Origin of the sequence: Alloalcanivorax balearicus MACL04, from assembly GCF_025532145.1 — a bacterium.
Lineage (GTDB): Bacteria > Pseudomonadota > Gammaproteobacteria > Pseudomonadales > Alcanivoracaceae > Alloalcanivorax > Alloalcanivorax balearicus.
In genome coordinates this window covers 56047-109917 of sequence record NZ_ARXS01000013.1, presented here as the reverse complement: position 1 = coordinate 109917, position 53871 = coordinate 56047, and the positions used below count along the sequence as shown (strand labels likewise).

Annotated in this window: 69 protein-coding genes (2 of these 69 cut by a window edge); 54 read left to right on the top strand and 15 right to left on the bottom strand. The window is 57.0% G+C overall.

What is annotated here, in order from left to right:
• The 29 genes from MA04_RS12650 to MA04_RS12510 form a co-directional block, all read left to right on the top strand.
• Window positions 1-710, top strand: the 3' portion of a protein-coding gene (locus MA04_RS12650) for a DUF4868 domain-containing protein (RefSeq protein WP_262460791.1). The gene continues 187 nt to the left of window position 1, outside the view; only the last 710 of its 897 coding nucleotides appear in the window; the start codon falls outside the window, past its left edge; it ends in the stop codon at window positions 708-710.
• Window positions 711-821: 111 nt separating this feature from the next.
• A complete protein-coding gene (locus MA04_RS12645) occupies window positions 822-1211 on the top strand; it encodes a hypothetical protein (RefSeq protein WP_262460789.1) in 390 nt (129 codons plus the stop codon).
• A 75-nt stretch (window positions 1212-1286) separates the two neighbouring features.
• Window positions 1287-1703 (top strand): hypothetical protein, encoded by a 417-nt coding sequence (locus MA04_RS12640; protein WP_262460788.1) that lies wholly within the window; start codon window positions 1287-1289, stop codon window positions 1701-1703.
• Window positions 1704-1816: 113 nt separating this feature from the next.
• Entirely contained in the window at window positions 1817-2563 is a 747-nt protein-coding gene (locus tag MA04_RS12635; RefSeq protein ID WP_262460786.1) for a DUF2971 domain-containing protein, read from the top strand.
• A gap of 432 nt (window positions 2564-2995) precedes the next feature.
• Window positions 2996-3493, top strand: a complete 498-nt coding sequence (locus tag MA04_RS12630; protein WP_262460785.1) for a fatty acid desaturase — start codon at window positions 2996-2998, stop codon at window positions 3491-3493.
• Window positions 3494-3864: 371 nt separating this feature from the next.
• Window positions 3865-4689 carry a hypothetical protein gene (locus MA04_RS12625; protein WP_262460783.1) on the top strand — a complete coding sequence of 275 codons (825 nt, stop codon included), beginning with the start codon at window positions 3865-3867 and terminating at the stop codon, window positions 4687-4689.
• Between the two features lie 238 nt (window positions 4690-4927).
• Complete coding sequence (locus MA04_RS12620; RefSeq protein ID WP_262460782.1) at window positions 4928-5287, top strand: hypothetical protein; 360 nt, start codon at window positions 4928-4930, stop codon at window positions 5285-5287.
• 195 nt (window positions 5288-5482) lie between these two features.
• Window positions 5483-5959, top strand: coding sequence for a hypothetical protein (locus tag MA04_RS12615; protein ID WP_262460781.1), 477 nt, complete (start codon window positions 5483-5485; stop codon window positions 5957-5959).
• Window positions 5960-6291: 332 nt separating this feature from the next.
• Window positions 6292-6738, top strand: a complete 447-nt coding sequence (locus MA04_RS12610; protein ID WP_262460780.1) for a DUF1294 domain-containing protein — start codon at window positions 6292-6294, stop codon at window positions 6736-6738.
• A 105-nt stretch (window positions 6739-6843) separates the two neighbouring features.
• The gene (locus tag MA04_RS12605) at window positions 6844-7281 is read left to right on the top strand and encodes a membrane protein (RefSeq protein ID WP_022997020.1); all 438 of its coding nucleotides are present in this window, start codon (window positions 6844-6846) and stop codon (window positions 7279-7281) included.
• 39 nt (window positions 7282-7320) lie between these two features.
• Window positions 7321-7806, top strand: a complete 486-nt coding sequence (locus MA04_RS12600; protein ID WP_262460779.1) for a hypothetical protein — start codon at window positions 7321-7323, stop codon at window positions 7804-7806.
• Window positions 7807-8026: 220 nt separating this feature from the next.
• On the top strand, window positions 8027-9094 hold the full coding sequence (locus tag MA04_RS12595; RefSeq protein WP_262460778.1) for a 2,3-butanediol dehydrogenase: 1068 nt from the start codon (window positions 8027-8029) through the stop codon (window positions 9092-9094).
• A gap of 272 nt (window positions 9095-9366) precedes the next feature.
• Window positions 9367-9624 (top strand): hypothetical protein, encoded by a 258-nt coding sequence (locus MA04_RS12590; protein WP_262460777.1) that lies wholly within the window; start codon window positions 9367-9369, stop codon window positions 9622-9624.
• A 73-nt stretch (window positions 9625-9697) separates the two neighbouring features.
• A complete protein-coding gene (locus MA04_RS12585; RefSeq protein ID WP_163127006.1) occupies window positions 9698-10084 on the top strand; it encodes a tautomerase family protein in 387 nt (128 codons plus the stop codon).
• A gap of 70 nt (window positions 10085-10154) precedes the next feature.
• Window positions 10155-10691: a DUF4303 domain-containing protein gene (locus MA04_RS12580; protein WP_262460776.1), complete on the top strand. Its 537-nt coding sequence runs from the start codon at window positions 10155-10157 to the stop codon at window positions 10689-10691.
• Between the two features lie 96 nt (window positions 10692-10787).
• Window positions 10788-11465 (top strand): penicillin-insensitive murein endopeptidase, encoded by a 678-nt coding sequence (locus MA04_RS12575; RefSeq protein WP_316252603.1) that lies wholly within the window; start codon window positions 10788-10790, stop codon window positions 11463-11465.
• Window positions 11466-11474: 9 nt separating this feature from the next.
• Window positions 11475-11933 (top strand): hypothetical protein, encoded by a 459-nt coding sequence (locus MA04_RS12570; RefSeq protein WP_262460775.1) that lies wholly within the window; start codon window positions 11475-11477, stop codon window positions 11931-11933.
• 89 nt (window positions 11934-12022) lie between these two features.
• The gene (locus tag MA04_RS12565) at window positions 12023-12424 is read left to right on the top strand and encodes a hypothetical protein (protein WP_262460774.1); all 402 of its coding nucleotides are present in this window, start codon (window positions 12023-12025) and stop codon (window positions 12422-12424) included.
• A gap of 85 nt (window positions 12425-12509) precedes the next feature.
• Window positions 12510-12926 (top strand): acyl-CoA thioesterase, encoded by a 417-nt coding sequence (locus MA04_RS12560; RefSeq protein WP_262460772.1) that lies wholly within the window; start codon window positions 12510-12512, stop codon window positions 12924-12926.
• 36 nt (window positions 12927-12962) lie between these two features.
• Complete coding sequence (locus MA04_RS12555) at window positions 12963-13454, top strand: helix-turn-helix domain-containing protein (RefSeq protein ID WP_262460770.1); 492 nt, start codon at window positions 12963-12965, stop codon at window positions 13452-13454.
• Window positions 13451-13858, top strand: a complete 408-nt coding sequence (locus MA04_RS12550; RefSeq protein WP_262460769.1) for a VOC family protein — start codon at window positions 13451-13453, stop codon at window positions 13856-13858. The genes MA04_RS12555 and MA04_RS12550 overlap by 4 nt, the downstream gene beginning before the upstream one ends.
• 12 nt (window positions 13859-13870) lie before the next feature.
• The gene (locus tag MA04_RS12545; RefSeq protein WP_262460768.1) at window positions 13871-14119 is read left to right on the top strand and encodes a hypothetical protein; all 249 of its coding nucleotides are present in this window, start codon (window positions 13871-13873) and stop codon (window positions 14117-14119) included.
• A 76-nt stretch (window positions 14120-14195) separates the two neighbouring features.
• Complete coding sequence (locus tag MA04_RS12540) at window positions 14196-14690, top strand: metal-dependent hydrolase (protein ID WP_262460767.1); 495 nt, start codon at window positions 14196-14198, stop codon at window positions 14688-14690.
• Window positions 14691-14723: 33 nt separating this feature from the next.
• A complete protein-coding gene (locus tag MA04_RS12535) occupies window positions 14724-15368 on the top strand; it encodes an Imm26 family immunity protein (protein WP_022997011.1) in 645 nt (214 codons plus the stop codon).
• A 17-nt stretch (window positions 15369-15385) separates the two neighbouring features.
• A complete protein-coding gene (locus MA04_RS12530) occupies window positions 15386-15616 on the top strand; it encodes a hypothetical protein (protein WP_022997010.1) in 231 nt (76 codons plus the stop codon).
• Window positions 15617-15686: 70 nt separating this feature from the next.
• A complete protein-coding gene (locus MA04_RS12525; RefSeq protein ID WP_081586811.1) occupies window positions 15687-16100 on the top strand; it encodes a GFA family protein in 414 nt (137 codons plus the stop codon).
• A gap of 78 nt (window positions 16101-16178) precedes the next feature.
• The gene (locus tag MA04_RS12520) at window positions 16179-16685 is read left to right on the top strand and encodes a GNAT family N-acetyltransferase (RefSeq protein WP_262460764.1); all 507 of its coding nucleotides are present in this window, start codon (window positions 16179-16181) and stop codon (window positions 16683-16685) included.
• Window positions 16686-16925: 240 nt separating this feature from the next.
• A complete protein-coding gene (locus MA04_RS12515) occupies window positions 16926-19253 on the top strand; it encodes an FdhF/YdeP family oxidoreductase (RefSeq protein ID WP_262460763.1) in 2328 nt (775 codons plus the stop codon).
• Between the two features lie 48 nt (window positions 19254-19301).
• Window positions 19302-19754 (top strand): GFA family protein, encoded by a 453-nt coding sequence (locus MA04_RS12510; RefSeq protein ID WP_262460762.1) that lies wholly within the window; start codon window positions 19302-19304, stop codon window positions 19752-19754.
• Window positions 19755-19776: 22 nt separating this feature from the next.
• Here the strand turns inward: MA04_RS12510 and MA04_RS12505 are convergent, their stop codons facing one another.
• The 4 genes from MA04_RS12505 to MA04_RS12490 all read right to left on the bottom strand — a co-directional run bounded on the left by MA04_RS12505 (window position 19777) and on the right by MA04_RS12490 (window position 24917).
• Window positions 19777-20979 (bottom strand): PepSY-associated TM helix domain-containing protein, encoded by a 1203-nt coding sequence (locus MA04_RS12505; RefSeq protein WP_262460760.1) that lies wholly within the window; start codon window positions 20977-20979, stop codon window positions 19777-19779.
• A 13-nt stretch (window positions 20980-20992) separates the two neighbouring features.
• A complete protein-coding gene (locus MA04_RS12500; RefSeq protein WP_262460759.1) occupies window positions 20993-23290 on the bottom strand; it encodes a TonB-dependent siderophore receptor in 2298 nt (765 codons plus the stop codon).
• 161 nt (window positions 23291-23451) lie between these two features.
• Window positions 23452-24366, bottom strand: coding sequence for a FecR family protein (locus MA04_RS12495; RefSeq protein WP_262460757.1), 915 nt, complete (start codon window positions 24364-24366; stop codon window positions 23452-23454).
• Window positions 24354-24917, bottom strand: coding sequence for a sigma-70 family RNA polymerase sigma factor (locus MA04_RS12490; protein WP_262460755.1), 564 nt, complete (start codon window positions 24915-24917; stop codon window positions 24354-24356). The genes MA04_RS12495 and MA04_RS12490 overlap by 13 nt, the downstream gene beginning before the upstream one ends.
• Before the next feature lie 174 nt (window positions 24918-25091).
• Here MA04_RS12490 and MA04_RS12485 point away from each other — a divergent pair, with 174 nt between their 5' ends.
• The 9 genes from MA04_RS12485 (at window position 25092) to MA04_RS12445 (ending at window position 32308) form a co-directional block, all read left to right on the top strand.
• On the top strand, window positions 25092-27311 hold the full coding sequence (locus MA04_RS12485; RefSeq protein ID WP_262460753.1) for an OsmC domain/YcaO domain-containing protein: 2220 nt from the start codon (window positions 25092-25094) through the stop codon (window positions 27309-27311).
• Window positions 27312-27324: 13 nt separating this feature from the next.
• Window positions 27325-28041: a L,D-transpeptidase family protein gene (locus MA04_RS12480; protein WP_262460752.1), complete on the top strand. Its 717-nt coding sequence runs from the start codon at window positions 27325-27327 to the stop codon at window positions 28039-28041.
• 88 nt (window positions 28042-28129) lie between these two features.
• Window positions 28130-28756, top strand: coding sequence for a glutathione S-transferase family protein (locus tag MA04_RS12475; RefSeq protein WP_262460750.1), 627 nt, complete (start codon window positions 28130-28132; stop codon window positions 28754-28756).
• A gap of 45 nt (window positions 28757-28801) precedes the next feature.
• Complete coding sequence (locus MA04_RS12470; RefSeq protein WP_262460748.1) at window positions 28802-29044, top strand: hypothetical protein; 243 nt, start codon at window positions 28802-28804, stop codon at window positions 29042-29044.
• 137 nt (window positions 29045-29181) lie between these two features.
• A complete protein-coding gene (locus tag MA04_RS12465; RefSeq protein WP_262460747.1) occupies window positions 29182-30168 on the top strand; it encodes an NAD(P)-dependent alcohol dehydrogenase in 987 nt (328 codons plus the stop codon).
• A gap of 47 nt (window positions 30169-30215) precedes the next feature.
• Window positions 30216-30521: a hypothetical protein gene (locus MA04_RS12460; RefSeq protein ID WP_262460745.1), complete on the top strand. Its 306-nt coding sequence runs from the start codon at window positions 30216-30218 to the stop codon at window positions 30519-30521.
• Window positions 30518-31303, top strand: a complete 786-nt coding sequence (locus MA04_RS12455) for a YbfB/YjiJ family MFS transporter (protein ID WP_316252605.1) — start codon at window positions 30518-30520, stop codon at window positions 31301-31303. The genes MA04_RS12460 and MA04_RS12455 overlap by 4 nt, the downstream gene beginning before the upstream one ends.
• A 22-nt stretch (window positions 31304-31325) precedes the next feature.
• Window positions 31326-31949: a class I SAM-dependent methyltransferase gene (locus MA04_RS12450; protein ID WP_262460744.1), complete on the top strand. Its 624-nt coding sequence runs from the start codon at window positions 31326-31328 to the stop codon at window positions 31947-31949.
• Window positions 31946-32308: an MmcQ/YjbR family DNA-binding protein gene (locus tag MA04_RS12445; RefSeq protein ID WP_262460743.1), complete on the top strand. Its 363-nt coding sequence runs from the start codon at window positions 31946-31948 to the stop codon at window positions 32306-32308. The genes MA04_RS12450 and MA04_RS12445 overlap by 4 nt, the downstream gene beginning before the upstream one ends.
• Window positions 32309-32323: 15 nt before the next feature.
• Here the strand turns inward: MA04_RS12445 and MA04_RS12440 are convergent, their stop codons facing one another.
• Window positions 32324-33163, bottom strand: a complete 840-nt coding sequence (locus tag MA04_RS12440) for an ion transporter (RefSeq protein WP_262460741.1) — start codon at window positions 33161-33163, stop codon at window positions 32324-32326.
• 307 nt (window positions 33164-33470) lie between these two features.
• Between MA04_RS12440 and MA04_RS12435 the strand changes: the two genes are divergently transcribed.
• The 11 genes from MA04_RS12435 to MA04_RS12385 all read left to right on the top strand — a co-directional run bounded on the left by MA04_RS12435 (window position 33471) and on the right by MA04_RS12385 (window position 40126).
• Window positions 33471-34298, top strand: coding sequence for a hypothetical protein (locus MA04_RS12435; RefSeq protein WP_262460740.1), 828 nt, complete (start codon window positions 33471-33473; stop codon window positions 34296-34298).
• Between the two features lie 17 nt (window positions 34299-34315).
• Complete coding sequence (locus tag MA04_RS12430) at window positions 34316-34873, top strand: demethoxyubiquinone hydroxylase family protein (RefSeq protein ID WP_163127035.1); 558 nt, start codon at window positions 34316-34318, stop codon at window positions 34871-34873.
• Between the two features lie 85 nt (window positions 34874-34958).
• Complete coding sequence (locus MA04_RS12425; RefSeq protein ID WP_262460738.1) at window positions 34959-35744, top strand: suppressor of fused domain protein; 786 nt, start codon at window positions 34959-34961, stop codon at window positions 35742-35744.
• Between the two features lie 7 nt (window positions 35745-35751).
• Entirely contained in the window at window positions 35752-36384 is a 633-nt protein-coding gene (locus tag MA04_RS12420) for an HD domain-containing protein (protein WP_163127037.1), read from the top strand.
• A gap of 44 nt (window positions 36385-36428) precedes the next feature.
• On the top strand, window positions 36429-36707 hold the full coding sequence (locus MA04_RS12415; RefSeq protein WP_316252602.1) for a putative quinol monooxygenase: 279 nt from the start codon (window positions 36429-36431) through the stop codon (window positions 36705-36707).
• A 57-nt stretch (window positions 36708-36764) separates the two neighbouring features.
• Complete coding sequence (locus MA04_RS12410; RefSeq protein ID WP_262460736.1) at window positions 36765-37100, top strand: hypothetical protein; 336 nt, start codon at window positions 36765-36767, stop codon at window positions 37098-37100.
• Between the two features lie 3 nt (window positions 37101-37103).
• Complete coding sequence (locus tag MA04_RS12405; RefSeq protein WP_262460735.1) at window positions 37104-37538, top strand: acetyltransferase; 435 nt, start codon at window positions 37104-37106, stop codon at window positions 37536-37538.
• Between the two features lie 292 nt (window positions 37539-37830).
• Window positions 37831-38700, top strand: coding sequence for a glutathione-dependent disulfide-bond oxidoreductase (yghU, locus tag MA04_RS12400; RefSeq protein ID WP_262460733.1), 870 nt, complete (start codon window positions 37831-37833; stop codon window positions 38698-38700).
• An 81-nt stretch (window positions 38701-38781) separates the two neighbouring features.
• A complete protein-coding gene (locus MA04_RS12395) occupies window positions 38782-39039 on the top strand; it encodes a hypothetical protein (RefSeq protein WP_262460731.1) in 258 nt (85 codons plus the stop codon).
• Between the two features lie 26 nt (window positions 39040-39065).
• On the top strand, window positions 39066-39476 hold the full coding sequence (locus MA04_RS12390; RefSeq protein WP_163127042.1) for a nucleoside/nucleotide kinase family protein: 411 nt from the start codon (window positions 39066-39068) through the stop codon (window positions 39474-39476).
• Window positions 39477-39562: 86 nt separating this feature from the next.
• Window positions 39563-40126 carry a DUF6891 domain-containing protein gene (locus tag MA04_RS12385; protein ID WP_014992733.1) on the top strand — a complete coding sequence of 188 codons (564 nt, stop codon included), beginning with the start codon at window positions 39563-39565 and terminating at the stop codon, window positions 40124-40126.
• Window positions 40127-40137: 11 nt separating this feature from the next.
• Here MA04_RS12385 and MA04_RS12380 read toward each other — a convergent pair whose 3' ends face one another.
• The 7 genes from MA04_RS12380 to MA04_RS12350 form a co-directional block, all read right to left on the bottom strand.
• Window positions 40138-40524 (bottom strand): OsmC family protein, encoded by a 387-nt coding sequence (locus tag MA04_RS12380; RefSeq protein WP_163127043.1) that lies wholly within the window; start codon window positions 40522-40524, stop codon window positions 40138-40140.
• Between the two features lie 125 nt (window positions 40525-40649).
• Window positions 40650-41282, bottom strand: a complete 633-nt coding sequence (locus tag MA04_RS12375; protein WP_163127044.1) for a glutathione S-transferase family protein — start codon at window positions 41280-41282, stop codon at window positions 40650-40652.
• A gap of 88 nt (window positions 41283-41370) precedes the next feature.
• Window positions 41371-42114, bottom strand: coding sequence for a DUF2894 domain-containing protein (locus MA04_RS12370; RefSeq protein WP_163127045.1), 744 nt, complete (start codon window positions 42112-42114; stop codon window positions 41371-41373).
• Window positions 42107-42748 (bottom strand): OmpA family protein, encoded by a 642-nt coding sequence (locus tag MA04_RS12365; RefSeq protein WP_163127046.1) that lies wholly within the window; start codon window positions 42746-42748, stop codon window positions 42107-42109. The genes MA04_RS12370 and MA04_RS12365 overlap by 8 nt, the downstream gene beginning before the upstream one ends.
• Window positions 42748-45267 (bottom strand): DUF802 domain-containing protein, encoded by a 2520-nt coding sequence (locus tag MA04_RS12360; RefSeq protein WP_262460728.1) that lies wholly within the window; start codon window positions 45265-45267, stop codon window positions 42748-42750. The genes MA04_RS12365 and MA04_RS12360 overlap by 1 nt, the downstream gene beginning before the upstream one ends.
• A complete protein-coding gene (locus MA04_RS12355) occupies window positions 45264-46025 on the bottom strand; it encodes a DUF3348 domain-containing protein (protein WP_262460726.1) in 762 nt (253 codons plus the stop codon). The genes MA04_RS12360 and MA04_RS12355 overlap by 4 nt, the downstream gene beginning before the upstream one ends.
• A gap of 121 nt (window positions 46026-46146) precedes the next feature.
• A complete protein-coding gene (locus MA04_RS12350; RefSeq protein ID WP_262460724.1) occupies window positions 46147-47358 on the bottom strand; it encodes a CaiB/BaiF CoA transferase family protein in 1212 nt (403 codons plus the stop codon).
• A gap of 137 nt (window positions 47359-47495) precedes the next feature.
• On the opposite strand from MA04_RS12350, the gene MA04_RS12345 reads away from it, so the two are divergent.
• Together MA04_RS12345 and MA04_RS12340 are read left to right on the top strand one after the other, a co-directional pair.
• A complete protein-coding gene (locus tag MA04_RS12345) occupies window positions 47496-48254 on the top strand; it encodes an IclR family transcriptional regulator domain-containing protein (protein WP_063142110.1) in 759 nt (252 codons plus the stop codon).
• A gap of 53 nt (window positions 48255-48307) precedes the next feature.
• Complete coding sequence (locus tag MA04_RS12340; RefSeq protein WP_262460722.1) at window positions 48308-49510, top strand: acyl-CoA dehydrogenase family protein; 1203 nt, start codon at window positions 48308-48310, stop codon at window positions 49508-49510.
• Between the two features lie 128 nt (window positions 49511-49638).
• On the opposite strand, the gene MA04_RS12335 is transcribed toward MA04_RS12340, so the two are convergent.
• On the bottom strand, window positions 49639-50025 hold the full coding sequence (locus tag MA04_RS12335) for a DUF2780 domain-containing protein (protein ID WP_063142114.1): 387 nt from the start codon (window positions 50023-50025) through the stop codon (window positions 49639-49641).
• A gap of 22 nt (window positions 50026-50047) precedes the next feature.
• Window positions 50048-50485: a peptidoglycan-binding protein LysM gene (lysM, locus tag MA04_RS12330; RefSeq protein WP_063142116.1), complete on the bottom strand. Its 438-nt coding sequence runs from the start codon at window positions 50483-50485 to the stop codon at window positions 50048-50050.
• A gap of 305 nt (window positions 50486-50790) precedes the next feature.
• Here lysM and MA04_RS12325 point away from each other — a divergent pair, with 305 nt between their 5' ends.
• Both MA04_RS12325 and MA04_RS12320 read left to right on the top strand, forming a co-directional pair.
• On the top strand, window positions 50791-51240 hold the full coding sequence (locus MA04_RS12325; RefSeq protein WP_097058273.1) for a UPF0158 family protein: 450 nt from the start codon (window positions 50791-50793) through the stop codon (window positions 51238-51240).
• A gap of 123 nt (window positions 51241-51363) precedes the next feature.
• Window positions 51364-52311 (top strand): DUF481 domain-containing protein, encoded by a 948-nt coding sequence (locus MA04_RS12320; RefSeq protein ID WP_163127051.1) that lies wholly within the window; start codon window positions 51364-51366, stop codon window positions 52309-52311.
• An 18-nt stretch (window positions 52312-52329) separates the two neighbouring features.
• Here MA04_RS12320 and MA04_RS12315 read toward each other — a convergent pair whose 3' ends face one another.
• Complete coding sequence (locus MA04_RS12315) at window positions 52330-53490, bottom strand: AAA family ATPase (RefSeq protein ID WP_163127052.1); 1161 nt, start codon at window positions 53488-53490, stop codon at window positions 52330-52332.
• Window positions 53491-53602: 112 nt separating this feature from the next.
• Between MA04_RS12315 and MA04_RS12310 the strand changes: the two genes are divergently transcribed.
• Window positions 53603-53871 carry the 5' end (the start) of a DUF1287 domain-containing protein gene (locus MA04_RS12310; RefSeq protein WP_262460720.1) on the top strand. Its footprint extends 367 nt past the window's final position, so only the first 269 of its 636 coding nucleotides appear in the window; it begins with the start codon at window positions 53603-53605; its stop codon lies beyond the right edge, outside the window.

The following is a 53871-nucleotide window of genomic DNA, read 5'->3' as shown; positions in this document are numbered from 1 at the left end:
GCGAAATATTCACCATTGACGACTACCCACTACCGTCCACCATCGGACAGGCCATCGGTAATCCATTGACTTGCCAGGTATTGGATCTCAACACTGAAACACACCGCATCAAGGCGCTATTCGGTGGTACCTGGGCAGCCGCAAAAAAAAACGTGAACTTTCAGGTGTTCGATGCCGGTAAGTTGCTCAAGCAAGGCTTTACCTTGATCGGCAGTGGTGACACCTACAAAAAATTGGAAGAGCCGGGTCTGATGCTACAAGACAAACTCACTGCCCACTTCCATAACGGCACCCTGTATTTTGGCTCTTACCACAACACCAAGCGCTTTTTGGATTTGGCCGACTACTATCGAGAGGCCACCGACACCGACCTCGACGACTTTGTCGCTACTGATCTCTTTGCATTTGAAGATGAAGCTGGATTTAAGGAGCAGGCTGACTCCATCATCCGAAAGAAAATTGCACTTTTGCAGAAAAACAAAGTTCTGGAAGATATCACTGTCATCGATATTGAAACGGTAGCCAAAAACTTTAACGCGGAACTGCCAGAGGAGCATCATATCAGCATTACCGTCAACGATGATGGCAAAATGGTCATTCCGGAGGATAAGAAACAATTGAAAGAACTCATCCGCTTTCTGGATGAAGACTACGTTACTGCACCATTGACCAAACGCAAATGCCTGACCAACTCCAAGAAGTATCTGTAGCAAGGGGGCATGGGGTCAGGTCTTGCGTTTTGCCTTCTCGGCAAACCAGGTCTGGATAAGCAAACCGCAAGACCTGACCCCAAGGCCTCACGTAAATCCTGAGGAAGGGATATGAACAAAATTGGTCTTTTCGTGGTGTTGAGTTTTTGGGCGTCGATGGTAGTGGCAAACTCAACTGAGAATCACGCTACACAAAGTCTTGAAATGTGGGAGCCGAAAGAGGTTCGAGTAGATGGCGAGTCTCTCATCATAATCTCCAAGGAGCGACGAATTACGGATCAGATTTATCGAGCAATGATCGTCAGCGGTCTATGCATGGGAACCATTCCCCGTCCAAGCAGCCTCGATGGAATTTCTGAAGTTAGAGTTCTAAACCAGTTTGGCCGCCAGGGATATGTATTTAAAGGTGGTAAGGGAGAATGTGACGAGATCAATAATATGCCTGCTAACAAAACAGAGATGTATGTTCTTGGTCGAACGCACATGCATACGAATCAGTAATATTGCCTAACAAGGCGCATCAATCCGCGACGGCTACAAATAAAGAATATAATAACTAGGAAGATTGAAACCCATATGAAAGATCAAGATGATGCAACTTTTTTATCTCTATCTTCAGAGTACTTGGAGGCTGCAATTGCTCTGCACGAAACGCCACCAATGCGAGTCAATTATTCAGCTATTACATTCTTTTTGTTAGGGCACGCAGCGGAATTAATTTTGAAGGGGTTTCTGTATATGTCGGGTTCTGGCATGGCTGATTTAAAGAAATGCGGTCATGATCTAGCTGCCTTGGTAGATAAAGCAAGGCTGGCTGGATTGCCGACAGATGTAGAGCTGAGCAATGTTAAGGCGCTTTCTTTAACCTATGCCTCTAAAGGTCTTGAGTACAGAAAGAATCTGGCGGCTGAGTACCCGTGCAGGGACGTACTTTTGCATGAAGTTAAGGCTCTTTCGAATTACGTTCTTTCAAGAGTATGGCCTGTTACATAACAATGCGCTGCAGGGGGCGGCCAACACTATGCACCTTTGTGCTGGTCGCTGCTCTCCCATTTTCGCACAAAGTGCATAGCATTGTCCGCCCTTGAGCGCGGCGTTAGATTTTTATGGATCATCCAGAAATTACAAAGCTATACAAATATCGTGCTTTCAACGAATTCTCGTTGCGAATGCTTGCAGATAAAGAAATGTGGCTGTCCAAACCAGAACATTTCAATGATCCGTTTGATTGCTCACTCATGCCTGGAAGTAGTAAAACCACTGATGATCAGACTCATCAGCTGTGCGAAATAATTAGGGAGCTATACGAGTCAGAGGAAGCTGAAAAGCAAATCAGTGAAATAATACAGAGAAGTACCTCGAAACCTGTGCAGGAAGTTGAAGATGTTTCTATTACAAAGCATATGGATGATGCTCGAAATTCTGGAGTCTTCTCTTTAAGCGAGAAAAACGACAGCATATTTATGTGGGCTCATTATGCAGACAATCATACGGGGTTCTGCATTGAATTTGAGAGAAGAAAGGCAAAGAATAATTTTCTAAGTCACTTCATGTGCAGAAAGGTTGAGTACACTAGAGAATATCCAAATCTACATCGGATCATCGATCTGATGGATGTTAATCTTTTTACTAAAGCCAAAGGGTGGGAGTATGAAGCCGAATGGAGATTGGTAACAAAAATAGGAAACATCGCTCTCCCTTTGCCAGCACCAATCACTGCCATATATTTTGGGCTAAGGGCTGATGACGAAAGCATCAAAACTGTTAAAGGTCTACTTAAAGATGAGAGTATCCAACTCTATCTTGCGAAACGTAAGCAAGGCGAGTTCGCAATTGAATTTGAAGAAATCTAACAATCGCAGGCATCGGGACAAAATTTCCGCTGCGGTCCCATTTTCCCCGTGCTACGGGCATTATGCAATAAATTAATGAGTGACAATGCTAAATTCTTTTCATCTATCATTTGTGGTTGAGGAACTGTGGGGTCAGGTCTTGCCTTTTGCCATTTCTGAAAATCAGATCTAGATGAACAAAACGCAAGACCTGACCCCGTTGTCGTTAACGTAATGCACCTGAAAGCTGTCATTCCCGGATATCGTTAGCAGTCTTTCAAGCATACATAGGGGATCCTTTTAATTACCCAATCTCACTCATTCCTGACACCTAATCATGGCAAGGAGTAGGATGAGATTATGCCTTTTCCCCCTTTTGGGCTAAAGTCGGTTGAATCTCGGAACTTGATGCTACTCAGCCAGCGCAGGAGTTAGGAAATAAAAGGACAGGGAATGCACAAGGACGAAATAGACCGCCTACGCGCAATTGAGTGGAAGGATCTACTGTCCCTCAATCGTCTGGAAATCTTGAACGAGCTGAGCATTTCCCTTCCGTGGCTGGTCGGTTCCTGGGTGGCTGCCTGGTATGAGCAGTATCTGATTGCGCTCATCTGTTCGTTCATGTTTTTTCTCACCGGCCTGCGGCAGGTCCACAATGCCTACCACTATGCCCTTGGCATTTCGCGCCGCTTGACGGAATGGGTCATGTTTGCTCTGAGCATCCTTATGCTTGGTTCCATGCACGCGATTCAGATTAATCATCTTCGCCACCATCGCTATTGCATGGAGGAGGAAGATATTGAGGCGATGAGTGCGCGGTTGCCCGGGTGGAAAGCGGTCCTTATAGGTCCGCTTTTTCCGTTGCGTCTGCATCTGAAGGCCATCGAAGTAGGCAGTCGGCGCCAGCGAGGCTGGATACTCGCGGAGCTGGTGGTAAATGTGGTCTGCTGATTGGGGTCAGGTCTTGCCATTTGCCTTTGTGAGCCGGCCCCTCCTAAGGGGCAAAAGGCAAGACTTGACCCTCTGGCTTGAATGACGTTTGTCCCCGGCAGCATTTCAGGCCAAGGTAGCCAACACCATAAAAAATATGACATATTCCGATGAATCGAATTCCGGTGTTGGGAGATATACGACAGGCGGATAACCGTCACTTGTCGTAAAAATCGCGAGCGAAAAACCGAACAGCAAGGTGAAAGGTCTTGCGAATCAGGCTCTTTGCCGTAAACCCTGGCAAGAGTGGTGCGGGGATATACGTCATCGGGATACACGACAAATGTCGGTGAATACGCTGTTAGCTTTCTGTTTACGGAGTACCAATACCTATGAAGAAATTCCTCCTCTTAGCATCGATGCTTTCAATTTGCCTGAGTATTGCCGCTTGCTCGGACGGGGGCGGCAAGTCCGACCAGCCCTCTACACAAGCACCAGTCAGTCCAACCGCCATCATGTCGGAAGATGTTCGTCTAAATGCCGAGGTTACAAGGACTGATAATGGTCGGCTTCTGGTTTCTGGGAAAACGAATCTTCCTGACAAAACAAGTCTACTTGTCACCTTGTCCAATGAGGCTGTTGGATACACCGCGCAAGACAAAGCGACCGTAATAGACGGTCGCTTTTCAGCCGGTCCATTTAGCCAACAGTCCAGAGGACTCGAGGCTGGCCAATACACGGCCGAGATTGTCATGCCTATACCGCGAGTCCAGCCTACCGAGGTTCAGTCCGTGATCGGCGATGTAGGGCAACACTTGACTGGGGAGCTCGTCCAAGATTCGTCAGTGGGTGAGAAGGTAGTCAAGCATTCGGTTTCTTACACGCTGGGTTCTGAGGGATCTATTCAGCAGGCTCAATCCGACCATGCGAGTCTGGTGTCTGAGGTCAGAGAAGAGATTGAGCATCTTCTTATGGCTGGCCTTGGGATGGAGCAGTATCGAAACACAGATGATCTTTCGGCTCTGAAGGTATGTGGTGAGAAAATGAGGGTCAACCAAGAACGGGCAAAAAAAGTTCGGGAAAGGGCGGATACACTGCCCATAAGCCAAATTTCTTTGAAAGTAGCATCAGTTGATGTTCATCCCTGTGTGTCTTGTTCAGGAACGGCCCTTGAGGCTTGTGAGCGAGTTAAAGAAGCCCTCGATGGGGAGCTATAAAGCTAACACTTTGGGGTCAGGTCTTGCGTTTTGCCTTCTCGGCAAACCAGGTCTGGATAAGCAAAACGCAAGACCTGACCCCAAAGCCTGGAAAAAAGATTTCTCAGGAATGTGGCATCGCTTAAAGCCGCAAAAGCACAAGAAGGGCGATTAACAAGGATGTGATTGCTCAGAAGATAAGTCATAGGGTTAAAAAGCTCTTTACCCTCGCACTTTTTGGGATCCTTTTGGGGATGTTATGGGCAAGCATGGTGAAATTATTAAAAGTATGTTGGAGATGATGTGTTTTAGTATGCTTTTAGGTATTAGTTCCGTATATGGATTTATGGGGATGACGGCAGAAATGGGATTGGCGATACTCGCTGGCTCTATTGGCTTGGCCTTTTCAAATATTGATAAGATTGCGAGGTTTAAGGGGGCAGGGTTTGAGGCGGAAATGTGCAAAAAAATTATGCACATACCTACTGGAGTGGTGCATAAAGTAACCAAAGGCGGCGTAACAGCCTGCGGGGTCGACACAAAAAATAATCCCGAGTGTTGGATTCCCTCATCAGAAGAGATTACGTGCAGTAGCGACGGCTGTAAAAACAATGAATAACTGTTTCTTTCCAGTCTACGAAGTAGCGGGGTCAGGTCTTGTGTTTTGCCTTCTCGGCAAACCAGGTCTGGATAAGCAAAACGCAAGACCTGACCCCGTTGCTCGTTGCCAAAAAGTCGTTTCAGCCGACCGCCAAACCGCTACACGGTCTGGCGGCGGCTGAACTCAATCGTTAGGCACCCTAATGGAGAAACCGTGAACTACAAAATAATTGTAATCTTAATTATAGGTTTTCTTTCTGGATGTGACCAGATTGCTTCACCGAAAGATTATGACGACTGCATTCTGAAAAATATGAAGGGTGTCGATAGTGACTTAGGTGCGTCAGAAATTCGAGGGTCATGTCGTAAAAAATTTCCTAAGGGGTCTGAGTATAGATTCAAAGAAAGGGATCTTGAACCAATCGAAATAATATCGCTAGACGGTAGGGCTGGCTTGAGATTTGGGAATAGGTACAGTGGGAATATTTATAATGGTAATAAAAATACCACGATAACTTCAGTAACGGTGAAGATAACCGCCAAAGTAGGCGAAAAAGAGTCATCGCGTGAATACAAAACAGATGTGAAAATACTCCCACTTACTACATCTGATTTTGGCTTTGATATTGTGGCCAGTGAAAAGGGCTCCGAATACTCTTGGAGCATCGTTGGTGGAAAGGGGTTTAAGTAAAATAATGCCTAACAAAGACAAGCGCTATCGCGCACTACGGGCGCTGGGCCTCGCTACGCTCGGCCGGTGTTGGCGGCGTTAGCCGTATGAACAGCGTGAGTAGCGGGGTCAGGTCTTGCGTTTTGCCTTTTCGGAAAATCAGGTCCAGATAAACAAAGCGCAAGATCCGGCCCTAAAGCCCACGGCGTGATAACCTTGGCGGGTTTCCTTCCCGCCGGATGGCAACGCTCCGGGAATCCAGTCGGTTACGGCCTTGGAGCGGAAGCTTCCTGTTAGCGCTCCTGGGGCGGGAATCCTACTTACCGTAACGTGAAAGGTTGGGGCCATGGACAATGAAATCTAAAGCATCTTCGGGGAAGCGATCATCCCTTGTCCGTGTGAACCGGCTCCTTCCTACCTTGCTGGTCGTGGTGGTGCTTTTCGTCGGGTTAGCCATTCTCGCTCCCGAGTCTGAACGACGATGGTTCGTCGGTTTCTACGCGCTGATGAGCGTGCTGAGCTTTTCACTTTATGGCTTGGATAAGCGGGCTTCGGTGCGTGGTGGTTGGCGCACGCCCGAGGCGCGGCTGCATCTGGTCGAGCTGCTGGGGGGCTGGCCCGGTGCTTTGTTGGCGCAGCGGGTGTTCCGCCACAAGACCCGCAAGACGTCGTTCCAGGTGGTGTTCTACCTGGCAGTGGCGGCCAATCTGGTGGCGCTGGGGTGGTTGCTCTTTGCGGACGTCGGGCCGGGCTGGCCGCTGCTTTCCGGGCTGGGGGAAGGCCTCCGGGACGGCCTTTAGCAAGGGGCGTGTTGAGTTGTCAGGTCCGGCCCCGGGCCGCGCGGCCAAGGCGTGCCGGTGGGGTTGGTGACATAGTCCGGGCTTGGTTGATGAACTGAGGGCGCTATGACGGCGAGCACATTGGCATTGTGGAGTTGCGGGCTGTTCTTTCTGGTCGGCCTGCTGACCGGGGTGTGGAAGTACGTTCAGATCAGGGGCAGTGACAAGGCCCGGGCGCATTACTATGTGGACATCGCCCACCGGGCAAGCCTGATGTACGCCTTCGCTTGTCTGGTGCTGGAGCGCTTCGCGGTGCTCAGTGTCTGGCCGGAGTGGGTTAACGTGCTGGCGGTGTTGGCGTCGGTGCTGTTTTTCGCGTTGGCGGTGGGCAGCTATATTCTGCACGGCGCGCTCAAGGACACGCGTAACCAGCTGCAGAAGCCGCACGCCTTCGGCGCCGGGTCTTTGCCGGCGTGGTTGATAAGCGGTTTCATGTGGGTGTTGGTGATCGCCGAGATCGGTGGTTTCCTGGTGCTGTTCGCGGGCTTCGCCGCCGCCCCCTGAGCCCGCTGGTTCGCTGCGGTCTCGGTGCGCCCTTCATCTATGTTCGCATTGGAAAAAAGGGGAAGGGGAATGCGCCCGAACTCAAAGGAAAAACTAGAAATCCTGAAGGTCGAAATGGGGCTGATACAGGGTACATTCGATAAGTATGATGATTTGATCTTCAGAAACAGGAACTGGTTCATAACCCTATGGGCGGGTGCAATTGGTCTGGCGTTTACTATTAAAGACCCGGGAATCATCTTTCTCTCGATACTTGCGGCGGTCCTGTACTGGGCCCTTGAGGGATTTATGAGGCATCAGTACTGGTATAAGTATGTTGTACGTTACCGTGCAATTCGGGAATGGCTCAATAGCTCCAAATCGGAAACCATATCCATCTATGATTTGACCAATCACTATGGCCAGAGGCCCGGAAGGCGAGAAAGAGTCAAGAATTCGTTCCTGAAACTGGAACCCTCGCTGTTAAGTGTAGTGATGATAGTGAGCGCGATTATTGCGTACACATTGGTGCCGATAAATGCCTGAAGGATTGTCAAAGGGTATGCTTTGGTCTTGGCACTTGGGTGACACACGTAATACTTATTACAGTTGGAACGTTACACCTGTAAAAGCGGCAATGTCTGATACGGCATGTCCCTTCCCTTACTCCATGGATGATCCCGCGACTTCATGCTCCTGACGGCCGACGTCGATGTTGGTGCGTATTTTGCTGGATATCGCAAACAAAAACGTAAGGAGCACAATAATGAAGGCAGCACGTTTTTATGACCGTGGCGATATCCGTATCGAGGACATACCGGAGCCCGTGGTGGAGCCCGGAACGGTCGGTATCGAGGTGGCATGGTGCGGTATTTGCGGTACGGATTTACATGAGTTCATGGAAGGGCCGATCTTTATTCCTCCGTGTGGGCATCCGCATCCGATCTCCAAGGAGTCGGCTCCCGTTACCATGGGGCATGAGTTTTCTGGTGTGGTGTATGCCGTGGGGGAGGGGGTGAGCGACATCGAAGTCGGTCAGCATGTGGTGGTGGAACCTTACATCGTGGCGGATGACGTGCCCACTGGGCCCGGCGATAAATATCATTTGTCCAAGAACATGAACTTCATCGGCCTGGGTGGTCGGGGTGGCGGCCTGTCCGAGAAAATCGCGGTTAAACGTCGTTGGGTGCACCCGATTTCAAACGACATTCCGCTGGACCAGGCTGCCTTGATCGAGCCCTTGTCTGTGGGTCATCACGCTTTCACCCGCAGTGGCGGCAAAGCTGGCGATGTGGCGCTGGTCGGTGGGGCGGGGCCTATCGGTTTACTGCTGTCAGCGATTTTGAAAGCCAAGGGGCTGAGCGTTATCGTCACGGAGCTCAGCGGCGCACGTAAGCAAAAAGCCGCCGAGTCCGGTGTCGCCGACCACATTCTGGATCCCTCCGAAGTGGATGTGGTCGAGGAAGTGATGAAGATCACCGATGGCAGGGGCGTGGATGTGGCGTTTGAATGCTCCAGCGTGAACAAAGTCCTGGATACCCTGGTGGCTGCGACTGCTTCCGCCGGCGTAGTGGTGATTGTGTCCATTTGGAGTCATCCGGCCACAGTCAATGTTCATAGTGTGGTGATGAAGGAGCTCGACGTGCGTGGGACCATTGCGTACTGCAATGACCACCAGGAAACGATCAGGCTGGTGGAGGAGGGCAAGATCAACCTGGAGCCGTTCATTACCCAGCGTATTCAATTGGATGATTTGGTTTCAAAGGGATTCGATACCCTGATTCATAACAATGAATCGGCGGTGAAAATCATTGTTCAGCCTCGAATCAGCTGAGAATGCGTGGCGATCTGGAAAGATCTCGCCTTTCCCTATCAATGCTGGACGTGCCCTGGCGAAAGGCCAGGGCTTCAAGCCTTGCTGACTACCGGCCCGCACAATAGATAGCCTTCCTTTCCTTCCCTCTTTTACTACTTCGCCGGACCCAGATGCACTTGGATACTCTGGCTGTTTCTGCTTGCAGGAACGCGGTAGGCTATCGGATTCGGAAAAAGAGATCCCTTGAGTCTCTTTCATTGTTTCGGATTATGTCTAAAAGGAAGGGGAAGATGAAAACAATGACTCTTGTAATCTCTCTGCAAGGTATGGGGCTGAATGAAATACAGGCCTTGAAAGTAAGAAATGCTATTGAGGCCCTAATAGAGTCGAATGATTCCGTGGAGGTTGTTGGCGCCGGCGTTAACCTGGACGGGGCTGAAATTGACCTGGAAATTGAAACGTCTGACGTGGAAGGTGCATCGTCGTTCATTGAAGAGCTGATGGCGAACGCTGATCTAGAAGGGCGTTATAAACTGGAAACCAAATAAAGACAGTCATGAGTTGTGAGAAGGAACTGATGGCTCGTTTCTTTTCTTGTTTATATGGTTTTAAGGAATAATTGTGATTGTGGTTTATGGAATAAAGGAAAGGCTTAATCCGATAAAGAGCCAGCTGTCGGATGTCATTCACGGTTGTATGCAATCTGTCCTGGGCATGCCGGAGGATAAGCGTGCGCATCGGTTTGTGCCCTTGGAGCGGGACGACTTCTATTATCCCGGAGGCCGAAGTGATGCCTACACCGTCATTGAGATCAATATGATGGCGGGCCGCAAGCCGGAGACCCAGAAGGCACTGATCAAGGCCATCTTTCGGGAACTGGAAAGCCAACTGGGGCTTCCTCCCGTGGATGTCGAGATCACTCTCAAGGAACAACAACCCTATCAGTGGGGCTTTCGAGGTATGACGGGCGACGAGGCAAAGGATCTTAAGTATAAAGTGAATGTGTAATGCCAAATTGTATTGCCTGGCCGAGCGTGCTGCCGGTGTTGGGAGAGTAAGTTCTGAGTAGGCAAAATCGATGATGGCGGATATTGCAGAGTTGCAGCGCGAAATTTATGAAGCGGTCCGTGCAGCAAAGATGCAGCTGGACGCGTCGCTGGGCGATGATCCGTTATTCGGGTTTGCTCTGGGCACTGACGATGACGTGCGTGGGGTCTATCACATTGCTGCCAGCGAGTCCTGGGTTGAATCAAATAAGGCGGACTATCCCGAAATTGGCTTCGTCTTCACTGACTGGGAGCAAGCGGGGGACGATGAGGCATTCAGTCCAATAAGCAATAGATTCCGCGAGTTGGCGGAGATGGAGTGCGCCAACTCACAGGGTTGGGGCGCGGCTCGGGACCAGAGGTTCGAGTTGCTTGTGCGGACACTGATTGACTGTCGAAAGGATGGCGTCTTTGCGGCGACCACACTGCTTGATGTGGGTAGTACCGATCCCTCCGAGCACATGGAGAGGCTTGAGATGCAGGCCATCGAGCGTCTTAATGCCCCAGCCGTGGCGGATCGGCTTGCGGAGGCGCTATGCCTGGAGGCCTACCGAACAGGCTCCTCCTGACTATTGCATGAACGGGGATAGAACTGCGCGTCGGGTTGTGCCTTTTCCCTGTTTACACGATGGTGAGAGTTATTGGCGTTAGTTCAGAGGCGGCTTATGCGAGGACTTACAGCTGTTTTTCTACTTCTTCCTGTATTGGCGATGGCAAAGGAAAGCACCTGCTATGGAACGACGTCAAAGGGGAGTCTCGCTGATGGCGTCCAGCTGCCATTGAAGGGTGGCAATTTTGAAAGCTACAGCGCCATGGCTCATTCCGCGGGACGAACCTATGTCCATTCTGGAGTAAGTGACATTGTGGTGTCCGCTTACAAGGACCTGGAGAAAGAGCAACCGGAGAAGGTCTACAAGTACGCGGAGACCGGATTCAAGGAGGGTGGCCGGTTTGAGCCTCATAAGACTCACATGAACGGACTTTCCGTTGATTTCATGGTTCCGGTGGTGGATTCCGAGGGGCAATCCGTTCATCTACCGACCAATCCGCTTAACCGGTTTGGTTATGACATCGAGTTTGATAGCAATAGCACCTACGACGGCTTGCGAATTGACTATGAGGCCATGGCCGCTCATATCGTGGCATTGCATCGGCAAGCGACGTCGCGGGGCTATGGGGTGTGGCGGGTTATCTTCGACCCGGAGCTGCAGCCCAACCTATATGAGACTCAGTACGCGGAGTACTTGCGTGGCAACATACAGTTTTCCACCAGGCGGTCCTGGGTGCGCCACGATGAGCATTACCATGTCGACTTTGATCTGCCCTGCGAACAGATGCGTTAAGACAGCCTTATGCCAGAGTATTCGGATATATACGTCATCTCCGATAAAAGAGATGAAAAGACAGTGGAAAGCTTTCTGAATGGCTTCCTCCCAGAAAGAGAAGAAAGCGCTGACGAATATGAAGTCCCACAGTTCTCAGCCTCCCCTGATATCGTATATTCGAAGGCAGAGGAGCTGGTGAGGTATTGCAGCTCAAACCGGAGTGCAGAACATGCCCTGTATTGGAGGGCTGTAAATCAGAGAAAGCCTGAGCATGGAATGGTGTTCTATCTCAAGGATGGCCACGTAATCTATGGCCTGTCTACTGATGCCAGTGATGATGCCTTTGCTCAAAAGCTGTTGATAAAGCTGAAAGAACACCTTGGTTCCGAGCTGGGTTACATCGGTCATGAAGCATCACCGGATGCTGGAGATTTGAAAGAGTTCATGCGGGTGATGGAGAGTCATCAGTCTTGGCAAGGCTCTTAACTCCCACAGTCCTGGTTCCACGGAAAAAAGTAAGACTTGATTTGAAGGGTACTTTGTACAGCTGCGTCAGGGTCTAATTGGGGGGCTTCGTGATTGTAGATATCACCTGTAAAACAGACCGCTTCAATCTGTCTGTTGTCGGATCAGATTTCATTAACGACTGCTGTTTTGGTGAGGACTTCTCAAGATGGCTCGTAGTGGCGCTATCTGAGGCTGGCGTTGATGCGGAGGTTATCTGTATGGAAGACTTTGGCTGGGCCAACCGGGCCGAGTACCAGGGTATTTCCTACCTCATGTGTGTGGCGGGTAACTCGGAGGAGGACTCAGGTCGTCTTAACTACGGCGAGTGGCATGTGATGCTTGAGCGGGACCGCACGTTGATGCAGAAGATCCTCGGCAAAAACAAGACTACTCCCCAGGATCCTATTGTTGGCAAAGTCATGGATGTCCTTCAGGCCGCCGGGTTCGTGGATGTCGAGGTTGAGCTCTAGCCAATCATTTACGAGTATGTGCGGGGCAGGCCTTGGTTTTGCCTTGCCAGATACCATTACCCAATACTCCATCGCAGGACCAGTCATGCCGTTAACAGTCAGCCGCACAATCCTTTTTGGAGACTGCGATCCCGGCGGGGTCGTCTACACACCCAGGGTCAGCCATTTCGTGGTTGAAGCCGGGCTGGAGTTCTTGTCGCACCTGCTTGAAGGTCCCGCGGCGCGGCGCATCTTCTCAATGGGTGTTCTTCCTCCCGCCCGGGCGCTGTCCATCGAGTTCTTGCATCCGATGACCTGGGATCAGAAGATCGACATAGAGGTGTCGATCAAGGAGATCGGCGCCCATTCTTTCTCGTTGCTGTTCGTCGCGCATAACGCCGAGAAGACCGAGACCTTCCGCGCCTCCCTGACGCAGGTCTGTGTATCGCCTGACACCATGCGCCCGGTTCTGCTGCCTGACGAGTTGCGAATGGCCTTGGAGCGGGACTTGATTGATAGGTAGGGAACCCAAGCGCTTTGCTTCGTGGATGGAGCGAATATGAATAAAAGCACCACCAGCCAGAATCCAGAACTGCTACGCCGCCTGCTGCGTGCCAAGGACCGGATGGATGCGGCCTCGAACGAGGATTGGCCTGTTTCCCGTCTGGCGAGTGTGAGTTGTGTCTCCGAGGCCCATTTTGCCAGATCCTTCAAGGAGGCCTTCGGCGTTCCGCCGCACCGTTACCTGCTGACCCGGCGTATTGAGCGTGCGACGGCGCTGTTGCGGGACACCGACCTGCCTATCACCGATATCGCCTTCCGCACTGGCTGGAGGAGTCTGGGGACGTTCGGGCGTACCTTTCGCGATATCACGGGTAAGAGCCCTGGGGAGGTTCGGGTTCAGGAGAGGGCTGCTCGGCGCGGGCTCGAGAGTGTGCCCGCCTGCGTCCTGGGAGCCGCCCACCGGCCCGATCTCAGAACCGCAGTTTTGGAGAAGCGGCGCCGTCTGGCTGACGGTACAAAAGGGGCCCAACCAAAGGAGGTCCTATGACTCAAGGCGTTCAGGTCGCCGGCATATACGTGCGAGACCAGGATGAGGCGCTCGCTTTCTATGTCGATAAGCTCGGATTTCAGGTCCACACGGATGTGCGCAATGGTGATTATCGCTGGCTCACCGTGCAGCACCCGGATCAGCTGTCGTTCCAGCTTGGGCTGCTCTTGCCGGGGCCGCCGGTACACGATGAGGCAACGGCGCAGGCGCTGCACGCCATGGTGGCCAAAGGCGCGATGCCGGCCCTGGTACTGGAGGTGGACGATTGCCGCGCCGCCTATGAGCGGATGCGTGCCCTGGGCGTGGAGTTCACGCAGGAGCCCGTGGACCGCTACGGCACCGTGGACGCCGGTTTTCGCGATCCGTCGGGCAATGGCTGGAAGATGATACAGACGCGGGGTTGAGGAGGGGCAAGCATGAGCATTTTACCAAATACTCCGCGAAGCTCTTCATTCAGTAGAAGGATCCGGCAATGCCATCGCTTGCTTTCCATCCTCTTCACGCTGACCGTCGTTGCCAACTTTGTCGCCATGGCGCGGGGTGAGCCGCCGGCCTGGATTACCTACTCCCCGTTACTCCCACTTGCCTTGATGTTGCTCACCGGGCTGTACCTGTTCGCGCTTCCTTATATTCATAAATGGCGCGAGCGCGGCAGTGAGGCGTGAATTTGTCCGGGTGCGACGTTGCACGGCTGTCCGTTGCCGGTAAGATCGTTCGGGACTACGTAATGTTGAGGTCCAGATGTTCATCGGTCATTTGCCGGCGGGTTATGTGTCAGCGAAGTTACTCTTCAGACGATTCGCGGATACGGGGGTGGCCACCACCGCTTTTGTTCTGGCGGGTATTCTGGGCGCCATCGCTCCGGACCTGGACATGTTTTACTTCTATCTGGTGGATAACCGGCAAAGCCATCATCACACCTATTGGCCGCACTATCCTATTCTGTGGATCTCGTTGCTTTTATTGGCTGGCCTGTGGTTCAAGCTGGCCCGCCAGAAAGCCGGAGCGGCCCTGGCGCTTATCTTTTTCATCAGCGGCTTTATCCATATGTTGCTGGACACTATAGTGGGCGATATCTGGTGGTTGGCGCCGTTTATCGACAAGCCCTATGCGCTTTTCACGGTCCCGGCTGTTTATCAGCCCTGGTGGCTGAACTTCGTTTTGCATTGGTCGTTCGCACTGGAAATCGCTATTGCTGTCTGGGCATTGCTTGTATGGCGCTCTGATTGGAAATAAAAAGGAAGGGTATGACCGGGATGTTGTGGAGCCATGAGTAAAAAGCTGCGTGTAGGTGATTATTTTGGTCTGGAACTCGCCGGAGGCAAGTTCATTGTCGGGCGGATAACGTTTGATCCGGAGCAGAGAAAGGCCAAGGAAGGAAATTACGGCAATTTCAACTTCGTTCAGGACTGCTACGTCATACAGGTCTACGAGGGGATATACAGCCGTATCGACTCGAGGGACCTGGCGCATCTGAAGGTGCTGATCCCAGGGCTCTACATTTTCAAGAGCTCGTTTTATAAGAAACTCTACAAGCCCGCTTGGCGGTACTTGGATCATCGGGAAGTCAATCCCAAGACGGTGGAATTTCCCATGGTTATCACCAATGCCGAGAGATTTTACTTCGAATACGGAGAAATCAGCATTCCCATAGAAAAAGGTATCGACATAAGGAAGACCGTCCATGCCACTAACTCTCAGGCAGTCGTCAACGCTCTGCACTACATGGGTCGGGATGACCTTGTCCGTAAGGACTACTTCATGCCAGCGAGCTTCTTGGAACGTTCGGATTTGAGGTTCTCCGAAGGTTCGGTTTTACATGATGTCGCCGCCATGGTCGGAGTGGACCTGGGGAAGGGCTATTATCAGCTGGCGCTGGAGCATGGCGCTGATCTTTCCAGGCTTTATGAATAGATCGCGAGTGGTGTCTTATGGATAAAGGCTATCTTTTCAAGTCGATTTGGCGAGGCTGGTTTGTCGGCATGACGGTCACCTTTGTGCCGTTTATTCTTCTGTGGACGTTTGTGAGGCTTGAAGCGTCCTTGCATACCGTGCTTATGGTTTTTATGGTTCCTGTGGTCGCGGCGTTACAAGGTGTTTTTGTGGGAGGGTTGGTCCTCTTGGGGCTGACTATCTGGCCGATGGAGCGTCCCGGTAAATAAGAGGGACAGGCCCGCCTTTTGCCGGCTGGCTATTTGATTGCTGTCTAAAGTGGGGTGTAAGGATTGAGCTATGATGGATAACCTCCATGAAGTGGATGGTGTGCCGATTCGGCCAAAACACAAGGCGACATGTCATTGTGGAGCGGTGGAGATTGAATTTGATCTCCCCGACGGGCTGGTTGAGGTGCGTAGGTGTGATTGCTCTCTATGTCGACGAAGGGGAGCGATAGTGGCCTCGGTGCCCCTGTCTGGTATCCGGATATTGAAAGGCGACGATGTTCTCAGGCTGTATCAGTTCAACACGATGACGGCGAAGCATTTCTTTTGCGGTCGTTGCGGGATTTATACTCACCATCAAAGACGCTCCAATCCTTCACAGTATGGTTTCAATGTCGCCTGTCTGGAAGGCATTAACCCGTTGAAGATAGAGGGCGTGCCAACCAATGACGGTGTCAATCACCCCGCGGACAGGAAAAAAATCTAGCTGTGCCGGTGTGTTCAGGCGCTATTACTGTAGGTCGTATCAAGGGTTGTATTGGCAAAGGTGAACCTGGATCTCTGAATGAACTTCGAAATCCGAGCGGAAGCCGCGTCCGACATTGCGGCCATCCATGATGTAACGGCGGCTGCGTTTCTGAATGCACCGCACACGGATCATACCGAGCAGTTCATCGTTGACGCCTTGCGAGAGGCGGGAGCTCTCACCGTATCGTTGGTGGCGGTGGAGATGGGCAGGGTGATCGGCCAGGTGTCGCTATCACCGGTTTCAATTTCGGATGGCGCTTCGGGGTGGTATGGGCTGGGGCCCATCTCGGTCAGCCCGGAGCGCCAGGGACGCGGTATTGGCAGTGCGCTTATGAAGGCGGCGTTGAATGCGCTGAAGGAGATTGATGCGGCGGGCTGTGTGCTCCTCGGGGATCCGGCTTACTACTCCCGTTTTGGCTTCAAGCCGGAGGCGGGCCTGATTCTGCCCGACGTTCCCGCTGAGTACTTTCAGGTGCTGCCATTGGGGCCATCGTTGCCGCGTGGGGTGGTTGACTATCATGCGGCTTTCAATGCCCAGGGCTAACCACTCAATAAAGGGGATTGATTCTCTGGTTCATGGTGTCTCCCGGGAATTGACAGAATGCCTGGGGGAGAGGGCTGCCGGGCCCTTCCTTTCTCCACTTTGCCCCACTCTCCAAATCGTCTTATCCTGAACCTCGCCTTGCCGCCGCTTCTTCCCTGAGGTGACGCTACAGCGGCTTCAACCTGATCCATCAGCTCCGTCACGGAGCCCCTGGGCCCGTCCGGACATCGGAGACGCACCATGAGCGACACTCTTCCCCCCGCCGACCGTCTGCGCTTCAAGCCGTACAAGGGCCCGGCCGCGGGTTGGGGCGCCCTGCGTGCCGTCACCGACCATTGGTTCGAGAGCAAGCAGCCGTTCAAGAACCTCTATGCCATGGTCAAGACCAACCAAAGCAACGGTTTCGATTGTCCGGGCTGCGCCTGGGGCGAATCCCCCGAAAGCGGCATGATCAAGTTCTGTGAGAACGGCGCCAAGGCGGTTAACTGGGAAGCCACCAGCCGTCGCGTGGATGCCGCCTTTTTCGAGAAATACAGCGTTACCGAATTGTTGCAACAGGATGACTACTGGCTGGAGTTCCAGGGCCGGATCACCGAGCCGATGGTGTATGACCGGCGGACCGACCACTACAAACCGATGGGTTGGGAGGACGCCTTCGCGTTGATCGCGCGCCATCTCAACGGTCTGGAAAGCCCCAACCAGGCCAGCTTCTATACCTCCGGGCGTGCCAGTAACGAGGCGGCCTATTTGTATCAGTTGTTCGTGCGTGCGTTTGGTACCAATAACTTCCCGGATTGCTCGAATATGTGCCACGAGGCCAGCGGCGTGGCCTTGATCGAAAGTATTGGTACCGGCAAGGGCACCGTCACCTTCGCTGATTTCGATAAAGCCGACGCGTTGTTCCTGTTTGGCCAGAACCCGGGCACCAATCATCCGCGTATGCTCGAGCCGATCCGCGATGCGGTGAAACGTGGTGCCCAGGTGGCGGTGTTCAACCCGCTGAAAGAGCGGGGGCTGGAGCGGTTCCAGGCGCCCCAGGATCCGCTGGAAATGCTGACTCAGACCTCTTCACCACTGAACACCGCGTACTTCCGCCCGGCTCTGGGCGGTGACATGGCGGCGGTGCGAGGCATGGTGAAGTGGTTGCTGCAGTGGGACCGGGAAGCCCTGGCCAGCGGCGGCGAAGCAGTGTTTGATCATGACTTCATTGCCCAACACACCGACGGCATGGAGCAATACCTGGCGATGGTGGACGCCACCAGCTGGGAGCAGATCGAGGCTCAATCGGGGATCAGCCGTGACATTCTGGAACAGGCCGCGCGCATTCATCGCGACAGTAAAAGGGTGATTATCTGCTGGGCCATGGGCATTACCCAGCACAAGCATTCAGTGGCCACCGTCCAGGAGATCGCCAATCTGCAATTGCTGCGTGGCCAGTTCGGCGAGGGCGCCGGACTGTGTCCGGTGCGCGGCCATTCCAATGTGCAAGGGGATCGTACCGTGGGCATTGCCGACGAGCCGCCAGCGGCCTTGCTCGACGCCCTGGAAAAACGGTTCGGTTTTACACCGCCGCGTGAGCCCGGATACAACGTGATCACCACGCTGCAGGCGATGGTGGCGGGCAAGATCAAGGTGTTTCTGGCGCTGGGTGGCAATTTCGCCCAGGCCACGCCGGACACGGCGCGCACGCATGAGGCGCTGGGGAGCTGCGAACTGACTGTTCAGATCAGTACCAAGCTGAACCGCAGCCATCTGATATGCGGCAACGAGGCGTTGATCCTGCCATGTCTTGGGCGCACCGACATTGATGAGCAAGCGGACGGCCCGCAGGGCGTCACCGTGGAGGACTCGTTCAGCATGGTGCACCTGTCCCATGGGCAGCTGCGGCCTTTGTCGAAGCAGATGCGGTCCGAGCCGGCGATCATAGCCGGGATCGCCGAAGCCACGCTGGGCAAAACACCGGTGGATTGGCGTGCCCTGGTGGAGAATTACGACCGTATTCGTGATCTGATCCAGGACACCATTCCCGGTTTTGACGACTTCAACGCGCGGCTCAAGACGCCGGGCGGCTTCTATCTGGGCAACCCCGTCCGCGACCGCCAATGGCACACGGAATCCGGCCGTGCCCAATTGGTCAGCCATGCATTACCGGCCACTCTGGTGGATGCGGAGACGCTGGCTTCTGGCGCCAAACCGGATCTGGTGCTGCAAACGCTACGCTCCCATGACCAGTACAACACCACCATTTACGGCCTGCATGACCGTTACCGGGGCGTGCACGGCGGCCGCAAGGTGGTGTTCGTCAATCGTGCCGATCTCGAACGTCTGGGATTCCAGCATGGCGACAAGGTCGATGTTGTTTCTCTATGGCGTGACGGCGAGGAACGGCGGGTCAGCGATTTCACGCTGCTGGAGTACGATGTCCCCGCCGGCCAGGCCGCCGCTTATTACCCGGAAACCAATCCGCTGGTGCCCATGGACAGCTATGGCGACGGCAGCTTTACACCCACCTCCAAGCTGATCGCCATCCGCTTGGAGAAAAGCAGCGCCCCGGCGCGGATCGCCTAGAAGGCGACTCGAGGGGCAGGTATCACAGGAAATTAGCAGGAGAGGAGTATGACGGGAAAGGTGTTGCCAATTGAGGGTAGTTGTCGATGTGGCCAGGTCAGGGTGCGCATCGAAGCTCAGCCATTGCTTACCATGGCCTGCCACTGTACCGGGTGTCAGAAGATGAGTGCCGGTGCCTACTCGTTAAGTGCCGCCATCCCCAGCCCGGGTTTCTCGGTGATAAAAGGCGAGCCGGTGATTGGGGGGTTGCACGGCGCATCCCGTCATTATTTTTGTCCGCATTGCATGAGCTGGATGTTTACCCGGCCCGAGGGGATCGAAGAGTTTGTGAATATCCGCCCGGGGATACTTGATCAACCTGTTTGGAGTCAGCCTTTCATTGAGACTTTTACCAGCGAAAAGCTGCCTTGGGTGTCGACACCAGCCAAACACAGCTATGAGCAGTTTCCGCCTTTTGAAGCTTATGAAAAGCTGATCAGGGAATATGCTGAACAAAGCTGAGTAAGAAAGGGGGCTTTTCCGTCTACCGCCGCGCCTTCCGTTTTCTCCACCAGATCATCACTCCGGTGACGCTGAGCACCACAACCACCAGACCGAGTAACGTAACCACTATCCGATAGGGCAGCCCGCCCAGAGCGGCGATGTGCAGTGTCGTCAGCCAGGTGGTGAGGGTGTCGCCCGAGGCTTCACCGGTTGGCAGGTAGTAGCCGATGAGCGCGCCGGTGGTGGCGTCCACGTAGACCCAGGTTTCGCCAAAGCGCTGATTGACGTCGCTGCCGGTGCGGGCCATGAGTTTGAGTGCGTTTTTGTGTGGGTAATAGGCGAAGCGTTCCACCGCCTTGACGGAAAAGCCCTGGTTTGACGCCAACGTTTCTAACCTTTGCTTCGCGATTTGGAAACCCTGCTCCCAGCCGATGTGTGGATGGCGGGATGGGGATTCCTGTGCGGGTACATCCGCCAGCGGGTCTTCCTGGAAAGCCAGGAACATCTCGGTGGTGGGGCGATAGACCTCCGCATAGAGGTTCATGGCCACGCTGCTCCAGGCGAACACCAGCAGCAGAGCCCAGGGCCACAGGCCGCCGGCACGATGGAGATCGAAGTGGCGTTTGTGGCCGCCGGCGCGCCAGCGAATTTTCCAGGCCCGGGCCCAGCGCTTCCAGAAACGGCGAGGGCGCGGTGGGCCGTTACGGCTTTGCCGGGGCGGGAAGGTGAGCCAGGCACCGATGAAGCAGTCCAGGATCCACAACAGACTGACAATGCCGAAAGCCCAGGTGCCGAGGGTGCCCAGCGCCAGTGAGTGATGCAGGCGATGGACGAACGGCATCAGGTTGGTGGTGCCCTCGGTGATGTCACCCCACAGGCGGCCTCCCAGTATGTCGCCGCTGTATGGGTCGACGAACACTTCGTCCATGGGGAGAGCGGCCGCACCGGGCTCCGGGGCGATGAAGAAGCGTACCGGGCTGTGGGCATCCGGTGGCGCCAGCATCATCCAGTTTACCGTTGCGCTGGGAAAGGCGGCATCGACCTTCTCCCGTAGGACGAAAGGCGAGAGCGGTTCGCTATGCGCGTGCGGCGGTTCGACACGGAGCAGGTCCGGGTTGATCAGGGCGTCGAGTTCGTAATACCACACCAATAGCGCGCCGGTCAGGCCGGCGATGATCAGGAAGCCCGCCATCACCAGCCCGACGTAGCGGTGCAGGACAACGAACCGCTGCCGCATTTTCATTGAATAAGGCCCATTAGAACAGGTACTTCACGCGCGCCAGGTAAGTACGGCCCTCTTCGCGGATCACGCCGTCGAACGAGCCGGGGGAGAAGATCTCCTCGTCGGTGACGTTGTTGAATAGTAGGTCCAGTTGCAGGGCGTCGGTGACGGCGTAGTAGGCGCCCAGGTCCACGCGGGTGTAGGCGGGCAGTGTGACGCTGTTGTCCGCGTTGGCGGGGCGTTCGTCCACGTAGGCGACAGTGCCGCCCAGGCTCAGGCCGGTGACGGCGTTGAGGTAGTAGCGGCTTTGCAGGGCGGCGGTGTGCAGGGGCACGTTGACGAAGCGGTTGCCTTCCAGGGTGGCGTCGTCGGTGCGCAGCACTTCGGTGTCGGTGTAGCCGTAGCCGGCGCTCAGGTAGAGGTTGCTGGTGGCGTAGCCGTCCACGGTGAGCTCGGCGCCCTGGGAGCGGGCGTGGCCCTGGGCCACCAGGAAGCCGGCGTTGAGCGGGTCGCTGATGGGCATGTTGTCTTTTTCGATGATGAAGCCGGCTGCGTTGATGTTGAGGCGGCCGGCGTTGACGCGCACGCCCACTTCGTATTGCACGCTTTCTTCCGCGTCCAGGGGTTGGCGGCCAGAGGTGGTGCCTTGCTGTGGCACGAAGGCTTCGTTGCGGCTGGTGTAGAGCGAGGTGCTGTCAGTGAGGTCGTAGACCAGGCCGAGCTGGGTGGTCCAGGCGGTTTCACCGAGCTCGGCGCGGGTGACGGCGTTGCTGTTCATGAAGTCGGTGGTTTTCTGGGATTGCTCCGCGTCGGTGTAGCGCAGACCGGTGAGCAGGTGCCATTTCTCGGCGAAGGAAATGCGGTCCTGGACGAAGCCGGCGAGGATGCGGTCGGTCTGGGTGAAGCCGCGGTCGCGGGCTTTGGTGCTCAGGTCCATGGGGCCATGGACCGGTTCGTACAGGTCGATGGGGTCGATCAGGAACACCTGGGTGGGGCGGGTGCTGTCGGATTCCCGGTAGTTCACGCCAGCGATAAAGCGGTGGGTCATGCCGGCCAGGGTGGCTTCGCCGCTCAGGTCGAGGATCACCTCGTGGTCGGTTTGCTTGGCGTCGTCGCTGGCGAAGATGATGCGGTCGAGGGTGCGGAAGTCCGCGCCCAGGCCGAACGGGGAGTATTCCTTCCAGTTGGCGCTGTTGCGAGTGTAGGCGTAGCTCAGGCGGGCGTCGATGGTGTCGGTGATGGCCTGAACGAGCCGGGTGTTCAGATAAATGGAATCCCGCTCGGTGGTGGCGTCTTTCCAGGCGATGTTGAAGTCGTCGCTGTAGTCGCCGTTGGGGTTGGGCTCGATGGCGCCTTCCGCCGGGGCGCCGCCGGGCAGGGCGGTCCATTCGTTGGCGGAGTAGCTGCCTTCCACGGTCAGGTTGGTGGTGTCGGTGAGGTCCACGGTGACGTTGGGCGCCACGAACAGGCGCTCGTAGCCCCAGTAGTCCATGGAGGCGTGGCTGTCCTGGTGGGCCAGGTTGAGACGGGCCCGCACCCGGTCGTTGAGCGGGCCGGTCACGTCCAGGGTAGTGCGGTGGTAGTCGTAGCTGCCGTATTCCGCTGTGGCTTCCGCCTGGTAGTAAGACAGCGGTTGTTTGGTCACCACGTTGATGGTGCCGCCCGGCTCCATTTGGCCGTAGAGGACCGAGGCCGGCCCCTTCAGTACTTCCAGGCGCTCCACGTTGGCGAGGTCGGTGGGGTGGTCGGTCTGCCGGAAGCCCAGGCCGTTGACGGATTGCTCGGCGTTGAAGCCGCGGATCAGGAAGTCATCGGCGAACATATCCCGGCCTGATCCCGAGCGGTTGGCGCTGGGGGTAAGGCGGATGACTTCGCCCACGGTCTGGGCCCCCGCCAGCTCGAAGTTTTCCCGGTTGTAAACGTTCACGCTCTGCGGGATGGCCGCCACGGTGTCGTTTCTCTGGCGGCCGTAGACGGACACCGCTTCCAGCGTATTTTCTTGCTGGGGGATTCTTTCCAGTTTGTAGCCGCTGGCACCGCGAGTCACGGTGACGCCGCTGCCGGCCAGCAGCGCATGCAACGCCTCTTCCGGAGTGTACTCACCACTGAGCGCGGGAGCCTGTTTGCCCTGAAGCAGGGAGGCGTCGCCGCCGATGGACAGGCCGGTCTGGCGCGCCAGCTCGATGATCGCCTGATCCATTGGCTGGGCGGGCAAATGGATGGAGAGCGACGGTTGGGCCCGCGCGGTGCCTGGATGAGTGAGCAGCAAGGGGGCCAGCAAGCCGAGCAGCAGCAGCGCCTTGGGGGATGTCGTTCCGGTCTTCAGGATCATTATTGGCTCCAGCGTTATTTTCGCGGTGTCTTTACTGATAAAGACAAAGCAGGAAGCCAATCGGGCAGTGCAAACAGCTATTCTTTTTATGGCCGCCGTCCATGGCGGCCACCCTTCGGACCGTCGCTGAGGCGACGTTAAGAGTCGCTCCCGGCAATTTTTTATTTCTGGCTCAAGGTCACGTACCAGGGTGTGAAGTGTTTTACCTTCAGGTTCAGGGCGTCGCTCAGTAGTGCCAGGGCCGCGTCGCTGTCGTCGGCGGGCAGCACGCCGGTAAAGTGGGGAGGGCGCTGGCTGGCGGCCAGAGTCTCGTCCAGCACCAGCATGCCGGTACGATGGTGGCGCAGACGCTCGATCACACGCGGCAGGGGGGTGTTGTTGAAGACCAGTTGACCGTTCGCCCAATCCGGTCGATGGGTGGGGGCGGCGCTTCGGGTGATCAATCCAGCGCGGTTCAGGTCGGCTTGTTGCCCGGAAGCCAGACGGAAGGTGTCGCCGCTGTCATGGGCGGTAACGGCCACGGTGGATTCCTGCACCGCCACCCGGCTGTAGGTGTCCGCCAGTTTCACGGTGTATTGCGTGCCCAGAGCCGTGGCGCTGATGTCCCGCGTCTCTACCTGGAAAGGTGCATCCGGGCCCTTGGCCACGGTGGCGAGCAGTTCGCCGCGCACCAGTTTCACGGTGCGAGCCCTTTCGGTGTAGTCCAAATCGATGGCGCTATTGCTGTTAAGCACTACCTGGCTGCCGTCTGGCAGGGGCACGGCACGGATCTCGCCGGCGGCGGTGCGGTAGTCCGCGCTCCAATAGGCCCAGGGAAGCTGGGTGCCGAACCAGGCCAGCAGTAGCAGCGAGCCCAGGCCGGTCAGTTGACGCCGGCGTTTGCGGCGTCGTTCGAGGGTCGGTTCGGAGGCCTGCCACATTCGCTGGATCTGCTCGAGCACCTGGCGTCGCCGTGGATCCTCCGCCTGCCAGATTTCGCACTCCGCCTGCAGCCGCGCGCGCTCATCGGCCCCGGCCTCCTGCAGGGCCACCACCCATTCGGCGGCTTGCTGGCGAATACGGTTCAGGTCCGACACGGTGTGTCCAGGCTGTCATAGAGCCGGGCGTGGCAATGGGCCAGCGCCCGGGCCAGGTACTGTTTGACGCTGCTTTCAGAGACCGACAGCCGGCGTCCGATCTGCCGGTAACTGAGCCCTTCAAGGCGCGCCATAAGGAAGGCGCGGCGGGGCTTTTCGGGTAACTCGTCGACCAGCAGCTTGAGGACACTGACCAACAGATCCCGGGCCGCCGCGATCTCCGCCGGGCCCAGGTTGTTCCGGGTTTCCAGCAAGGTGGCGACCTGGCGCAGGGCTTCCTCCTCCACCTGTTTGCGGTGGTGGCGGTTGATCAGCAGGCGGCTGGCAATGACCAGGAGATAAGCACGGGGGTCGCGCAGTGCTTCCAAGGGTTGATCGCCGAGAATCAGGCGCAAAAAAGTATCGTGGCTCAGATCCGCGGCGTCCTGGGGGCAGCGCAGGCGCCGGTGCAGCCAATGGGTCAGCCAGCCATGGTGCGCCTCATACAAAGCGCCGATCTCGCCTTGGGAACGAGGAGGCAGGGGCTGTGGGTTGGTGGCTGTCCCGGTCATGCGTTCCGATACTGCGCCTATAAGTTGAGAGTGATTATCAATTAAAGGCAAAACGGCTGCAACCGGCGTGCTTTTGCACACCCTCGAGCCCGCCAAGACGAACCCTTGCAAAATCAGGATAATGGCGCCCAGCCAAACCCCTGCGCGCCAAACTCTCCAACCCGGACTCTCCCCATGGAAATCAAGGTCAACTTCCTCGACAACCTCCGCCTGGAAGCCAAGTTCGATGACTTCACCGTCGTCACCGATCAGCCGATCCGCTACAAGGGCGACGGCTCGGCGCCGAGCCCGTTCGACTATTTCCTGGCGTCGTCGGCACTGTGCGCGGCTTACTTCGTGAAGGTGTACTGCAAGGCACGGGATATCCCCACGGACAATATCCGGCTGTCGCAGAACAACATCGTCGACCCCGAGAACCGCTACAACCAGATCTTCCGCATTCAGGTGGAGCTGCCGGAAGACATCTCCGACAAGGACCGGCAGGGCATTCTGCGCTCCATCGACCGTTGCACGGTGAAGAAGGTGGTACAGACCGGGCCGGAGTTCCAGATCGAGACGGTGGAGAATCTGGACGAGGACGCCCAGGCGTTGCTGATGGGCGCGCCCGAAGGGGAGGCGCGCACTTATATCGAGGGCAAGGACCGGCCATTGGAGGAAACCATCGCCACCATGACCGGCATCCTCGAGACGCTGGGCATGAAGATCGAGATCGCATCGTGGCGCAATATCGTGCCTCATGTGTGGTCGCTGCACATCCGTGACGCGGCCTCGCCGATGTGTTTCACCAACGGCAAGGGCGCCACCAAGGAGAGCGCGTTGTGCTCGGCGCTGGGGGAGTTCATCGAGCGGCTGAACTGCAACTTTTTCTACAATGATCAGTTCTTCGGTGAGGAGATCGCCAACAGCGCCTTCGTGCATTATCCGAACGAGCGCTGGTTCCAGCCCGGGCCTGATGACGAACTGCCCGAAGGCATTCTGGATGAACACTGCCTGGCCATCTATGACCCCGAGGGTGAGCTGCGCGGCTCCAATCTGATTGATACCAATTCCGGCAAGGTGGAGCGGGGAATTTGTTCGCTGCCGTTTCAGCGCCGTTCGGACGGCGGGACGGTCTGGTTCCCCTCCAATCTGATCGAGAATCTGTTTCTCAGTAACGGCATGAGCGCCGGCAATACCCTGCCCGAAGCGCAGGTGCAGTGTTTGTCGGAGATCTTCGAGCGGGCGGTGAAGAAACACATCATCGAGGAAGAGCTGGCGCTGCCGGACGTGCCGCCGGCGGTGCTGGCGAAATACCCGAATCTGGTGGAGGGCGTCGAGGCGCTGGAAGCCCAGGGCTTCCCGGTGCTGGTCAAGGACGCTTCCCTGGGCGGCCAATTCCCGGTGGCCTGCGTGGCGCTGATGAATCCACGCACTGGCGGCGTGTTCGTTTCTTTCGGTGCGCATCCGAGCATGGCGGTGGCGCTGGAGCGCAGTCTTACCGAATTGCTCCAAGGTCGCAGCTTCGAAGGACTGAACGATGTGCCGCCGCCCACGTTTACCAGCCTGGCGGTAACCGAACCCAATAACTACGTGGAGCACTTCATCGATTCCACCGGGGTGGTGTCCTGGCGCTTCTTCAGCGCCAAGGCCGATTACGACTTCCACGAATGGGACTTTTCCGGCAGCTCTTCAAACAATAATGAAGAGGAGGCGACTGGCCTGTTCCGGATTCTCGAAGATATGGGTCATGAAGTGTACACGGCGGTGTACGAAGACCTGGGCGCGCCGGTTTGCCGGATTCTGGTACCCGGTTACTCCGAGGTCTACCCGGTGGATGATTTGATCTGGGACAATACCAACAAGGCCCTGGACTATCGGGAAGATATCCTGAATCTGCATAGCCTGAATGACGATCAACTGGCCGATCTGGTGTGGCGCTTGGAAGAAAGTCAGATTGATGACTACACCGACATCATCACCCTGATCGGCATCGAGTTCGATGAAAACACCGTCTGGGGTCAGCTCACGGTTCTGGAGCTGAAGTTGCTGATCAGTCTGGCCCTGGGACAGCACGAGGATGCCCTGGAGCGGGTGGAGGCCTTCCTGCAGTACAACGACAATACCGTGGAGCGTAATCTGTTCTATCGTGCGGTCAGCGCCGTGCTGGAGATTACTCTGGACGAGGAACTGGAATTGAACGATTACCTGGTGAGCCTGCGGCGTATGTATGGTGAGGACACCATGAGTAGCGTGGTCGGCGCCGTGGATGGTTCCGTCCGCTTCCCTGGTTTGACGCCCACCAACATGCAGCTGGATGGCCTGGACAAACACCTGCGCCTGATCGAGAGCTATAAAAAGCTGCATGCGGCGCGGGCGGCCAGATGGGAGAGCACGCTGTCGAAGGCCTCATCTTGATCGTGTGGTGAATATGAATGGACTCAAAGTTGCGGCATGCGTATTGCTCATGTCGGTAAGCCCCGGAATGCCTGCCGCTGAAATCCCTTCCAGCCCTCGGGCGGAAAAGGCGATCGCGAGTGTGGAGGCGTCTTTGAAGGCGGCGCTTGCAAAGAAGGGGCTGAAGTATGGCGCGCCAATATTCATCCGCATCTTCAAGGACCCGGGGGTTCTCGAAGTCTGGGTGGAGTCCAAGGACGGTCGCTTCGTCCACTTCAGGGATTACGATATCTGTACCTTTTCTGGTGCACTCGGCCCCAAGCTGAAAGAGGGGGATAACCAAAGCCCGGAGGGCTTTTACTTCGTCAAGGCGGATCGCCTCAACCCTTGGAGCCGCTTTCACCTGTCTTTTAATCTCGGCTACCCGAATCAGTATGACCGTTATCATGGCCGCACAGGCAGTGCCTTGATGGTGCACGGCGACTGCGTATCCATTGGCTGCTACGCCATGACCGATGCCTATATAAATGAAATATACGCGTTATCCGCGGCGGCCCTGCAGTCGGGGCAACCCTATTTCAGAGTCCATTCTTTCCCGTTCCGGCTTGAGGAAGAAACGCTGTCAAAATACAGTTCCCATCGCTGGTATGCGTTTTGGCAAAACCTCAAAGAAGGCTACGACTATTTCAGCAAGCACCGCAGGCCGCCTAATGTGGAGGTGGTAAACGGAAAATACGTCTTTGGCCCATGAACTGATGCCAGGCTGACCGCATGTCGAAGTCCATCGACGCCATTCGACTAACCTGGACAACAGGCTGTGCGAATCGATGGAGCTGACAATGATCAAGTTGTACGGAACACCCCCGACCCGTGCTCTGCGTGCTATCTGGTTGCTTAATGAACTGGGCCTGGAGTACCAGATGCTCCCGGTGGATATTCTGAAGGGCGAGACTCGGGAACCGGACTTTCTCGCCCTTAACCCCGCCGGCAAGGTCCCTGTTCTGGTGGACGGCGATCTGGTGATCACCGAGTCGTCCGCAATCCAGCTTTACCTCGCTGATAAATATTCCCAGGCTGGTTTTGTCCCGGAGACCGTGGAGGACAGGGCGAAGATGTACCGTTGGATCTTTTTCCTGGCTACCGAAATCGAGCAGCCGTTGTGGCGTATCGCTCGTCATACCTTCTTGTACCCGGAAGAGAAACAGCTACCCCAGGATGTGGATCTGGCGAGGCAGGAGTGCCTGGAGATGCTGGCCGTGCTCGAGCAGCATATGAAGACGCATGAGTTCATGGTTGCCGGCCGGCTTAGCGTGGCCGACTTCAACGCCGCCTATACACTGGATTGGGCCAACGAAGAGGAGATGCTGGGCGATATGCCGAGATTGACCGAATACCTGAAGGCCATGTACTCCCGGCCCGCCGCCCCGCCGTCCATTTCCGGAGTGCTTGCGGCCCCGGGAAGTTAGACCGGTATTGAACCGTGGCGTGGCTTCAAAAGGAGCTGTATTCAAATGACAGAACTGGAAAGCAAATCCCATATGACCACCGGCAACTGGATCTTTGTTGTGGCGGCTGCATTGCTGGGAGTGATAAACCTGATCGACTTTGCCTTCCATGGGAATGATCTCCGCGACCTGGGGGCGGCGGTTGGTTTGCTCTTCATTGCCTGGGGAGGCTACAAGGATATCACCATGGTGATGGTTGGCGGTGCTCTCCTGGCGATCGGATCAGTGGCCGCGAAATATCTATTGTGAGGAGGTTCTCGTCCGGCCTTGGGATACGATCTGGCCGACTGGCGCTTCCGTTGCATCGAGCCCTGTCGCTGAAACGGCGCACAATGATGGGCCTGGCTTGTTAAGCTGTTTCAAGGTGATGTTGAGGGAGCATCGGCATGAAGGCGGTGGTGATTACAGGTTGGGGGCTCAAACCTCGTTTAGTGGTTCGTGAGATGCCGGAGCCCGGTGAACCAGGGCCGGATGACGTGGTGGTGCAAGTGCGGGCGGCTTCCGTTAACCCCAAGGACTGGAAGCTCAATTATCACCTCGCCCTGCTGGCGACTCCCGTGCTGAGCCGGCGACTCCCGCCACTGTTTGGCGATGACCTGGCGGGGACGGTGATCGCGACCGGGCGCAATGTTTCCGACTTTGAAGTTGGTGATGCGGTTTATGGCATGGACATGAATCTGCGCACCGCGTCCCTGGCGGAGCGGACACGTATCAAGCAGACGTGTATTGCCAAGAAACCGGTCTCGTTGTCGTTTCGCCAAGCCGCGGCCATGCCACTGGCGGCGCTTACCGCATTGCAAGGATTACGCAAGGGGCGGGCACGGGCCGGCAGTAAAGTGCTGATTATTGGCGCCTCCGGAGGAGTGGGAACTTTCACGGTACAGATCGCCCGGGCGCTCGGCGCCAGGGTGACCGGGGTGTGTAGCGGTGGAAATACGGATTTCGTTCGTAACCTTGGTGCCGATGAGGTGATCGATTATACCCTTGGAGATTACCGCCGCGGCGCTGGGAGCTTCGATCTGGTCTTTGATGTGGCCGCCAATGAATCCCCTCGCAGTTGCGCCGATCTGATCGCGCCCGGCGGCTGGTTCATTTCCACCGGAGGTCATGCCCGGTCGATGCTGGGGACACCGATATACCGTATGTTGGGCCGGAATGCGGCGAACATCATGGTGGCTCCCCGGCGCAAGGATCTGGAAATCTTGTCGGTCCTGGTGGATGAGGGAAAACTCAGGCCGGTGATCGACAGTGAATTTGATCTTACCGATATCGAGCAGGCCTACCAGCGTAGCCGCACCGGGCGCTGTCGGGGTAAGGTAGTGATTGGCGTCGCCGAAGAAGGTCCGTTCGGGTCGGTTTCTGATGAGCCCTGATGAAGACCACTTTCAAACTTTGAACGCCTGGTTTCAGGGAGGGAACATTGGTTGATTCCGTTTGCATAAACACAGGCTCCGTTGAAATCAGTATTTCCGGAAACATCATCTCCGTTGCTTTTGATGATGTGGCGGGTATTCACGCCTATGCCCTGGAAGTCCCGGCGTCCTTGCTGACCTTTGTTGTTCTTGCCACTGAGTCGGGCTACAACCTGGAAGTTCGAAGTGATATGGCGGGATGGAGCCCATTCCTGCGTGAGCTTGGTGAGCATCTTCCTCTGAAAGTACGGGACCTGCCCGGCCTGATTGGCCAGTTGACTGCCGATGCCCCAGTGGCGGAGCTGTATCCATAGACGAAGCCGTTAGGGGAGCCGGCTATATTCTCGCCGGGGTGGCTTTGCCGATCATCCTGCAGGATGGTGCGCAGCGGTGGCCGGAGGGTTGGATCGTGTTGGGCCTGCTCGGCGCCGCCGGCTTGCCTGCCGCCTGGTTGGCTGCCCGCCGAGTGCATCAGCCGGCGGGTGGCACCATGGCGTTGCTGAATGCCCGGGAGTGCCGGCGGATCGCACCGACGTTGATCGGCTACGGTGTTTTTGGGGCCGGTTATGTCGGTTACATGACTTTCATTATGGCGCTGCTGCAGGAGCAGGGGGGCAGTAGCGAGCAGATGATCTGGTTCTGGTTCACGCTGGGGCTGGTGTCCGCTGTTACCAATCTCCTATGGGGGCGGCTGCTGGGTGCTTTCAGTGATGGTCGCGGGCCGGCCCTGGTTTTCGCAACGGCCATGCTGGGCACCTTGCCGGTTCTGCTCTATCCGGGACCGGTGGCGATGTTCCTGTCGGCGATCCTGTTCGGCGGCAGCTTTATGGCGGGCCCCACCTCGATTACCATCGTTGCCCAGCGTCAGTTGTCGCCCGCGTCCTGGACCGCCGCCATCTCGCTGCTGACGGTGGGGTTCGCATTTGGCCAGACCATTGGCCCGATCCTGGCGGGCGCCATATCCGATGTAACGGGCAGCATTGAAGCCGGCTTTTGGGTATCTCCGCTACTATTGGCTATTGCCGCCTGTGTGAATCTGTTGCAACGTCCCCCTGTACCGGCTGAGTCTCCGGCGCTTGCCGGTAAGTCCAGTTAGACACCTTTCAGGAGTTGCGAGGATGAAAAGCGCGAAAGTCTTCTGGGACAAGGCGGCACCTCGTTACGCCAAGAGCCCGGTCAAGGACGAAGAAACCTACCAGAAGAAGCTGTCGATAACCCGGAGCTATTTTCAGCGCGATTGGTCGGTGTTGGAGTTTGGCTGTGGTACCGGCAGTACCGCCATCCAACATGCCGCTCATGTGGACCATATTCTGGCCACGGATGTTTCTCCCAGGATGTTGGAGATCGCGGAACGGAAAGCTCGTGAGGCGGGAATCGGAAATATCCGCTTCCAGGAGGGGAGTCTGGAGACGCTGGACCTGGCGCCATCCAGCTTTGATGCGGTGCTGGGGTTGAATATCCTCCACTTATTGGAGGACGCCGAGGGCGCGATCCACCGTGTTCATACCCTGCTTAAGCCTGGAGGCGTCTTTGTCTCCAGTACTGCGCTGGTGGCCGAGATGGCGTTCTATTGGCGATGGGTGATTCCCGTCATGCAGCGTCTGGGATTTGCTCCTCATGTCAGTCCGTTGAGCCAGAAGGGACTGGTGACGTTGCTGACCAATGCGGGGTTCTACATCGATCACGAATGGCGGGCAACAAGAGAGTCGGTTTTCATCATCGCCGGGAAGCCGTTGATATGACCTACGAGGAATTCAATGCATTTTGCCGCTCCCTGCCCGCGGCCTCCCATGTCGTGCAGTGGGGCGGTTCCCATGTCTGGAAGGTCGGAGGCAAGGTTTTCGCTATCGGAGGGTGGCAAAAGGATGGCCAGCCGGCCTTCACGTTCAAGGCTTCGGATTTGAACTTCCATATTCTAAGTGAGGAACCCGGGTTCCGGCCGGCGCCCTATCTGGCTTCCCGCGGCATGAAGTGGATACAGCAATACGATGCTCCCGCCGAGTCGGATGAGCAGCTCAGGTACTACATCAAGGAATCCCACCGTATTGTTGCCTCGGGACTGACCAAGAAGAAGCAGAGGGAGCTGGGTCTAGCGGAGTAAAAAGAGCGGAATCCTTTACCCGCCCTGTCGCCCCGATAGCCGTTCTTCCAGCGTGCCCAGGCGTTTTTCCATTGTTCTCAGAAGGTCCAACATCTCCTGCCGTTCATCATGAGCGCGCTGGTTCTCCCGCTCCCTTTCCTCCCGCAGTTCCATGTCGTGCACCTCCTGGGTGGCGTTGACAATGATGGCGATGAACAGGTTCAACACCATGAAGCTGGAGATAAGAATGAAGGGGACGAAGAAGATCCAGGCATGGGGGAACTGCTCGATCACCGGACGGGCGATCCCCATGGACCAGCTTTCCAGGGTCATGATCTGGAACAGGGTATAGATGCTGGCGCCCAGAGTGCCAAACCATTCCGGGAACGCCTCGCCGAACAGTTCCGTACCCATTACTCCGAAGATGTAGAACATCATCAGCAGCAAGGCCGCGGTCCAGCCGATGCCGGGCAGCGAGTGCATAAGGGATTCCACCAGCATGCGCAGCCGTTTTACCGTGGACAGGAGCCGCAGTACCCGGAGGATGCGAAGGCTGCGCAGGATCGCCAACTGACCGGAGGTGGGAGCCAGGGAGAGGCCGACGATGAGAAAATCGAAGAGATTCCAGCCGGAGCGGAAGAAGCGGGGGCCGAAGGCGGTCAGCTTGATCAGGATCTCCGCCACGAACACCGCCAGGATGACACTGTTGAGCAGCGCCAGTAATCCGCCGGCGGCTTCTTCCGCGGTGGCGGAAGTCTCCACCCCCAGCACGATGGCATTGAGGAGGATCAGGCCGGTAATCAGGTGCCGTACAGGCGGTGACTCGATCCACGCTCCAAGCCGTTGGCGCCAACTGTTCAAAACCAGCGTTGTCATGCCTGTCTCCGTTTGAAATCCTCTGGCGCCGGCTTGGCTGGCGTATTCGGCGCGCAGTATACATGGTGTGAGCGGTGGAGCCGACAGCGGAATAAACCGCTATCTTCCCGGTCGCCCCGGTCCCAAAGGAACTCCCGGGTACTAGAGACCAGGGGAGGGAGAAATAATTCCGTTTTAGGGTCGGCTTTGGCGTGTACTCTGCTATCAACATCATGACCGTCGAGTTACGACGTCGCTGGGGGACGCGAGCTCGCTCGCGAATTTCTGTAACATCCATGCTGTAGCAAGCAAGGGATTGAGCCGGGTAATGGACAAGAAAGCCAAGAAAATACTGCTTTCCACCTTTTGGAAGAACGGTTGGATTGACAGAAAGGACAGGGTTCTGACAGGGCCGGACTTCGAGTATGCGAAATCAAAGGGGTTGATGTTTGATCCCATTTCGATTTCACATGATGACTGCGTGGCTGCCATTGTCAGATTGGTGAACGAGACCCCTGTGGAGGCGGTGGCCAAAGGGTTTGTCAGTAGTCTGAGTCGTCGCCGTCTGGATTGGCGCTCCGCCCTGTCCTCTTATGTGATTGCAAGGAGCATCCCCGACCATCACTACACTCCTGTTGTCTCCGGAACTCACTATGTGGACGGAAAGCCGGCCGCGCACTCTTACGTTTGCGGTATTTGCAAAGACTGCCGGTATGGGGTGATAGGGCATGAGTCCTATGAGGAAAGTGATCTTAATGTATTGAATTTCGAGCGGATAAAATGGGGCGGTGTTCGCCATGGTGACATTCTCTACACCCTTTTTGACTTGAGGGAGTTTAAGCGGTGCGAGATTCCCGAGCCGACGGCTGATGATGTCGATTGTCTGAACGGCATACTGAGTGTAATTGAAAGCTCACAGCCCGATGATTATCCAGGTGCACTTGAGAAGCGGCTGGCCTCGGTTGTAAAGTCCAGCAAGGCGGAGCGGCAGGTTATCATCGAGATTCTGGCAAGCATCGGTGTGTTAAAACCCGGCAGCTACGACCGGCCGGTAAAGGGAAGAAACGACTGGGTGTTTGCCGAGTACTGGCGTGGTGAAGATGGCTGCTGCCGTCAGGCGATAGAAGAGTATTTCCGGCCGTACTTTCCGTCTTGACGTCAACGACTTTATAAATGGATGCCGTATACGTAATGAAGTATCGAGATGGAAAGGGAAGCCTGGATACTCCAAAGAAGATTCTAAAAGTGAATCACGCCGGAGAGTTCGGTGCGATAAATATATATCGTTCCCAACTTTTTATTGCAAAGATTCTTATGCCTGACCTGGTTCCATTGTTGGACTCATTTCTGCAGGATGAAAAGCGGCATATGCAGATATTCTGGAATGAAATACAGGCCAGAAATGGCGTTAAATGCAAAAGCTTCTGGTTGTGTGGCATCGGGGGCTACTTTATGGGGCTTGTTTCGGCCTTGCTTGGTAGAAAAGGCATCATGGCTTGCACGTGGGCGGTTGAGTCGGTGGTTGTTAATCATCTAAATAATCAGCTCCACTACTTGAAGGGCAAACATGATGAGATGGCCTACTCGACTGTTGCTTCCGTTCTGGAGGACGAAGAAAACCACAGAGACATAGGTGGGGGTTACGGCGGCAGAGATAATATTTGGTATGGCCCGCTAAGACTTTCAATTAGTGTATTCACTGAAGTGGTGATCAGGTTTGGTATGAGATAGAGCGGAGTAGCCGGGAAAGTTCCTGTTACGGGAAGAATGCAGAACTTGCCTCTCATTCTTTCCTGAATATTCTAGGGAGTCGATTATGAAAGGGATCTTTAAGAAGATTTTTGGTTCAAAATCGAAAAGTGATTATGATGCCCGATCCGTGATTAGGCCCTCGAAAGATGCCGAGGCTTTTTGGCAGAGTGTCTATGATGCCAGAACGACATACTACGAAGAACATATCGGATCGTTTCCCGAGGATATACTGAAGCTGCCCAGCATGATCGGGGTTTGGCCAGGTGGTGGGCTTTATGTCATGTCCGCGGACAAGCTGGGGCAGGATTTGTGGGTGTACACCACTTTTGGCATGACCAATTCGGATATGCCAGCGAATGCTACGATGACGGATTCCGAGGTGGAAACCGATGACCAGGGCCGTGTAGTGCGCCAGACAGGTACCTTGAAGGCGAAAGAGCAGGCGGAAAGTCCGGGTGGCACCGCCGGTTATGGCTATGAGATGTTGGTGATCACCAGAGAAAATGTGGATTGGCCGCTGGGTTTCATGCAATGGACGGTCAATGCCGAGATTCTGAATGATGTGGGTATCCTGAAGCGGGTGGAGGATTATAACGGTCTCACGGTTCAGGAAATTCAGGTCGCTGAAGGCGACCTTGTCAATGTGCTGATCAGCAAGGCACGGCAGCCTCTGCCTTTGGGAGTCGACCTGCCCAACGGGCGGATGGATCTTCTTGTCGCCACCGTTATAACCGATGACGAAATGGAATGGTCCATGGAGAACGGTCGGGATGCGCTGCTGGACAAGTTGATCGCCGCGGGAGTGGGGCAAGTCAGCGAGCGGGGCAGAAAATCAATCCTGCAGGGATAATGACACGATGCTCGACGAATCAGAGATGAATCCGGAGCGCTGGGCCCGACTTATGGCGCTGTGGGACTTCGGCGACAATACCGAGACGTATCGCTCCCTGGTGTCTTCCTACTCAGAGAAGGGCCGTTACTATCATTCGCGAGAACATGTTTCCGCTTGTCTTCGACATCTGGATAGATGCGTTTCGGATATACAGTCCCCCCGTGAAGTAGAGTTGGCCTTATGGTTTCATGATGCCATCTATAAGCCGCTTTCAGGAAAGAACGAAAAGAAAAGCGCCGACTGGGCAAGATCCTTCTTGCTGGAGAACGATACATTCAACGATACCGTGGACAGAGTGCACCGTCTCATTATGGTGACCGAGCACAATGCTCCTGCGAAGACGAATGATGAATCGTTGTTAGTGGATATTGATCTGGCTGTATTGGGGGCGGACCCCGCAACTTACCAGATCTTTGAAGAAGGCGTGCGCAGCGAATACAAGATGGTGCCATGGCCCTTATATCGAAAGAAGAGAGTGGAGGTGCTCAAGGGCTTTCTTGATCGCCCCAGGATCTTTCAGAACGAACCTTTCCTGACGGAGCGCGAGCAGCAGGCCAGGACAAATCTGGCGGCTGCCATATCGAAACTGGACGGATAGTCAGAAGAGGCCTGGGATAGCAGAGTCGATAAGGGAGTTTGGCGGTGTCGAAAGTGATATTGAAAGGGTACATCGTGGTACCCGAGCCCGATCTTGAAGCCGTCAAGGCCGAGCTGGCGAAGCATATTGATTCTACTTTAAGAGAACCCGGCTGCCTCTTTTTTGAGGTGTCCCAGGATGTGTCCAATCCGTACAGATTCAATGTCCATGAGGTATTTTCGGATAATGACGCTTTTGAAGCGCACCAGGCGCGAGTACGGCAGTCAAAGTGGGGAAAGGTTTCCGCAAGAGTGGAGCGGCATTACAAGGTCAGTCACCGATAGATGAAGGTACATACAGAAAATCTGCTTCGCCGCTGAGTTATAAGAGGATTGTGAGCTTTGGACGCCAAAGAATTTGCAGCACGCTGGAAATCCGAGAAAGACTCGACTCTGAGGCAGCTTCGAGAAGGGCAAGGGCTGGCCGCGCAGCGAATCAGGGAAATAGGGCTTTCTACTGACCAGCAAGCGAAACTTTGGGCAGCTATGGATGTGGCGTTGACGGACGTCTTCTACACGCTGCTTCTTGGTTTGGATGGTAGTGCGGGCATCGGGGGTATCCAGGAGGCGTATACGATCCGGGACGAACAGGGGAACATGCTTTCCGGCAACGGTGAGTTGGAGGCGGCCGCATACGAACAGTTTCATGGGCTGGGTAGTGCTGATTTACTAGGGTGAGATATGCGGATTGAAAGCGCCAAGAAGGGCGACCATGGTCGTTTGATAGAAATCTGGGAAGCGTCCGTCAGGGCAACTCACGACTTTCTAATGGAAGAAGATATAGAGGCGCTCAGGCCGCTTATACTTGAGCAATACTTTGACGCGGTTGAGCTTACTTGTGCCCGGGATGAATCCGGCGAGATTAAGGGGTTCTGTGGCGTGAGCGAAGGGAACATAGAGATGCTGTTCATCGCACCGGAGGCACGTGGAACCGGTGTCGGGTCTTTACTGGCAGCGTATGCCGTGGAGTGGCAAGGAGCCACAAAAGTAGACGTTAATGAACAGAACGACCAGGCTCTGGGCTTCTATAAACGCATCGGCTTCTCGGTAGTGGGTCGCTCGCCTTTGGATGGGCAGGGTAAGCCCTACCCACTATTACACATGGAATTGGCTTAGTCGGCTTGTCGGTTTCCTGTACTACGATCTGCCATTGAATGGAGAGTGGTCGGACCTGACCGCGAGCTTTCGTCTGGAAAGTGTCGATGACACACTGAACATCATTCTGGAAGAGATCCATGTGCTCTAGATAGAGATCACCGATGGCCGGAACTGGGGTGACGCTATCTGGTGGCGTTGACACGGCAAAGGATCGGGCAGGATCAGGCAAGGGGAGTGCCTTGCCGTTCGCCTGGGTTTGTGTTGGCATGCTACACGTCAACCGACTTTGACTAATCGTGAGAGCATTCCAATGACCGACGACACCTATACGCCTCCGAAAGTCTGGCAATGGGAGCCCGGCAACGGCGGTAAGTTCGCCAACATCAACCGGCCCATCGCCGGTGCCACCCATGACAAAGAACTGCCGGTGGGCAAACACCCATTGCAGCTTTACTCCCTGGCCACGCCCAATGGCGTCAAGGTCACGGTAATGCTGGAGGAATTGCTGGCTCTGGGCCATGCGGGGGCTGAGTATGACGCCTGGCTGGTCAATATCGGCGAAGGCGATCAATTCGGCAGCGGCTTCGTGGAGATCAATCCTAACTCCAAGATTCCCGCCATGATGGATCACAGCGTGGATCCGCCGCAGCGTGTGTTTGAAACCGCCTCCATTGTCCTGTATCTGGCGGAGAAATTTGGCGCTCTGATACCCAAGGAGCACGGGGCTCGCACCGAGTGTATGAACTGGCTGTTCTGGCAGCAGGGCGCGGCGCCTTTCCTGGGCGGTGGCTTTGGCCACTTCTATGCCTATGCCCCGGAGAAGTATCGCTATCCCATCGATCGCTACACCATGGAAGTGAAACGCCAGCTCGACGTGTTGGATCGCCACCTGGCGGAGAACACTTATCTGGCTGGTGATGAATATTCGATTGCCGATGTGAGCACCTGGCCCTGGTATGGACAGCTGGTATTGGGACGTTTGTACGACGCCGCTGAATTCCTGGATGTGGAGTCCTACAAGAACGTGACTCGTTGGGCCAAGCAAATTGACGCCCGCCCGGCGGTAAGTCGTGGCCGCATGGTGAACCGGACTTTCGGCAAGCCTGAAACCCAGCTTCGTGAACGTCACGACGCCAGCGATTTCGACACCCGCACCCAGGACAAGCTCGAGGCGTCCTGACCACTTATGGTATGAACAGGGATGAGTACACTCTTTCATAACGGAAGGTACAGGCTGGATACCGTGCCTCGTGAGATGAGAATGTCTCACTGGGTCCATGCTCCGCTGCTCATTGATACGGAGACGGCCGAGGTCCTGCTGGATCTCCGAGATGGGCTTTGGGATCTGCGAGGCGAAAAGGAGGAAGGGCGGGCTATCCTGCTGACACTGGCGCGTTACCCGGATGGTAATAAGGAGTACGAGCTGCTTTTGCATCCTCATGCCGGAACGATTGCCGTTGGTGGTTGTGAGTATCCGTTGGCCAGAGCCGCGGAGATCTTGAACGCCGCCCTGTCATAAAGTCGATTGCAAAGAGCATGGCTGGCATGGAACAACGAAAGAGATTGCTCCAGCGAATCGCAACGGCCATTGCAAATAAGGTGAACAGCGCAACCCTGCGTGTGGCTATGGATAGACCGGTGGTCGTCTCCCCGCGGGAGGCGACTCGGGGGGATGTGCTTCTCTTTGATGGTATTTTCCTGCAGCGGCCGGAGTTGAGCGGGTATTGGGATCTATCCCTCTATCTGGATATCCGCAGTGATACTTCCGTATCCCGTTTGCAGCAGCGGGATAGCGGCCCCTGTTCCCCGGATCACCCTCTGAACCGCCGCTATACGGGTGGGCAGGCTTTTTATAGGCAGCGATGTCATCCCATGGAAAAGGCGCATATCATCGTGGACAACAATGAGGTGGCCAGGCCGTTTATCGTTAAGTGGGATGATCGTTCACCGAATTGAAAGGGTAATGTATGACCCTGGTAAGGCAAAAACTCTAACCTCCACGTCGCATGGCGTGGCCAATCGCTCCCGAGGAGGGAACGAATATGTCTCTTTCAGTGGATACGCTGGGTGAAATACGGGCCTTGGTGCGCGGCGGGTTCGATGAGCGTGATGACATCATCGAGATCCTGTGTGAGGAGATGTATGAACCGGGAGAACTGGACGAACAAGCGGTGGAGCAGGCCGTGGACGCCGCTTTCAGTGAATTGGAACGGGAAAAGCGCCAATGGCCGGCGGTAACGGATTGCGACCGTTTGGAGCAGGCGTTCCTGGCGCTCAATAAGCGGGGTGTGATTGCCTTGCATAATGCCGGGTACACGCAGGATGACGGCTATGCCGACGTTCAGGAGGTGTTCTCTGAACACCCTGAGCAGGACAGCGTTAGCGGCTACTGCTTTTACCACGGTCAGGATCTGGAATGCGTGGTATCCGGCGGTGGTCTATATCTGGCCTTCGGCCCCATGGACCCGGTGCATGAAGAGACGGAGGGGCCAGTGGTGGGCACGCTGATTGTCGAGGAACTCACCAAAGCCGGCCTGGATGTGCAATGGGATGGTACCTTCGCCCATCGTATCTTCATTCCCGATATGGATTGGCAGCGTCGCTAAGCCAGCGCGTGTTACTGCCATTTGCTTTCGATGGGAGTGCCCCGTCCCACGGTCTTGGTCACCGGGGTCTTGGCGGCGATCTCCAGCAGCCGCTGCCGTTGCTCGTCGGTCAGCTCCCTGCTGCAGGAAAGTGTCCGGTCGATGAACTCGTTGCCGCCTTCGTCGCGACGGAAGTGCAGGTGCACGCTGATTTCTCCCAGATCCCAGCCCTTGCGATCGGCGTACATGCGCAGGGTAATGGAGGTACAGGCACCCAGGCCGGAGAGCAGAAGTTCGTAGGGATTGGGGCCGCTGTCCTCTCCGCCCAGATCGGCGCCCTCATCAGCCTGAAGGCGATGGTGGCGGGCGTGGATATGCTGCTGATAGTGAGTGTCGCTGTATACCGATACCTTGGCCATTGCGGTCTCCTTGGCGGTGGGCGAACAGTGCTCTTACTGTGCCACAGCCGTGCCGGTATCGGGAATGCCCCTCTCCGCTGGAATGCTTTTTTCCGGTGAGATTCCGGAGAGAGGGGCGCTTTGAATCAGACCGCGTGGGAAGCCAGATCATTATCGATTTGCTGTGCCTTGATGGCAGCGGGGCGCTCCATCAGATTGGCGCAGTAACGTTCGAACACCGGCCGTTTTTCGATGGCGCCGACGGCCATCTCGTAACCCAGGTAAGCGCCAGCGAGCAGGTCGGCGGCGGTGAATCGCTTTCCAACCAGGTAATCGCGCCAGCGTAGTTCGTTTTCCAGCGTATTCAGTACCCGGTCCAGCGTGCCGTATCCGGCGGTGGCCGCCTTCTTGGCATCGTTGCCGATCTCGAAACCCAGCACATGGTTGGTGCAGGCGGCATCGAACGGGCCGGCGATGAAAAACAGCCAACGATAGTAAGCGCCCCGCTCCCGGCTGGCCGGAGCCGGTGCCAGTCCGGCTTGCGGGAAGGCATCGGCCAGATAGGTGCAGATCGCCGAGACTTCGGTGACAACGGTGTCGCCGTGCACCAGGGCGGGTACCTTCCCCATCGGGTTGATCGCCAGATAGTCCGCGTCTCTCATCCCCAAACCGAACGACAAAACATGGGTGCGGTAGGGCTGGTTCACTTCTTCAAGCATCCAGCGCGCCACCCGCGCCCGAGACATGGGATTGGTATAGAAGACCAGATCCTGACTCATGCAATCCTCTCCGTGTCGTTATTGATTGGAAGAAGAGTGTAAGTGTGTCTCCTGTCAGATAATGGCAGCAGTGTTGCCGGGCGGAACGTCAGCCCTTCTTTGCCACCTTCTCCAGTGCCAGCAGGGTGTCCATGTAACTGACGAAGTGATTCAGATAGTCCGGTGACAGGCCGCGCAGAGTTTCCACGCTTCGGGTGACCAGGCGGTGTGCATTGAGCGGGCCGGCGTCGCCGGGTGTCTGGGCGATGGCGTGGTCGATGCGCTTTTGGGTATGCAGGCGGGCGCGGGTGGCGCGCAGTTGGCGCAGGGCCTTGAGTTCCCGTGGCGATGTCAGGGGACGGATGTTGCGGCGCCCTTTGCCGGCGATCTTCTGAAACAGGTTGGGGTGGTCTCTTAGCAGGGAATCCAAAGGCGTGTTGTCGGCGCCTTCGTCTGCGATATCGCTGTTCTGCAGTGCTTCCAGCAATGCCACCAGCGGTGAGGGTGATTGCCGTACCTGCTGCTCGGCGAGGCGCTGGAAAGTGCGCAAGTCACCGCTTTCGAACAGGTGATCCAACTGTGCCTGTGTCGCGTCGTCGAGAGTGTCATAAGGCAAAGCGGCGCGCCGTACCCGGGCCGCCTCCCGCGCTTCTTCGAAGCGCGTTTGATAGTCCGTCAGCGCCTGCTGCAATTTGTCCTGTTGCGCCGGTGATGGTGTCCGCTGGCTCTCCGCCATCCGTCGCGCCAGGGCTTCCAGATAACGGAAACGCACCGGGTCGTAGCGGTCGGCGTGGTCGTCACGTAACCGGGCAAGACGTTCCAGCGGTGTGGGTGAGCCGGTGACGTCACTCATTGTTCTCTGCCTGATTGCTCTGGCGCGGTACAGTGGTGATCTCCACCCGACGGTTCTGGGCGCGGGAGGCCTCGCTCTGGTTTGGAACCACCGGCTGATTGTCGCCGAAAGCGGCGGCGAAAATGCGATCCGCTGGCATGCCCTGGGCGATCAGGGTGCGGGTGACGGTAAGCGCCCTTTGCGCCGAAAGCCCCCAGTTGTCCTGATAACGCGAATTCCCTTTCTGGATCGCCAGATCGTCGGTGAAGCCGCTCACCATCAGCAACTCGTCATGTTCGCTGAGATAATTCCGCAGCGGTTCCACCAGGCTGCTCAGCAACTTTTCGCCCTGGGGTTGCAGGACATCGGAATTGAGCGCGAACAACACGCTCCCGCTGATGCCGATGCGGCCGTTATGGAAAGTGATACGGCCGCTGGAGAGCGGATCCCGCAGGGCGTCTTCCAGCGCGATACGGCGCTGTTCCTCCACCTGGCGGCGGGCTTTTTCCTGTTGCAGGGACTGGCTCAGCTCCAGTTGGATGCCGATCACCCACACCGTGATCAGCACAAAAATACCCACCAGCGCCGCCATCAGATCGGAGAAGATGGCCCATACCGGCGTGGCCTGGGCCTGGCTGTCGTGCAGCTCGTCCATCAGACGGCTCCGTTGCCGTTGGTGGCCGACTGCTGGCGCACCGCGCCAAGCGCTTCAAGCACATCTTTCTGCGAGGTCATGCTCAGGTCGATGACTTCCCGCGCTTGCTCCACGTAGTAAGCCAGCTGTTCGTCGCTGCGTGTGGTGGCCTGCTCCAGAGCGGCTTCCACCCGTTGCAGGTGATCCATCAGCTTGTCATTGGCGTCGCTGAACAGTTGCACGGCGACGGAGAACGCCTCGCTGAGGCTGGCCACTTCATGGGCGCCGCCGGTGACGTCGGACGTCACTTCATCCAGCTTGCGGCTTTGTTCGTCCACCTGTTGCGAGAAGGCGTCGCTGACGGTTTTGAGAACATCGCCGGAATCACGGATCAGACTTTCCACTGCCTCGCGCTGGGCGGTGGCGGCTTCACGCTGGGCGGCCAGCAGGGTTTCCAGCTCCGCCATGATGCGTCGGCGTTCCTCCAGCATGTCGTTGTCGCGTTCACTGCCACGGGCCATCTCCTCGCGCAACTGGCTGATTACCTCGGCGGCGGCCTTGGGCGTCTCCGAAGCGGTTTCGATCAGACGCGTCATGGGCGCTTCCAGAGCCGCGCCCAGGTCGCCGAGATGGCGAGTAACCGTGGTTTCCAGTTCCGCCAGTCGCGCGGTGGCGGTTTCGCCGCGCCGGGCTTCTTCATCACGCAGCCCGGACAGGGCCTCGCCAGTGTCCGCCATCAGTTTCTCCAGGCCGTTGCGCTGTTGCACGATCAGCGTTTCGGCGGCGCTCTGGAATTGCTCGTTGTGGTTTTGCAGGGTCTGGGTGATGTTTTCGATCAGGCCCGCGGCGGAGCGCTGCTGTTGATCCAGACCATGGCGCCAATGCTCGGCGGTTTGTTCGGTGGTGGCCTGGAAGCGCTCGGCCAGTGTCGCCAGCTGACGTTCGCCGGTGCTTTGCAGTTGCTGGTGGTGTTCGCGAGTCTGGTCCAGCAACGCCTTGCTGTGTTGATGGAAGGTGTCGTTGTGGTCCTTCAGCGTGGCGCCAAGGGTGTCCGCCAGTTGAACGTTGGCTTGCTGCTGTTGCTTCAGGCCATCGCGCCACAGTCCCGTCGCTTGCTCGGTGGTGGTCTGGAAGCGCTCCGCCAGAGCCGTCAATTGTGTTTCACTGGCCTGCTGCAAGTGCTGATGATGCTCCCGCGCCTGAGTCAACAGGAGATCGCTTTGTTCACGGAAGCGTTCGCTGTGCGCCTGCAGCGCTTCGGCTACCTGTTCTGTCAGCTGGCGACTGTATTGTTGCTGCTCGCCGAGGCCGGATTGCCAAGCCCGGGCGGCGTGCTCGGTGGTGACCTGGAAGCGCTCGGCCAGCTCCGACAGTTGCTCCTTGCCGGCTTCGCGCAGTTGCTGGTGGTGCTCCCGGGTCTGTGCCAGCAGCTCGCCGCTGTGTTGTTCGAAGCGGTTGTTGTGCGCCTTGAGCGCGGCGTCGATATCGGCGGCCAGCTTGCCGCTGTTCTGCTGTTGTTCGGCAAGCCCCTGGCGCCAATGCAAGGCGGCTTGTTCGGTGGTGGTCTGGAAGCGTTCCGCCAGGGCGCCGAGTTGGCGCTCGCTGATCTCGCTGAGCGCCTTGTGGGTGCTTTCCGCCTGTTGCCCCAGACGGGCCATGGCCGCTTCCACGATCGGGCGGGTACTCTCCGCCGCGATGCGGCCGCTGTCCGCCAGGCTTTGTTTCAGGGTCTCGCCGACCGAGCGGGCCAGTTGTTGGTAGTGGCCGCTGACGTTGTCATGGAACTGCTCCTGGTTTTGCGTCAGAGCGTCGCTGACCTGCTCGCTCATGTGTTCCATGCGTTCGGCAAGATGACCGAGTTGGGCAACTACTTCGGGGAAGGCGGCGGACTGCTCTCGCAACGCCTGGTAAGTATCGCGCTGTTGCTGGCCGATCGAGAACGCACGCAGTTCCGTGGCGATATGACCGTCCAGCTCGCGGCCGGTCAGAATCCGGTCACGGCGGCTCAGGGCGGCGGCCAGGCCCAACATGGCGGAGCTGGCGACACCGGCGATGGAGGTGCCGAACGCCAGACTCATGCCGCTGATCGGCGCGGCCAGAGCATTACGGATGGCGTGCAGCTCGCTGCCGCCTTCCAGAGCGGTAACCGCACCGCGCAGGGTCACGATCATGCCGATGAAGGTGCCGAGCAGGCCGAGCATGACCAGCAGGCCGGAGAGGTAGGGGGTCAGCATCGGACCGGGCAGGGCGGCCGGTTCGCCTTCCACCCGGCGGCGCACCGCGTTACGCAGGGAGGCGGGCAAGCCGGCGAGCCATTGGCCGAGACTGTCCGGGCTGCCCGGCAGTTGTCCCAGGCTCTGGCGCAATTGATCGGTGGCGCGGCGGAACTGCCGCAGTTCCAGGAAGCCCAGGCCGTAAACCAGTGCGATCAGCAAGATGGCGGTCAATGCCACCAGGTCGGTGCCGAGAAAGCCCAGGCCCACCCAGATCACCGTGATGGCGCCCAGAATGAAGGTCAGCGCGAAAAGAAAACGTGTCATTGCGGGAGTGGTTCCTCGTGATTCAATGCGTCCAGCAGGCCTTGCACCGGTTCCAAACGGGTTTCCAGCTCGGCCAGCAGCAGCGTCTGCATTTCCTGTCGAAACTGGTGTAACCAGCCCCCCGGCGCCACCCAGGCGTCCATCGGATCGGGCTGATCTTCCTGTTGTTGGTTGCGGTGCGCCCGCCAAAGGGAGCGAAAGCGCTTGCCCAGGACCATCGGTATGGCGCCGAAGCAGTAACGGCCATAGCTGGCCAGAGTATTGTCGAACACCGTGTCGAGCACGGCGAGCTGGGCGAGAGTGTGATTCTGGGCGGTGAAGCCGTCGCGGAGACGTTGCCGAAGATACTGGATAGCGGTGATCAGCTGCCTCTGATGGGACAGGTAAAAACGTTCATAGGGTTTGAACACCGGTGGCGTTTCGATGGTCTGCGGCAGTCGCAGCTTCACCTTGGCGTCGCCGGGGTCGAAACTCAGCGTGATGCCGTTGAGGAGCGTGTCACGGGTCTGGTTGAAGTCCGCCCGCAGACGCTCCGTCAGACCTTCTTCGGGGCGGAATGGCCCCATGGACTGGTACTTATAGGCGGCGTCCAGCGCAATGGTATCGGACAGATCGAACAACCGGCCCATGCGCTCCGCGAAGCAGGCGTGAGCATCAAGGCCGGTGCCGTTGCCCAGTGCGGCCACCAGCTGTACCAATCTGGCGCTGGGAGGGGCCGGTTGCGCTTTTTTTTGCGTCCTGTGCGTGTTGTTGCTCATGGGCCGCCGTGGCTAGGAAAAAGGTATGACCATGCCGTCGCCTGGCGCGACGGGAAACCGCCCATTCTAATCAACTGCGGCGGCCCCACCAATCCTGCGGATGCCTGAGTCGGTTTGACGGTCAGCCGGGATCGTTGGCGGCGGGCATGCTGACCACGGCTCTGGCCCGCAAAGCACGGATCTCAGCGTCACTGAATCCGGCGTCGGCCAGCACACTTTGACTGTCTTCCCCGAGCCGCGGCGCCGGCCGGTCGGGGTGGGTGACGGCCCCGATGAAGCGCAACGGGTGCCGGGTACCCAGTAGTTTGCCTTCGCTGGGGTGATCGATTTCCTGAAAGAAATCCACCGCCTGCAGATGTGGATCGTCGAGCAAATCCTCCAAGGTGTTCACCGGGCCACAGGGAATGTCCTGCTCCTTGAGCGCGGCAAGCCAGTAGGCGGTGGTCTGTGCGGGCATGCATTCCGCCGCCACTTGATACAGTTCGCCAATGCGCTCGCTGCGACGTGAGGGATCCAGCACCCAGTCCGCGTTCGCCAGATCATGACGGCCGACCAGGCCGAGGAAGCGCTGCCAGTGACGTGAGGTGTAGGGCAGCACGGCGAGATAGCCATCGGCGGTGCGATAGGGGCGGCGGTAAGGCGTCATAAGCCGGTCGTAACGCAATGACCCTAGCGGAGGCTGGAACACGTGGCCGCTGAGGTGCTCCGCCAATAGAAAAGACACCAGACTCTCGAACATGGGCGCTTCCACCGATCCGCCCTGGCCGGTGCGCTCGCGGTGCAGCAGCGCGGCGGCGATGCCGATGGTGGCGTAAAGGCCGGCTACTTTATCGGCCAGGACAGTGGGGGCGAAGGCCGGGGGTGAATCGGGGGTATGGTTGAGGGAGGCCAGTCCGCTGATGGCTTGCATGATGTCGTCATAGGCCGGGTCATCGGCATAAGGCCCATCACCGCCGAAGCCCACCGCCGCGCAGTACACCAGGCGGGGATTCAGGCTCCGTACGGTGGTGTCGTCGATGCCCAGTTTTTGTGCGGCGGCCGGGCGCACGTTGTGAAGCAGCACGTCGGAGCCCTTGATCAGTTTGTGCAGTGTGGCCTGGCCTTCGGTGGTTTTCAGATCAATGACCAGAGAACGTTTGTTTCGATTCAGATTGAGAAAGCCGGCGCCCATACCAGTGTGCCGGGCTGGCGCTGCGGCGCGAAAGATGTCTCCTTCCGGTGCCTCCACCTTGATCACGTCGGCGCCCAGGTCGGCAAGAAGCTGGGAAGCGAACGGGCCGAGTACCACGGTGCTCAGATCCAGCACCCGGATGCCCTTCAGTAATTCGAACATGAGATCTCCTTACGGCACGGCGCCGGGCGCCGACGATCTTGTTTTTTCAGTCTTGCATGGTGCTGCTTCTTTGTGCAACGCTATTTTGAATCAAAGGTTCATCTGGTGAACCTACAAGGAAACCATGAGAGAGGAAGATGGCATACGCACCGGTGTCCGCGGTTCTGAAAGGGTTGAAAGTGTTGGAAGCGGTCAACCGGTTGGGGCCGGCGAGTCTGCGAGAGATTACCGAGGACACCGGATTGCCAAAGGCATCCACGGTACGGTTGCTGGAAACCCTGGTGCATGCCGGCTACATCTCGGTAATGAACGACGCTCGGCGTTACATCGTTACCGCGCGGGTACTGTCCCTGTCCAACAACTTCCGCCCTGATCAGGCGTTATTGGCGGTGGCCGCGCCGGTTCTGAAGACATTGCGGGAAAAAACCGGCTGGCCTTCGGATCTGGCTCTTTATCAGCACGGCAAGATGGTGATCGCCGACACCAATCGTCAGCCCGGTACGTTCTCGATCAACCGTTCGGTGGGGTCACGGGTACCGATGACCAGTACTGCTCTGGGGCGGGCCTATCTGGCGTTCTGTCCGGATGCGGAGAGAGCGGCGATTCTCGATCTCCTGGCCCCGCTGCAGGAGCCGGATGAGGTTCTGGCGGACAGCCGTGACAAGCTGGAAAAGCTGATTAAAAAGGTGCGTAAACAAGGCTATGCCACCAGTAATCAGGAGTTGATGAAAACCATTCGGGCGGTGGCGGTGCCGGTACGGCATGACGATCAGGTGGTGTGCTGCTTCAACATTATTGTGCCCGCCCAGGTCATGTCTCTGACGGAACTGGAGCAGAAATACGTTCCGCTGCTTACCGCCGCCGCCCGGGATATAGAACAACGCCATCGAGGCTGAAGCTGATGGCTGACCGTCATTGTGCGTATGACGATTTAATATAGGAAGACACCATGAATTTCGATCTGCCTGAAGAACTGGTGACACTGCGTGATGCGGTCACCGATGTTTGTGAAAAGCACCTGATTCCCGGCATCAAGGGTTTTGAGGAGCGTGAGGAATTCGCCTATCCGTTGATTCGGGAGATGGGAAAGGCCGGCCTGTTCGGCGCACCTTTTCCGGAAGAGTTGGGCGGAAGTGCCGCCGGCTTTCTGGCGGTGTCGGTGATCGCCGAGGAAATTTCCCGGCTGGCGCCGGAATTCGGTTACGCCATGAACATGCAATCGATGACCTGCCCTTACACCATCTATAACTGGGGCACGGAAGAGCAGGCGCGGCAATTCGTACCAGGGTTGATCGCCGGTGAGCAGATCGGCATGTTCGCCTTGTCCGAAGAAGGCAGTGGCTCCGATCCGGCCGGTTCAATGCGCACCGTGGCCAGGCGTGATGGCGACGTGTACCGCCTGAACGGCTCGAAAATGTGGATTACTTTTTCCCATGCCACCGATGTGGGCGTGTTGTTCGCCAAAACCGATCCGCACGCCGATCCGGCACATACCGGTATCACCGCGTTCATCGTGCAGCCGAAACAATTCGAGGGCTACAGCGCACAGCCCATCGAATTGCCCAGCCTGTCCAGATCGCTGCGCAGTTGCACCGTGTTTCTGGATGACTTCGTGGTGCCGGTGGAGAACCGTCTGGGGGAAGAGGGAGAGGGTTTTCGTATCGCCATGAACGCTCTGGAGTACGGCCGTCTGACGGTCAGCGGACGGTTGACCGGTCTGGCGCAATCCGCTCTGGAGCTGGCGCGGAACTACGCCAACGAGCGCATCATCGGCGGTAAGCCGATCGCCCGCTTCCAATTGATTCAGGAGCGTATCGCCGATGCCACGGTGGCGGTGGAGGCGGCGCGGCTGATGTCCCTGCGCGTGGGTTGGACCATGGACCAGGGGCGGGTGTCGACGCGGGTGGCGTCCCGTGCCAAATACTTCGCCACTCAGGCGGCGCGTCTGGCTGGGGATGTGGCGCGGGAAGTCCTGGGTGGCAATGCCCTGACCGCGGAATACCCGGTCAAGAAGATTAACGCCTACATCGACATGCTGACGGTGGGGGAGGGCTCCGAGAACGTGCAGCGGGTGTTGATTGGTGAGGATTCCCTGGGTATCAAGGACGCCACCCGGCACGCCATGCGTAACCGGTTCGTGGGAATGTTGTAGCGCCGGTGGTGAGGAAGGCCGCGGAAGGAGCTTGCAAGGCAAGCTCCTTCCGCGGCTTCGTAGTCCCGTTTTATGGAACGCAATGGCCCTTTAACGAAGGCGTGTGCGTATTACCGGAGCCTGCTGTCTCAGAACGGCAATGCTTTCTGAATCAGACCCGCGATATCGCCTTGTCCCTGTTTCTGGAAATACTGCAGGATCACCGGAATAAACTGCACCAGGGTATCCTTGTCCAATCCCAGCTTTTGCATGCCGCCGGCGATTTGTGTCAGCCCCGCCAGTTTGTCACTGCCCATACTGGAGAGCAGGCCTCCGGCCATGCCCAGCAAGGAATCTCCGCCACTTTCCGGGGCTTGCGACATCATCCCTTCCAGTTTGGGTTCGGCGCCGAGAATGTGGCCGAAGTCGGTGCCGGAGAGATTGTCTTTCACCAGTTTCATCAGCAGGCCAGTACCGCCTTCGGCTTGCTGGCCACTGACCCCGAGAGTGGATACCAGTTGGTTGATCAGGTCCATGGCCTTGTCTCCTTGCCAGCGTTTATTTTGGAATACGGATTTTCTGGCCGGGGTAGATCAGGTCAGGATCCTTGATCACTTCACGGTTGGCTTCGAAGATGGCGGTGTATTTGTTGCCGTCGCCGTAAAACTGGCTGGCCACTTTCCACAAAGTGTCGCCTTTCTGAATTTCGTAGTACTCCACTTCTTCCACCGCCGCTTCCGCCGGCAGAGTGAGGGCGTCCCCTTCCACTTTTTCCACGTTTTCAACGTTGCCGGCCAGCAGCACGGCTTTTTCCTTGGCCGCCTGGTTCTCGCAATCGCCACTGAGCGTGGCGCAGCCGTCGGCGAATTTCACCTCCAGGTTTGATACGCCGGGATTGTCCTCCAGAATGTGTGCTTTGATTTTGTCGGCTGCGTCCGTGTCATCGCTACCGAACAGTTTCTTACCGATGTTTTTCGCAAAGCTGAACAGATCCATGTTGCATTCCTCATACATTAAGGTGGGTCAGGCTCGGGGCCAGGGCTTGATTATTTCCCTATTGGCATGGCAAACACCATGCCGGGTGATCTTTTCTTACCGTAATTCAACACTATTTTGTGATTGTCTCGTGACCGCTCTTCAGGTTATGCAACTGTTGGGTTATGGTCGGCGGATCGATGGAGCCTGAATTGCGATGATTGCTGATGCCGGTGGCAGAGGAGATCAGGGACGTGACCACCGCAAAGAAACTGCGGGTTTTCATTAGACGTTGAGAACCCTCCGGAGATTAAAAGGAGGAGACTATGACTGTATCGCTCAAAGACGTTGCCAGAGAATGGCATGCCGGTGATGAGTTTCAGTGTTATATGCATAGAGAAACCGGGGAGGTCTTCCCGGTTATGAATGAGGAGGCCCAGAAAGCGGAAGAGCCGGATCCCGACGGCCCTGACTGGCTCAAGGAGATATTGCCTAAGATCCGCGAAGTGTTGTCCTCGGACCAATACGTGCCAATGCCGGATCAATGGGAATTTGATGAGTATCATGTCATGGAGAAGTTCTGTTGGTCGGTGACGTCTGGCAGGGACAGCGAGGCGCTTGAGGATGCGATCAGAGGCCGCGGTGCCTTTCGCCGCTTCAAGTCGCTGGTCTTTGATCTCGGCCTGGAGGATGCATGGCACCGGTTCAGGGACGAGGCGTTGGAGGAGATGTTGGGGGCTTGGATGGACTCGGAGGGGATCGAATACGAGGATTAAGCGGAGGTTGATCCTCGTTCCGGTGATAATGACAATCCTGTTTCCCAAGGCGACCCCGTGAGATTGGCACCGCTGCGTCTATCCTGTTTTTTTGCGGCTCTCATATTTCTCAGTGCTGGCGCTATGGGCGACACCGTCTGGTTGAAGAACGGTGACCGGCTCACCGGCGAGATCGTGCTGATGGACAGTACCAAGTTGCTGCTGGAGACATCCTACGCCGGCTCGGTGCCCATTGATCGGGAGATGATCAGCACGCTGCAGAGTGATCAAGAGTTGCTGGTGAAGTGGCCGGGGGGTAATGGTGAGGTCAGTAAGACCGTGGCGGCGGGGAAACCCGGTCGGATCGTGGTCAGCAACGGAGAAGAAACCACGGTGGAACTGGCCAGTGTTACCCGTATGTTGCGCCCCAAGCCCTTCCTTCAGGATCTGGAATGGACCGGGGATCTGGAATTCGACATCAATTATGAGCGGGCTGAGCGGGACACCGACGACTTCGACCTGGCCCTGAACAATCAAGCCCGGCACGGGCCCTGGCGGCATAACCTGCAGGCGGACTACAACCGCAAGTTCCGTGACGATGTGCGTATTGAGCAGGACTGGAGCGCCAAGTACGCGCTGGACCGCTTCGTCACCGAGAGCCGGTTCTGGCAGACCCGCTACGAATACCAGCGCGACTGGTTCGAGAATGTCCGTCGGCGCCGTTCCCTGGGAGCGGGACCAGGTTACCAGTTCTGGGACAATGAACTGGGGGCTTTTTCCCTGGCGTGGTTGCTCAGTTACAACCAGTTCTCCTACGCGGAGAGGAGCGACAAGGCCTTCTACGCGCTGGGCATGCAATGGGATTACAACCGGTATCTGGTGGGCAAAACCTTCGAATTGTTCAGCCGCGGCAGTGTCGGCAAGGCTCTGAGTGGTGTGGAGGGGTATTCCGTGGATGCGGAATTCGGAGTGCGCTACCGGCTCACCGACTGGGCTTCACTGAGCATGAAAGTGGAAACCGATCTGGTGAAGGACTTCTCCGAGGACCTGGATGAAACCGACTACAGTCTCGGCCTGGGCATCGGTTGGTGAGTGGGCTGGTGCGCTGAACTAGGGCCAATTCCACCTGGGGGTATTCAGCAGTCCCTGGCCCATGATGCGGGTTTCCCCAAGTTCTTTTTCCAATTCCACGCCATGGCAGTCCGGTGCCTGATTGAGAGCCGCCACCAGGCGGCTGGCATGGCTGATCACCCACACCTGACTGTGGCGGCTGGCGCGGGCAATCAATCGCGCCAGGGCCGGGAGCAGATCCGGATGCAGGCTGTTTTCCGGTTCGTTCAGAACCATCAGTGAGGGCGGCCGGGGTGTCAGCAAGGCCGCGATCAAAAGCAGATAACGCAGTGTGCCATCGGACAGCTCCGCCGCTGTCAGCGGACGGAGCAGGCCGTACTGGTGGAAGGCGATCTTGAGCCGGCCGTCGTCCAGGGGAACGATGGCCAGGCGCGCGCCGGGAAAGGCATCCTCGATGGCACTGTCGAGCGCCCGGGCATCGCCGATTTCCCGAATGGTTTGCAGGGCCGCCGCCAGATCGCGCCCGTCGTGATGCAGCACGGGGGTACGGGTGCCCAGCTGGACCTGCCGGGCGGGGGCGTCCTGATCGGTGCGAAAGTGGTCGTAGAAGCGCCAACCGCGAATCCGCTCGCGCAGGGTGACCACCTCCGGTGTGGTGCGGGCGTCGGCCACCTGACTGAACAGGCTGTCGAAGCTGTTGAGGTGTTCGCTGATAACCTGCCAGGGGCCTTCTCCCCGGGTTTTCACCAGCGGGCCGCGGCGATCCACCAGCGCCGTGGCCGGACGATAGCCGGAGCCGGCCCAAATCAGTTCCCGTTTGATCTCCGGGTCCAGATTGAAGGCGGTGGTGGCGTCCGGTTTCGGCAGACCCAGCTCGATCAGATAGCCATAGTCCTCATCGTTGAATCCGAGACGCAGGCGGCGGCTGTGCTGGCGAGGCCCGCCCTGCACCGGCACCGAGCCGTTGCGCATGCCTTTGGTGAGGGTCTCCGGTCCAGCCCAGAACGTGGATTCCAGCCCGCCCTCGGCGGCCAGGGCGGCGATCACGTCATCACGCGCGGTGGCGGCCAGCAATCGCAGGGCGCGATAAAGATTGGATTTACCGCTGCCATTGGCTCCGGTGACCACATTGAGGGGGCTCAGTGGCACGGTCAGATTCAGAACGGAACGGTAGTTGCCAATGGCCAGCGTGGTCAGCATGCCGGACGGTTCCTGGTAGCGGGGAGAGGCCAGTAAAAGGGAATCCCGGCGCTGATTCAAGGCGGTGGAAGCGGGCCTTCCGCATCATTGGCGCCGTGCTATGCTGGCGCCCATGAAAACCGTTGCCATCATTGTGAGTGCCTTGTTGGGGGCGATGCCATTGTCGGTAGTGGCTCAACCCTCGACGGAGTCCGCCTTCGTGACGGCCTTGGTCGATGCCGCCATGGCACGCACCCGGGTGTCCGTCACCTATGACGGCGGCTATCGCCGTATCGACTATCCCAACGGTGATGTGCCCGACAATATCGGCGTGTGCACGGATGTGGTGATTCGCTCCTATCGCAAGACGGGGGTGGATCTGCAGCGTCTGGTACATGAGGA

Bases quoted from the DNA above. Each gene is read 5' to 3' on its own strand.
- MA04_RS12335 (WP_063142114.1), bottom strand. From the start codon at position 50,025: ATGGACCTGATCAACCAACTGGTATCCACTCTCGGGGTCAGTGGCCAG.
- MA04_RS12610 (WP_262460780.1), top strand. From the start codon at position 6,292: ATGAAATCTAAAGCATCTTCGGGGAAGCGATCATCCCTTGTCCGTGTG.
- MA04_RS12605 (WP_022997020.1), top strand. From the start codon at position 6,844: ATGACGGCGAGCACATTGGCATTGTGGAGTTGCGGGCTGTTCTTTCTG.
- MA04_RS12485 (WP_262460753.1), top strand. From the start codon at position 25,092: ATGGAAATCAAGGTCAACTTCCTCGACAACCTCCGCCTGGAAGCCAAG.
- MA04_RS12515 (WP_262460763.1), top strand. From the start codon at position 16,926: ATGAGCGACACTCTTCCCCCCGCCGACCGTCTGCGCTTCAAGCCGTAC.
- MA04_RS12380 (WP_163127043.1), bottom strand. From the start codon at position 40,524: ATGGCCAAGGTATCGGTATACAGCGACACTCACTATCAGCAGCATATC.
- MA04_RS12405 (WP_262460735.1), top strand. From the start codon at position 37,104: ATGCGGATTGAAAGCGCCAAGAAGGGCGACCATGGTCGTTTGATAGAA.
- MA04_RS12470 (WP_262460748.1), top strand. From the start codon at position 28,802: ATGACAGAACTGGAAAGCAAATCCCATATGACCACCGGCAACTGGATC.
- MA04_RS12425 (WP_262460738.1), top strand. From the start codon at position 34,959: ATGAAAGGGATCTTTAAGAAGATTTTTGGTTCAAAATCGAAAAGTGAT.
- lysM (WP_063142116.1), bottom strand. From the start codon at position 50,485: ATGGATCTGTTCAGCTTTGCGAAAAACATCGGTAAGAAACTGTTCGGT.
- MA04_RS12550 (WP_262460769.1), top strand. From the start codon at position 13,451: ATGACTCAAGGCGTTCAGGTCGCCGGCATATACGTGCGAGACCAGGAT.
- MA04_RS12370 (WP_163127045.1), bottom strand. From the start codon at position 42,114: ATGAGTGACGTCACCGGCTCACCCACACCGCTGGAACGTCTTGCCCGG.
- MA04_RS12530 (WP_022997010.1), top strand. From the start codon at position 15,386: ATGGATAAAGGCTATCTTTTCAAGTCGATTTGGCGAGGCTGGTTTGTC.
- MA04_RS12395 (WP_262460731.1), top strand. From the start codon at position 38,782: ATGTCTCACTGGGTCCATGCTCCGCTGCTCATTGATACGGAGACGGCC.
- MA04_RS12620 (WP_262460782.1), top strand. From the start codon at position 4,928: ATGGGCAAGCATGGTGAAATTATTAAAAGTATGTTGGAGATGATGTGT.
- MA04_RS12590 (WP_262460777.1), top strand. From the start codon at position 9,367: ATGAAAACAATGACTCTTGTAATCTCTCTGCAAGGTATGGGGCTGAAT.
- MA04_RS12490 (WP_262460755.1), bottom strand. From the start codon at position 24,917: ATGACCGGGACAGCCACCAACCCACAGCCCCTGCCTCCTCGTTCCCAA.
- MA04_RS12360 (WP_262460728.1), bottom strand. From the start codon at position 45,267: ATGACACGTTTTCTTTTCGCGCTGACCTTCATTCTGGGCGCCATCACG.
- MA04_RS12625 (WP_262460783.1), top strand. From the start codon at position 3,865: ATGAAGAAATTCCTCCTCTTAGCATCGATGCTTTCAATTTGCCTGAGT.
- MA04_RS12635 (WP_262460786.1), top strand. From the start codon at position 1,817: ATGGATCATCCAGAAATTACAAAGCTATACAAATATCGTGCTTTCAAC.
- MA04_RS12440 (WP_262460741.1), bottom strand. From the start codon at position 33,163: ATGACAACGCTGGTTTTGAACAGTTGGCGCCAACGGCTTGGAGCGTGG.
- MA04_RS12465 (WP_262460747.1), top strand. From the start codon at position 29,182: ATGAAGGCGGTGGTGATTACAGGTTGGGGGCTCAAACCTCGTTTAGTG.
- MA04_RS12580 (WP_262460776.1), top strand. From the start codon at position 10,155: ATGATGGCGGATATTGCAGAGTTGCAGCGCGAAATTTATGAAGCGGTC.
- MA04_RS12365 (WP_163127046.1), bottom strand. From the start codon at position 42,748: ATGGACGAGCTGCACGACAGCCAGGCCCAGGCCACGCCGGTATGGGCC.
- MA04_RS12355 (WP_262460726.1), bottom strand. From the start codon at position 46,025: ATGAGCAACAACACGCACAGGACGCAAAAAAAAGCGCAACCGGCCCCT.
- MA04_RS12385 (WP_014992733.1), top strand. From the start codon at position 39,563: ATGTCTCTTTCAGTGGATACGCTGGGTGAAATACGGGCCTTGGTGCGC.
- MA04_RS12540 (WP_262460767.1), top strand. From the start codon at position 14,196: ATGTTCATCGGTCATTTGCCGGCGGGTTATGTGTCAGCGAAGTTACTC.
- MA04_RS12340 (WP_262460722.1), top strand. From the start codon at position 48,308: ATGAATTTCGATCTGCCTGAAGAACTGGTGACACTGCGTGATGCGGTC.
- MA04_RS12325 (WP_097058273.1), top strand. From the start codon at position 50,791: ATGACTGTATCGCTCAAAGACGTTGCCAGAGAATGGCATGCCGGTGAT.
- MA04_RS12575 (WP_316252603.1), top strand. From the start codon at position 10,788: ATGCGAGGACTTACAGCTGTTTTTCTACTTCTTCCTGTATTGGCGATG.
- MA04_RS12505 (WP_262460760.1), bottom strand. From the start codon at position 20,979: ATGAAAATGCGGCAGCGGTTCGTTGTCCTGCACCGCTACGTCGGGCTG.
- MA04_RS12630 (WP_262460785.1), top strand. From the start codon at position 2,996: ATGCACAAGGACGAAATAGACCGCCTACGCGCAATTGAGTGGAAGGAT.
- MA04_RS12390 (WP_163127042.1), top strand. From the start codon at position 39,066: ATGGAACAACGAAAGAGATTGCTCCAGCGAATCGCAACGGCCATTGCA.
- MA04_RS12320 (WP_163127051.1), top strand. From the start codon at position 51,364: ATGGGCGACACCGTCTGGTTGAAGAACGGTGACCGGCTCACCGGCGAG.
- MA04_RS12510 (WP_262460762.1), top strand. From the start codon at position 19,302: ATGACGGGAAAGGTGTTGCCAATTGAGGGTAGTTGTCGATGTGGCCAG.
- MA04_RS12560 (WP_262460772.1), top strand. From the start codon at position 12,510: ATGCCGTTAACAGTCAGCCGCACAATCCTTTTTGGAGACTGCGATCCC.
- MA04_RS12570 (WP_262460775.1), top strand. From the start codon at position 11,475: ATGCCAGAGTATTCGGATATATACGTCATCTCCGATAAAAGAGATGAA.
- MA04_RS12500 (WP_262460759.1), bottom strand. From the start codon at position 23,290: ATGATCCTGAAGACCGGAACGACATCCCCCAAGGCGCTGCTGCTGCTC.
- MA04_RS12450 (WP_262460744.1), top strand. From the start codon at position 31,326: ATGAAAAGCGCGAAAGTCTTCTGGGACAAGGCGGCACCTCGTTACGCC.
- MA04_RS12520 (WP_262460764.1), top strand. From the start codon at position 16,179: ATGAACTTCGAAATCCGAGCGGAAGCCGCGTCCGACATTGCGGCCATC.
- MA04_RS12315 (WP_163127052.1), bottom strand. From the start codon at position 53,490: ATGCTGACCACGCTGGCCATTGGCAACTACCGTTCCGTTCTGAATCTG.
- MA04_RS12435 (WP_262460740.1), top strand. From the start codon at position 33,471: ATGGACAAGAAAGCCAAGAAAATACTGCTTTCCACCTTTTGGAAGAAC.
- MA04_RS12480 (WP_262460752.1), top strand. From the start codon at position 27,325: ATGAATGGACTCAAAGTTGCGGCATGCGTATTGCTCATGTCGGTAAGC.
- MA04_RS12430 (WP_163127035.1), top strand. From the start codon at position 34,316: ATGGATGCCGTATACGTAATGAAGTATCGAGATGGAAAGGGAAGCCTG.
- MA04_RS12640 (WP_262460788.1), top strand. From the start codon at position 1,287: ATGAAAGATCAAGATGATGCAACTTTTTTATCTCTATCTTCAGAGTAC.
- MA04_RS12445 (WP_262460743.1), top strand. From the start codon at position 31,946: ATGACCTACGAGGAATTCAATGCATTTTGCCGCTCCCTGCCCGCGGCC.
- MA04_RS12545 (WP_262460768.1), top strand. From the start codon at position 13,871: ATGAGCATTTTACCAAATACTCCGCGAAGCTCTTCATTCAGTAGAAGG.
- MA04_RS12350 (WP_262460724.1), bottom strand. From the start codon at position 47,358: ATGTTCGAATTACTGAAGGGCATCCGGGTGCTGGATCTGAGCACCGTG.
- MA04_RS12595 (WP_262460778.1), top strand. From the start codon at position 8,027: ATGAAGGCAGCACGTTTTTATGACCGTGGCGATATCCGTATCGAGGAC.
- yghU (WP_262460733.1), top strand. From the start codon at position 37,831: ATGACCGACGACACCTATACGCCTCCGAAAGTCTGGCAATGGGAGCCC.
- MA04_RS12645 (WP_262460789.1), top strand. From the start codon at position 822: ATGAACAAAATTGGTCTTTTCGTGGTGTTGAGTTTTTGGGCGTCGATG.
- MA04_RS12475 (WP_262460750.1), top strand. From the start codon at position 28,130: ATGATCAAGTTGTACGGAACACCCCCGACCCGTGCTCTGCGTGCTATC.
- MA04_RS12345 (WP_063142110.1), top strand. From the start codon at position 47,496: ATGGCATACGCACCGGTGTCCGCGGTTCTGAAAGGGTTGAAAGTGTTG.
- MA04_RS12525 (WP_081586811.1), top strand. From the start codon at position 15,687: ATGATGGATAACCTCCATGAAGTGGATGGTGTGCCGATTCGGCCAAAA.
- MA04_RS12375 (WP_163127044.1), bottom strand. From the start codon at position 41,282: ATGAGTCAGGATCTGGTCTTCTATACCAATCCCATGTCTCGGGCGCGG.
- MA04_RS12555 (WP_262460770.1), top strand. From the start codon at position 12,963: ATGAATAAAAGCACCACCAGCCAGAATCCAGAACTGCTACGCCGCCTG.
- MA04_RS12420 (WP_163127037.1), top strand. From the start codon at position 35,752: ATGCTCGACGAATCAGAGATGAATCCGGAGCGCTGGGCCCGACTTATG.
- MA04_RS12535 (WP_022997011.1), top strand. From the start codon at position 14,724: ATGAGTAAAAAGCTGCGTGTAGGTGATTATTTTGGTCTGGAACTCGCC.
- MA04_RS12600 (WP_262460779.1), top strand. From the start codon at position 7,321: ATGTTCGCATTGGAAAAAAGGGGAAGGGGAATGCGCCCGAACTCAAAG.